A 57,671-nucleotide genomic window follows, 5' to 3' on the forward strand; every position below is an offset into this window, starting at 1 on the left:
TTGTTATAAGTCTTAGTCAATCCACAATGGTACTAATTGAAAATCTTGACTATTAAACAATCCTTTATCGCTCAATTTTAACTCTGGAATTACCAACAGCGCCATAAATGCAAGGGTCATAAACGGTGCTGACAGTTTACACCCAAGGTGTTTTACCCAAGCATCTAGTTCAGCATAATGCTTTGCAACTTGATAGCCATTTGCGGTACTCATCAGCCCAGCTACAGGTAAGCCTAGTACTTCCACATAACTATTTTCTGCGACTGCAATACCTCCTTGGGCTGCAATCACTGCATTAACAGCATTGCAAATTTCTTCATCGCTGGTACCGACTGCAACAATATTATGGGAATCGTGGGCAATACTAGAAGCGATCGCTCCCCGTTGCAAGCTAAAATTTTTGATAAGCGCGATCGCGGGTGGTAAATTTTGATAGCGATTGACTACTACCAGTTTCAAAATATCATGCTCTAAATCAGCAATCACGCGATCGCTGGCAATCTTTGCAGGTAAATGTTGTTCTTTGGTAATTAACTCTCCGTCAAACACCTCAATTACCCGCACAGTTTTACCTTTTGCAGGTAAGCAAAAATCTTCTACTTGCTTTGGCTGCGTCATAAAGCGGTTAATTGGTGTCACCGCCACAGAAGGTAACAATGCTTTACCTGCTTTCGCTACCAGTACACCTTTACAATATGTAGATTGTACGGTAAACTCTTGCAGATTATTTACCACAATGAAATCTGCTGCATCGCCTACTTGCAGTAATCCGACATTGAGATTGTAATGTAACACCGGGTTCACACAGGCGATTTGCAACACATCCATCAAATCATGACCTAATTTTAACGACCTGCGCACCAGTTGATTAATATGTCCCCGCACCAAATCATGAGGATGCTTGTCATCGCTACAGAACATGCATTGATAGGGATGGGAATCGATTAAACTGTGTAGCGCCAGGTAATTTTTTGCTGCGGAACCTTCACGAATCAAAATCTTGATGCCCACAGCTAATTTATCTAAGGCTTCTTCTAAGGTGTAGCATTCATGGTCTGTGGTAATCTTAGCAGCAGCATACCTTTGCGCCGCCTCACCAGACAATCCCGGTGCATGTCCATCAATGGGAAATCCCAATTCTGCTGCAATTTGGATTTTTTCTATTACCGGTGGATCTCTTTGCAGTACGCCAGGGAAATTCATCATTTCGCTGAGGTAAGAAAGTCCATCCTCTTGCAAGAGTTGGCGAATCTCTGCGGCGGTAATTTCTGCACCTGCGGTTTCAAACTGCGTCGCGGGAACGCAAGATGGTGCGCCAAAAGCAATGGTAAATGGTGTTTGTGCTGCATTCGCTACCATGAAGCGCACGCCAGGAATACCCAAAACATTGGCTATTTCGTGGGGATCGGAAACTGTCGCCACTGTACCATGTACTGTTGCCAGACGAGCAAATTCCGATGGTACAAGCATCGAACTTTCAATGTGAACATGGGCATCAATAAAACCTGGGAGAATGTATTGATGATATTTCTGCCCATTTTGACGCATAATTGAGTTAATACGTCCTTTTTCTATGTAGATTGTTCCCGGAAAGATAGTTTTATGGAGAACATCTACAATATTGCCAGAAATCCTCAAGCTAGACATCGCTCACCTCCTGAGGTAAAAGCGATCGCGTTCTCTAATTTTATTTTATACTGAGGTAGTATAAATCGCTCCAAGTTGTGTCTAATTCTTGACTGAGAAATTAACCTAAATCAGGTTCAACACCTAATGCGCGTAATTGTGCAGCTAATCTTTCTGTTGGGGTTAATATCCAGTTACCTGACTTATCATACCAACGCAACCACTGCTGCTCAATATTTTGATAGCTTCCCTGCCATACACCCAAACCTAAATCTATTTCTGGTATCCAAGTCCGCGATTCTGATAGCGCCACCTCAGCATAACGACCGCCATTTAACTTAAAAACTTTAAAATCATAGGTGTAGCGGTCAAATATGGCGTAATAAGGAATGCGGAGAATTTGCTCGTATACTTCCCATTTTGTGGGCGGTTGGTCGATATCTCGCAATGTCTGTCCTAAATCTTCTTTTTCTGTACCTGGGGATAGCAATTCAACCACAATAAAGGGATTAACACCCTCTTGCCAAACAACGTAACTTAAGCGTAAATCCCGTTCTTCATAAAGACGGGGAACACCTAAGACAGCATACCAATCTGGACGCTTGTACCATAGGGTATGACGCGGATCGTAGTAAAGATTGAGGTCGCTAGCAACTAAAATTTGCTCTTGTGGGTAATTGGGAGGACGAAAGGTTTCCTCTAACAGGCGGGGTTGAAATATATGAAACTGATCGGGCAAACCAGGTTCCTCCGGATCTTCACTAGGAAGATCGTACATCGTTGGTAGATAATCTTTTGGCGATCGCGGTGGATCAGTTTGATACATGATGAACCAGTCCTGACAGTAAGAGCCTCATTTTCATTATGAAACATGCTTTAGCAGTTGGGAAAAATTACAAGCCGCAAAATTAAATTGTCACAATAGAGTAAATAATAATTGGAGATAAGACTGTGACTAATCTCGGACAAAAAAGATTAGATGCTGCTTTAACCATTGCTACTTATTCTGTGGGTAGTGCTACAGCTTCTGCTGCGCCCACCTTTGGGGGAGAAATTCCTAAACAAATTTTGTTAACTGCTTCTGATATCCTGATGTATACCAACATTTGGAAAATTTATTTTGCAGAGGATTTATCTAGCAAACAACTGATGGAAATTTTGACAGAGTTAGGATTTGTTACTGTTGCGGGTGCTGGTACGGCTTATGTAGTCAGTAAAGTCAATACAGCAATCCTCAAAGAGATTTCTAACTGGATGGGGCCATTAGGCTGGGGTGTTGTAGCTGCGATCGCAGGTTCTTTAAGTGGTTTATTTGGCGTTGCTTGGGCTATTTACTGCGATCAACTTTACGCGCAAAAACAACCACAGTAAATCATGCAAAATTCTTAATTAATCACATTGTTATTGACAACTTGGGTAAGATTTCATCACCTTCATTAGCGATAAACTGCCCCTATAATTAGGGCAATAATTATGGGAATTAAAATCGGGATAGCTACTATCAAACCCCATTTACCAATTTTAATTTCCTCGCCCTCCGATTTAAGAAAAGCAATCCACCCCCCAACTCCCATCAGCAGCCACAGAAAACCAAAAGCCAGAAATATTATAAATACTGAATCATCCATGAAATATCAATTTAAATTTAGCTCTAAATATTATAAATGGTCATTCTAGTTTATTTGGAAAATATTTTAGATATTGTAATATGATAGTTGCCAACCTTACATTTATTCATATTGAAAGCTATTTATCTAGCACAATACAAAGTAAATAAAGCTACCATTTAAAACAGTCAGAAGCCTTAATATATTAACCTTTTGACTTGTTGTAATAGTAGCTTTCTCCGTTATTTTCCGCAGAATTTTTTAAATTTATTATGTTAATTTTTGCCGATTTATTGCTTTGATGGCATAGCGAGATACTAGCCAAGTTACATAACCAAAGCCAACTAATTCAAAAAATGAAGCAACTAATGGAATACCATTTAATGCTTCTGTAATTGCTAATAATATCCTCAAGACAATAACGCCTATAACCAGCACAGCAAAGCTCAAAACTGGTAGTGGATATTCATTGACAAAATTGCCTATATTTTCTGATGCTTTTGCTATCAATTCAGAAATTCTTCTGCTAATTTCTGATTCTTGCTTATCAGATTGCTCGGTATTTGCTAATGTTGTAATCTGCCCTGGCGCGGCAATTTCAACTGTGGCTATCTTTGGCGGTAAAGTAGCTTCTACATATTCTGATTGTGTTTCTTTAACTTGCATAAGCTTGGTTCAAAGAATTGCTGTATAGATGTGATACTACCATTGCGGCATTATTTTTGGATAATTTCATCTTCCAATTGGCTGAAAAACAATCTCTCATCCGAGAAAAATAAGTATATTTTCTAATTGAATAATTTTCTCTTCCGGTAGCAACCGCAATTTAAATATAGCAAAATTATACCTTTAGGCGCAAGTAATTAACTAGGAAAAATGTTGATATGGAAATAGGAAATTCTGAACGGCGCTAATTAGTTGTAAACAAAACAAAGTACTGTACATGACAACTACTACTGAACAAAATCCAAATATTTATCAGTTGGCTAGACTCATTGAAGATATTGACTGTGGTATGTTAACCACCATTGATGAAGATGGTAGTTTACACAGTCGCCCGATGGAAAGGACTAGCGATATTCAGGCTGATGGGACAATTTGGTTTTTTACTAACGCTAGTACGCACAAGGTATTTGAAATTAAAAATAGTCAACAAGTCAATATTAGCTTCAAATCTGATGACGCGCAGCGATATATTTCCATTTCAGGTATTGCTGAATTACTCAAAGATCGTCAGCAAATGCAACATTTTTGGAAACCAGAACTCCAAGCTTGGTTTCCCCAAGGATTAGATGAACCTGATATTGCTTTGCTGAAAATAAACATCACTAGGGCTGATTATTGGGATAGTGAATCTCAGTTTCAACAGCAAACAATTACTTTCTAGATTTTTAGGCTGATTTTTCAAATCTACCCTAATGAAATATATGCCTTACCAAGAAATTGAAGATTTACCAGACTCTGTTAAAGAACATTTACCCAAACACGCCCAAGAGATTTTTAAGGCTGCCTTTAACAATGCTTTAAAAGAATACAATGAAGAAGAATCTGCATTTCGTGTTGCCTGGAGTGCCGTAAAACGGGATTATGAAAAAGGCGATGACGGGCAATGGCATCCTAAGTCAGAATAGTTGTGATTGTAGTGATAATCTCATATGGCAATATTTAGCGATCGCCTGACGGGGTAGAAGAGGCGATCGCTTTTTGGTTATTCCTCGCCCTAGAGAAACTAGTTCTCTCAATCTGTACTCTACTGTTTAATTAACATATCTTAATGTTGAGTTAATATTTATCATTTAATATGTATAAAAATTTATCATTGATAAACTTTTGACATGAAATTGGCAAAAAAATAATGGAAGAATTCGTTTATTATTAAATATAAATCTCTGTTTTTGGTAATTATCTAGAAAATAAATGAACAACATTAAAAGTAATAAATATACTCTTATCTACGATATTTGACTTCATCCTTAAGATAGAATTTTTTGGTTGCCGATAGTTATAATGCTTTTGCGCCTAATCAAGCTTGCCAAGTTTGAAGAATTGTTAGCTAATAATTCAAATCCTGACGATTTACTTACCTAACCAAACAAATTTATTCAGGTCAAATAATGTCTGACAATGAAAAAGGCCAAGGAAAAACTTCCCGACGCAGTTTTTTTGGACAAGCATTAACCGCAGCGAGTACAGCGATAGTCGCTCCGACTTTGATTAATCAAGTAAGTGTAGCTAAAAAAGCTATTCCAAATTCCCAAGGAGAGATGAAGGTGAAATTAAAGGTAAATGGTGAGTTGCGAAATTTAGATATTGAACCGCGTGTCACCCTACTAGATGCATTGCGGGAAAATTTAGGGTTAGTGGGAAGTAAGAAAGGATGCGATCGCGGACAATGTGGAGCTTGTACAGTCTTAATAGACGGTCAACGAGTATATTCTTGCCTAGCTTTGGCAGTGATGCAAGAAGGTAAAGAAATTGTCACCATTGAAGGTTTAGCAACAGGCGATACTCTCCATCCAGTACAAGCAGCATTTATTGAAAATGATGGCTTTCAATGCGGTTATTGCACCCCCGGACAAATTTGTGCTTCCGTGGCGCTACTTGAGGAAGTAAAGCGAGGTTGTGCGAGTGTGGTTACCGCAGATTTAACTCGTCCCCCACAATTAGCAGAACTTTCAGATCGGGAAATTAAAGAACGGTTAAGTGGTAATCTCTGTCGCTGTAGCGCCTACAACGGTATTGTCGCCGCAGTTCAACAAGCGGCGGGACAAACGCCACCTACGGCAGTTGCGGATGTGATAGTTTAGGGAAGTAGGGGAACAGGCATGAATAATTTTACTTATGCTCGCGCTAGCTCACAAAAAGACGCCGTACAAAAAGCAAGTAGCGATCGCAATTCTCTGTATATTGCAGGGGGAACAAATTTAGTAGATAGACTCAAGGGATTTTTAGATCAACCATCGCAAATTATTGATATTTCGCGCTTGGAGATGAAGCGCATTGATAAGTTAGGGAATGGAGGTTTGCGGTTAGGGGCATTAGTTAGCAATACAGAAGTTGCAGATAATACAGATATTCGCCGTGATTACCCTATCTTGGCAAGGGCGATTCTATCCGGCGCATCCCAGCAAATTCGCAATATGGCGACTGTAGGAGGTAATTTACTGCAACGCACACGTTGTCCTTATTATTACGATACTGCTTTCCCTTGCAATAAACGGGAACCGGGGCAAGGTTGTCCGGCGATTCCGGGAATTAATCGTATGCACGCGATTTTGGGAGCTAGCGAACATTGCGTTGCTGTCAATCCTTCCGATATGAACGTGGCGTTGGCGGCGTTGGATGCAGTGGTTGAGGTGGAAGGAACCCAAGGAAAGCGCCAAATACCATTTACAGATTTTCATCGTCTCCCCGGAACTACACCAGAACGAGATACAAATTTAGAGCCAGGGGAGTTAATTACATCGGTAATTTTGCCACCTCTAGCCTTTGCTAAATCGGGAGTTTATTTAAAATTACGCGATCGCACTTCCTACGCCTTCGCCTTAATTTCCGTCGCCGCCGCCATTGATTTAACTGGAGATAAAATTAAAAATGTCCGCTTCGCCATTGGTGGTGTAGCTCATAAACCTTGGCGTTCCCTAGAAGCAGAAGAATTTTTAATCGGTAAAACTGCGGAAACTGCAACCTTTCAACAAGCCGCCCAAATCGCCCTGCAATCAGCCAAACCCTTAACCTACAACGGCTACAAAGTCGAACTAGCAAAACGAGCAATTCGCCGCGCACTGACAATTTCTGCCAAAGGAGGCGGAGTCGTATGAATAAAGTAATTGGTACAGGCGTAAACCGCAAAGATGGCTTCGCCAAAGTAACGGGAACTGCAACCTACGCCGCCGAACATCAAATTGCCAATGTGGTGCATGGTTATCTTGTCACAGCTGCGATCGCTAACGGACAAATTGACAGTATCGACACCAGCGCCGCCAAAACAGCACCAGGGGTAATTGCAGTATTTACTCACCAAAATTCCCCGAAAATCTTTAAACCTGCTAACGATTTTATGACCTCGAAAATTTACGAGGCTAGATTACCTTTATCAGATAATAAAATATACTACGGCGGGCAAATTATCGGTTTAGTTGTTGCCGATACCTTTGAGCGGGCGCGTCATGCAGCCCATTTGGTGAAAGTAAAATATATAACTGAAAAACCTGCAATTGATGGCAAACAAGCCAGCTACAAAGAAGCACCGTCATTTTTTGGTGAAGAACTCAAATTTACCAAAGGCGATATCGCCGCCGGCACTAATGCCGCTACAGTAAAAATTGCCGCAACTTACACCACAGTTACCGAACTCCATGCAGCAATGGAACCCCATGCCATTATTGCTCATTGGACAGATGATAACTCCTTGACAATCTACGAACCATCCCAATGGGTAGCCGCTTCCCAACGCACCTATGCCCAACTTTGTGGCTTACCCACAGAAAAAGTGCGGATTGTTACGCCCTTTTTGGGTGGCGGTTTCGGTTCTAAAGCTTTTCCTTGGCCTCATGGAATTTTAGCAGCCGCAGCAGCGCGAGAAATTAAGCGCCCGTTAAAAGTTGTCCTCACCCGTCAGCAAATGACAGCCAATACTGGACATCGTTCGGAAACTGAGCAATTAATTAAACTAGGGGCAACCGCAGATGGTAAGCTCACCGTCATTGACCATGAAGCCAAATCCTGTACCTCACTCGTAGATGTGTTTCCTGAACTCTGCACGGGGATTACCCCAGCAATGTATGCAGCAGCAAATCTGAGAATTCAGCAAGAAATCGCCACATTGAATGTCGGTACACCCACATTCATGCGCGCGCCGGGAGAAAATCCGGGAATGTGGGCGATGGAATCAGCCATTGATGAGTTAGCTTGGGCGTTAAACATCGATCCGGTAGAACTGCGGTTAAAAAATGAAACCACAGAACACCAGCGCCAAGGCTTACCCTTTTCCGCCAAGCATTTTGCCGATTGTTTGCGCGTCGGTGCAGAAAAATTTGGCTGGAAAGACAGAGCAAAACAAGTGCGATCGCTCACCCGTGACGGTAAAGTAATAGGTTGGGGAGTAGCCGCAGCCACCTTCCCCGGTATGCGCGGGAGATCAACCGTTAAAGCGCGATTATTACCCGATGGTACAGCTCACATCCTCACCGCCGGTAATGATATGGGTACTGGCGCTTATACCATTGTCGCCGCCACCGCCGCCGACGCATTAGGTTTACCAGTCGAAAAAATCCGCGTAGAAATGGGGGACTCCCTATTACCCGATGCAGGTATCGCTGGCGGTTCCCAAATGACAGCATCCCTAGCCCCCGCAGTCATGTCAGCTTGTGCAGAAGTCCTGAAAACTGCTGGTGTAAAAACTGCTCAAGAAGCCTTGACAAAATTACAAGACTCTGGTATGTTGGCTTTTGAAGCTACAGCCACCAGCGCCCCTAGTGGCGAGAGTAAGAAATGGGCATTTCAATCCTGGGGCGCGCATTTCTGTGAAGTCAGTATAGATGAAGAAATTGGCAGATTACAAGTTACCCGATGGGTTTCGGTAATGAACATCGGCCAAGTTATGAATGCTAAAACCGCAGCCAGTCAAGTGCGTGGTGGTGTCATTATGGGTATTGGTCAAGCCTTAATGGAAGAATGCCATTTTGACCCCAATATTGGCTATCCCGTAGTTTATGACTTAGCTACATATCATTTTCCTGCCCATGCAGACATCCCCCGCATTGAAGTCACCTTTGTCGGCGAACCAGATTTAAACTTCAACCCAGCCGGCGCTAGAGGTGTGGGTGAAATTGGCATTACCGGCGTCTCAGCTGCGATCGCCAACGCAGTTTATCACGCCACAGGTAAACGCATCCGTAATTTACCCATAACACCCGATAAATTGTTGTAAACAGAAGGCAGAAGGCAGGAAGCAGGAGGCAGAAGGCAGAAGGCAGAAGGCAGAAGGCAGAAGGAAAAAGAAACAATGCCCAATGCCCAATGCCCAATGCCCAATGCCCAATGCCCCATGCCCCATGCCCCATGCCCAATGCCCCATACCCTATGAAAGAACTTACCGCTATTTTAGAAGCCTTTGCCAAACTGCGAGATGATGCTGAATCTTGCTTTTTGGCGACTGTAGTTAATGTCAAAGGTTCTACCTATCGTCGCCCTGGGGCGCGGATGTTGATGACGCGATCGCATAGGCTAATTGGCACAATCAGCGCTGGTTGTTTAGAAAATGATGTATTTGAACATACTCGTGTTTCCATGCCTGATGCTAAACCCATAGTAGTAACCTATGACTCAACTGCTGATGAAGATATTCTTTGGGGGTTTGGGCTGGGTTGCAATGGATTGGTGCAAGTGCTGATTGAAACCTTAGATCCAAATGACTTGTGTAATCCCCTAGCCTTGATACAGGAATGTTTTGCCAAACAGCAACCAGGTGCGATCGCTACTGTGTTTGCTGTCGATGGTGCCATGAATGTGAAAATAGGCGATCGCTTAATTATTAAACCAAATAATAATCTAATTACTAACATCACAGACTCAGCTTTAGAATCTGCTTTAATTCACGATGCCCAAATTGCCTTAAAAAATCAAAAATCAACTATTAATAAATATCAATTATCATCAGGTATTGTTGAAGTATTTATCGAAATTATTCAACCACCCACACACCTAATAATTTTTGGTGCCGGTCAAGATGCTTTACCCGTGCTACAATTTGCCAAAGATTTAGGTTGGCGCGTGACTATAGTTGATTGTCGCGCCAACGAAGCAACTAAAGAACGTTTTGCTATAGCTGATGAAATCATTCTTAGCCGTCGCGAGATTTTACAACAACAAATCTCTGTAAATCAGCAAACTATCGCCGTAGTCATGACTCATAACTACCTCGATGATTTAGCAATTCTCAAAACATTACTTCCCTCCCCAATAAAATATCTAGGTATTTTAGGGCCGAAGCGTCGCAGCGAAAAATTACTAGCAGAATTGAGCGACGAGGGAGAAGCATATACCCCAGAACAATTAGACAAATTACATAGTCCAATTGGTCTTGACATTGGCGCAGATACACCAGAAGCGATCGCCTTATCCATCATCGCCGAAATTCAAGCTGTATTAGCTAATCGTTGCGGCAACTTTTTAAAGAATCGTACCTTACCAATTCATCAGCCACATCAAATCAAAGAAATTACCCTTGATGCATTGCAAAAGCTTTAACAATTCAAAATTCAAAATTCAAAATTCAAAATTCAAGCCATTTTCAGACGGGGATTTAAACCTCGTCTAAAAATGACACTACGTATAGACGTAGGGGTCTTAAACCCTTTTATGTACGATAATAGACTTCTTGCATAAATATTGTCGCTGTGTTGACTAGAGTTTGAAAAGCTCACGCAGAGCCGCAAAGCCGCAGAGAAGAATGCGAACATTAGGACTTTTGCAAGAGGTCTAATGTTAAACAGCCTCAAAACCCTTACCAATGACAAATGACAACCCTCACCAGCTACTGATCTTTTGCTAAAGTCTGTTTTTCTTTTGGTAATAAGTTAGTTTCACCCACAGTTGACTCGGTAATTGTGGGGTGAGGGCGATTCCCATAGGGTTTGATAATCAGACTGACGCCAATCGCCCAAGCGATCGCCACCATCCAACCTGCCAAAATATCACTAGGGAAGTGAACCCCTAAATATAGCCTTGTCCAAGCAATAGTCAAGACATAGAAACTACCAAACAGCAGCATCAACCACCGACGAGGATGATTAATCGTTAAAATTAGCAAAATCATTACCAATGTCATACTTGTCATTGCATGTCCGCTAGGAAATGCATAATCAAACTCAGGCGCACTTGATAGCCACAATTGGGGACGTACTCGATGCATCAGTGCTTTGGCTGTGCGGTTGATAATAATACTTCCTATACCTGTGGTGAGTAAATAAGCGAGCGATCGCCATAACTTTCTGCGCCAGAATACAATCGCGATCGCACTCATAATTGGTAAAACTGTCCAAGCCGAGCCAAACCTCGTCAGAATTACCGCCACCACATCTAATTGTGGTCTAGCTTGCGAGTGAATAGATAATAAAATTGGTATATCCCAAGGAAAGCCAGCTTGATTCTGCCATACCTTAACTGCCAGAATTTCAAAAAATTGAAAGGGTAAATACACCCCTATTAAGAGGATTAATAAAGAACGCCAATGGGCAATAAGTACGTTTTTGAGAAAACTCAGCAGCGAACGACGCTCATTAGTCGCTTGTTTCACAGGTTGTATCATTTTTTATGGGTTCTATTCCAAAATAAATCTGAATTTTGGCGAATACATCTATATTAAGGGTTGAATTTTGTTAGTCCCAATGCCCAATACCCCAGCTACCAATCGGAGTTTCCCGCCGCTTTCAATGAAGTGCGATCGCGATCCCCAATTGCGGAGAACTAGAAAGTCTAGCAGCCAAGGCGGGTAATTTTTATAGCAGTACAAAACAGCGAATCCCCTTTCAGTGCATGTATTATCCAAAATTTAAGTAATTTAGAACACGAGTACCCTAGACTTTACAGCAACTTTATGGTTAAAATACGGTAAGTCAGTCGGCATTGCGTGTTTTATATGTAAAACAGCAAAAAATCAATCGGCAGTTAAACCTAGCAGGAAAAGCGATCCGGAACAACGATGACAGCATCCATGCTCAGATAATGCCTAAATGGTTTTTGATTGACTGGGGATTAACTCAATTCAAGCTTGAGTCTGAATCCGCCTTTGTGTTACGTATCTTTTGAGGAACACCATAAATAATCGAGCTTAGTCTACCACTAAGCTAAATTTCGCCTGCCTGTAAACCTTATTGTTGGATAGGAGTATGCACTTTTTATTACTACCACTGTTCAGTTTCTTTGTTGGCATCGTTGTTGGGTTAACAGGAATTGGTGGAGCCTCTTTAATCACTCCCATGTTGATTTTTGTCTTTCAGGTACCACCTTCCATTGCTGTCAGTTCTGATGTGGTAGCAGCAACATTAATGAAGGTTGTTGGTAGTATCAAACACTGGGAGCAAAAAACCCTAGATGTAGAAGTTGTCAAGTGGTTGGCGTTGGGAAGCGTTCCCGGTTCATTGTGTGGTGTCGGAATTTTGCATTTTCTCCGACAAACTGGCGAACATCATTTAGATAGCATTCTGCTGCGGATGCTAGGAGTGATGATTCTCTTAGTTACAGTATTAGCGCTAGTACAATTACTACTGCTGACTTTTTTCCCAAAATTTAGCTTACCAGAACTACCAAAGTTAGATTTAACAACCAATTGGGGGCGGTTTCTCACAGTCGTTATCGGTGCAGTTTTAGGTTCTTTTGTAGGACTAACTAGCGTTTCTTCTGGCTCAATGTTTGCCTTAGTAATGATTGGGTTTTTCCGTCTAGATGCCCGTAAATTGGTAGGTACAGATATTTCCCAAGCAGCAATTTTATTATTATTTACTTCTCTAGGACATCTCACCTTAGGAACAGTGAATTGGAGTTTAGTATTACCTATCTGGCTCGGTTCAATTCCTGGTGTATTATTAGGTGCAAAAATCTGCAAAATTGCCCCTCAGCGTCCCTTAAGGTTTATTGTTTATGCAATATTGATGATGGTTAGTTGGAAGTTGGTTTATCAGGTATAGTCATTTGTCATTAGTCATTGGTCATTGGTAAGGTTATTTAAACCAAGGTATTAGGGTAAATGTACCTCTTTCGTACATAATCAGTAAACCTAAGCCGATTAAGACAAAAGGGACAAGATGATGACCGTAGCGGTTTAATATACTAGCAATGGCAGGGTGAAGGCTTAAATAATAAGCGATCGCACACCAAACCCCCACCATAAAAAAAAATATTATTAAAATCACTCCCAAGCTGTTTAAATTCTGACCAGCAAATAAGGGAATATATATACTAATATTGTCACCACCATTAGCAATTGTGACTGCGGCAACTTTATAAGTTTGAGGATGGAGAATAGTCCAAATAAAGGAAAGAATAAAATTGCTAGGTGAAGCTTGCGTAAAATTATCAGATACTGTTTGGACTTCTGAATTTTCTTGTTTTCTAAATAGTAATTGCTTCAGACCAATTAAGATTGGTAATATTCCTAATAATCCAATCCATTCTCGTTGTATTATCAAACCGCCAAAAAATCCTGGTAAGCTAGCTAAAATAATCGCCAAAAAACCAAGATACTGACCGATAATAATATGCCGACGGCGAAAGTCACTATCTACTTGGGTAAAAAATAACAATAGGATGAATATATCATCAATATTTGTAGCTGCAAAAGCGATTATTCCTTCAGTGAAAGCTGAACCAAGCTGATTCATGGTGTGATGGTGAGAACTTACAATTTATCACCATACCAAATTATGATTGTCGCAATATATTGAGAAAATTAGGGCAATTTAAACACGTTTATCGGAGTTAGTGTTTAAAAATATACGCATTTGGGTATATTAAATTGCGTATAAAGGAGGCTAGAGAATGCGATCGCTCTCTATTGGCTGTAGTGGCTTGAATCCCCTATTGGCAAGTTTGATGCTGCTATTAGGAACTACTTTGCTCGATAACAACTATGCTCATGCTCAGGTGACATCTGATGGTACTACTAACACTATTGTCAACTCTAGCGATAATAAGTTTACGATTCTTAATGGTATCAACCAAGGCAATAATTTATTTCATAGCTTCAGTAATTTTTCTGTCCCAACTGGTAAGACAGCCACCTTTGATTTAGTTAACACACCAAATATTACAACCATATTTAGTCGGGTAACTGGTGGAAATATTTCTCATATTGACGGGTTGATTGACACGATTAATAGCAATAACTCAGTAAGTTTATTTTTGCTGAATCCAGCCGGGATTGTATTTGGGGCGAATGCCAGTCTAAATATTGGCGGTGCGTTTGTGGGGACAACGGCGAGTAGTATCAAATTTGCTGATGGGGTGGAATTTAGTGCAGTAAACTCCGCAACACCACCATTATTAACAATGAGTGTACCTATAGGATTGCAACTAGGCGCAAATGCTGGAGTGATTCGCACCCAAGGTAACTCACCAGCCAATTTCCTGTACGGTTCCCCACAAATATTCAAAGCGGAAACTGTAGCGCTGATTGGTAGTGATATCGATATTAATCAGACTTATCTGACTAATCCTAATGGCAGAGTTGAATTATGGGCATTGAGAAATACTGAAGTAGGTTTGAATAATCAAGCAGGATTACAACTCACTAGCCCTGCTGTGGCTGATTGGGGAAATATTTTGCTCAGACAGTCCTCATATATCCAGACTAACGGCTTGAATGGCGGAGCAATCAACATTCGGGGGCGAGGTTTGACACTTCAGGACGGTTCGCAAATCAGTTCTAGCACTGGAACCTTAGGAAAAGGGCAAGGGATTAACATTAAAACTACAGAATTTGTAGATTTGTTGGGCGCATCAGCCTCAGGACAATATCCCACCTCTGGTTTACACACTAGCGTCGTGGGGAATCAAGGTAGAGCCGGAGATATTACAGTCGAAACAGGGCGTTTACGTTTAGCCAATGGAGCTTGGATTGTGTCTACTCTAAGTTCTCCCTTCGACTTTATATCCTTTAGCCCCATCCCCAGTAATAACTCAAGAACAGGAAATATTAATATTAAAGCGGCAGATGTGGAAGTTACTGGTTACAATCGATTTCCATACGCATTTCTAGGTTCTGATTTAGGTCTATACTTTGCTAGCGCTATTACTACTTTAATTAGCGGTGGTCACTCGAATGAAAATGGCAAGGTAACTATTGATGCTCAAAGGGTGAGTCTGCTTGATGGTGGTATTATTAGTGCAGATTTGATCGGCTTTTATATCCCTGGTTTTTCTGAGTCTCCCACCATTGGTAAGTCTGGAGACATTGTGATTCGAGCCTCCGAGAAACTAGAAATTTCGGGAGTGGGCGTGGATGGCTCAAACAGTGCTGTGATTAGTTCAATTCAACCTTTTACATTAGGACAAGCTGGCAATATTTTAATTAATACTGCTCACCTGACGCTGTCAAAAGGTGGCTCTGTGGCTAATGATGTCACAGGAAGTGGTCAAGCGGGAAATATAGAGATTAATGCTCAGGATGTAGAAGTTAGCGACCCAGTAATCAATACTTTTAACCAAGGGGTGAGTGGTATTACTGTGGGAGTCGGTAAGGATGCTGTTGGTCAAGGTGGGACAATTAACCTGACAGCAGATAACTTGCGTGTGTTTAACGGTGGACAGATCACTTCCTCCAGCTTGGGTCAGGGATCTGCTGGTAGTGTTAACCTCAACGTGAAAAATATTGACATACAAGGAACGTCCCAAAGCATAATTAATGGTAGCTATCTGCCCAGTGCGATCGCTGCATCCTCCGCTACTAGCTTGGCTGCGGGGTCTGTAAATATCACATCAGACAATTTAATTGTTAAAAATAATGCATTAATTACTGTCAGTAATACAGGCAATGGCGATGCAGGCAACCTCAATATTACAGCCAATAACCTCTTCCTGGACAACAACGCCAGCTTGCGTTCTGAGGTGAATGGTGGCGGTCAGGGTAACATCTACCTCAATGTCAATGATGTTCTACTATTACGGCATGGTAGTAAAATTATCACTAATGCTTTAAGTGCTTCTACAGGTGGCAACATTAATATTAATGTGGGGTCAATTGTAGCTGTACCAACTGAAAACAGCGATATTTCGGCGAATGCTATTTTAGGAAGCGGTGGCAATATCCAAATTACCACTCAAGGTATCTTTGGGTTAAAGTTTCAAGCACAACCTACAACAAATAGTGACATCACTGCTAGTTCACAATTTGGGCTGAGTGGTGATGTCCAAGTGAATACAATTGGTGTCGATCCAAATTCTGGTTTACTCGAACTACCAGAGAATGTCACCGATTCATCGCAGCAAATTGCTTCCGGTTGTGCAGCAAATATTGGTAGTAAATTTGTAGCTACAGGTCGGGGTGGAATACCGCAAAATCCGATACAGGAACTCAGGAGCGATCGCACTTGGTCTGACACCCGCAATCTCTCTGCATATCGGAAAAATGGTGCAGTTACAGCACAAATACCTCCATTACCAATAACTCTTGTGCAAGCTACTGCTTGGCATCGTCGTGTTGATGGCAAAATTGAGTTAGTAGCAGCGCCATCACCCGCAAATACACAGCAGCAGTTAACTTGTGCGGCGCTTTCTCAAAGTTAATTTGCTTCATGAAAATTCCTATAGCAGGACTTACCTAAGATTACCGCAGAGGCGGCAGAGAAAGGAGAATTTCTTAGAGTTTTAGCGTAAGTCCTAAGAGCAAGTGACGAGGTAGATTACAGAATCCCCTCGCCTTTAGGCAGGGGAGTGTCAATCAGAATTCACTTGCCATGTAATCACAATGATTTCTGCAAACCCTAAGACAAATATTAGCCGCGAAAACGCTCCTAAAATGGCTTCCATCGTCCAGTTCTGACTCTGAACCTCCCAGATCATCCAAACAATATAGAATCCCATCACCAACCAGGGTAGAATTACCGCTGAATTCCGTCTGCGATAGAAGCGGATCGTCCTCTCGCGCCAAAATGGGAAGGTGCTGAGGAGACAAAAAATGTAGGAAGTTCCTGCACTGATGAACAAGCTTCTTTGAAGACCCGAAGGCAGGTTTGGGTATCCAAGTGCGATCGCACTCAGACAAACTCCCAGCGCAAGGTACAGGAAAGTAAACAAGGTAGATCGTTGCATTATTTCTTCTCCGGTGCAGCTTATTCTCTGTACCAGACACGCACACATTGAAAGCATTTGATTGGAAGACCCTGACTGATCATCACTGGGTGGAAACCATTACTAGTCGTCACTCCGTAGACATCATCACTGGTGCCTTCGATACGATCGGGTAAAACAACGGTTTCAACATTGATCACCTGGATCGTTGTACTTTCAATCCACTGATTGACAGCACTCACAACCTCAGAGAAGGATTCGTAATCGGAAGCTCCGCCAAAGGGTCCCCGTTCAGTAATCCGAGGCGCAAAATCTTTGTACTTAATTAAAGCCACTTTATCTTGTATCATCCTGCTTCTCCTGTTTTAATCAAGACCACTTTCAGCACAAAATCAAACCCGATCCGTCTTATCAGCCCGTGCTGGCGAACAACACCATCAACTGGAACGAGGGCAGGTTAAAAACGAAGTGGACAGTTACTAATGGTTTCAGGATTTGGCGGGGTCACCGACGACCCTGCCAATGGCTCTGGGGGACGGGTTCGGATGCCTCGTCGCGTTTGAACACCCGGAAAACAATTACCAGGAAAACGGGAATCAGCACGAGAGAGGTGATGTCGTAGAATCTCGCATGGTACTCGCTGATGCTGAACAGGGCTGGCGTAGTGAAGAAGCTTCCAGACCAGTTGAACAAAAGAAAGTACGCGATGTTGTTGGCGAAGTGTGCGCCGATCGCAAGCTCGGTGGTGCCATCGATCAATGAAACGATCGCAAACAGCAAACCCGTGCCGACGAAGAGTCCGACGAACATCCCGATCCAGCCGCCCTCCTGTGACTCTGGATTAGTGGCGTGCGGCAGCGTGAAGATCACAGCTGACACGATCGCCAGAAACACGCGGTTCGACCAGATCAGGCTTGCACCCTGCACAATGTAACCGCGAAAGAACAGCTCCTCAGTGGTCGTCTGGATTGCGGTGATGACCAGTGCGATCGGCACGAAAAGCGCGAACGTCTTGAGGTCGGAGTTGAAAGAGAAGCTATCGGGGTAAAGGAGGTACTGCCCCAGCCCGGCTAGCAGCACCCACGGTACAAACCCAGCTACAAAGCCGTGACCGACGCGCCGCCAACTGATCTTCTCCCTCGCCGTGACGAGCGTCCGGGGATGACGCTGGTGGATAAGGGTGACGGCGATGAGAATTCCTGCGAGGAAGACCGGAAAACCCGCCATGCTCACGACAAAGCCCCCCACCCGACCGAATGCGGCATAATCCAGCCGACCGAAAGCCGCGACACCCTCTTTGCCGCCGAGCGCAAGCGCGACGATCGCACTGGCGAAGTTAGCAACGAGCATCCAGGCAAAGAGGATGATCATCAGCCCCAGAACATACCGCCACCCCCGATGCTTACCCCACCGGGCAGCCTCCAGGTAGGTAACTTTTTTCGCTTCTGCTGTGATTCCCTCCGTTCTTGCGGTATTTTGCATCTTCATCTCCGTTTCCTCTATGGGTGTGCATGGGGTGCTTGGATCTAGTTGCTGGTCATCGTTGCCGATAGTTCAGGATTTGGCGGCGGGTCAGCCCATACCAGTTAGCTTCCAGTTCATTTGCCGACTGGAGAACATCAACGTTTTATTGAACTGTTGGCTGAGTTCGAGCGAGTTGAGCAGGTTAGTAGTCATGGAGCTTGCTCTTACCGATGCTTGCAGTTGTAGAGTAAATCCGTGCTATAGCAATCCGTGTATGAGTTACGAACAAGGCATATATTGTTGGACTTTGGGAAAATCAAAATTTTTGGTGATTAGTAAAGAATTTGAATAGCTACTTAACAACACGAAAAGATTTATATAGATGCCAAAACTTTCGCAAGAAATTCTTAGCTTGTAACCAAACATCTTCTACAGGATTTTGTTCTCTTGCGTTAGGAGCAAAGACAATACAAGTAAATTGCCACTCATGAATCAAGTTCAGCTCCTCGTACAAGCTTGTCGCATTAGAATACGGTTGTTTTGATAGACCTCTAACGTACCAGCCTGCGAATCATCTAACGTACCATCCCACACCCAATACTCATAATCACCATTGCGAAACTTGTACACTCGAACACCTTCTGTCGCTTGGCTGATTCCACTACCCAAACTTAAATTACTGTTAGGGCTGGTGGCACGATACAGTAGTTCACCAGATTGATAATTTTGCCAAATATCAATGTTGTAACCACCCTGGCATTGAGTACTCAAGATCAGGTCAGCCGTAGAATCAGCAGCAGCAGGCAAGGAGAAATGACCGAAGATACAGATAGGCAGAGCCAGGAGCAATGCGGCTCTTTCGAGAAACGTTTTCATTGTTTTCATTGTTGTCACTATTTCAGGGGTTTGGCAGCGATCCTGACAATAAATGGCATGTCGTCAGAACAGTTGCCAAACCCCAATAAGTCCATGCTAAGCATGATGCCGTGATCGATACTCCTCCCATTGGAGAAATTTTGCTAACCCAATCGAGGTAGATATAGCGTAGATGCTGTTGAGCAAATTGCTTCCGGTTGTGCAGCAAATACACAGATGCAGTTAGGGAACTCCAAAAAATAAATTATTCCGTTAAACGTTGACGGTTGACGGTTGACTGTTAACTGTGAACCGTCAACCGTCAACCGTCAACCATAGTAATGGAATATTTTTTTACTTGGAAGTCCCTTAAGTTGTGCGGCGCTTTCTCAAAGTTAATTTGCTTTATGAAAATTCCTATAGCAGGACTTACCTAAGATTACTGCTGAGGCGGCAGAGAAAGGAGAATTTCTTAGATTTTTAGCGTAAGTCCTATATAGTGATTTTTTATCAGGGTTTGATGTCAAAAAATGCTAAAAATACCCAGTAAATCAGTCTGAATTGAAGTTTTAGACTTTACTTAACCATTCACTTTCCTCTGGATCTCTAAACAATGAGGTGCTGAGATAGCGTTCGCCAAAGCTGGGTTGTACCATGACAATGAGACGACCTGCATTTTCTGGACGTTTGGCTACTTCGATTGCAGCATATAAAGCCGCACCAGCCGAAATACCTGATAGTAACCCTTCTTCTTTGGCTAGACGACGGCTATAAGAAATCGCCTGTTCGTCTGTAACTTCAATAATTTCATCTACCAAATCTGGACGGTAAATAGCGGGGACAAATCCGGGGCCGATTCCTTGAATTTTATGGGGGCCTGGTTTACCACCAGCCAATACTGGGCTGTTAATGGGTTCAACGGCAATGGCTTTAAAGCTGGGTTTGCGTTGTTTAATCACTTCGGAAACGCCTGTGATTGTCCCGCCAGTACCCACGCCAGCAATGAGAATATCTACTTGTCCATCTGTATCCGCCCAAATTTCTTCTGCGGTGGTTAAAGCATGAATTTTGGGATTAGCTGGGTTGCGGAATTGCTGCAACATATAGGCATTGGGCGTTTTGGCGACAATTTGCTCTGCACGAGCGATCGCTCCCCGCATTCCTTCTACCCCTGGTGTTAACTCTAATTGCGCCCCATAAGCTTTCAGCATTGCCCGCCGTTCCTGGCTCATTGTATCGGGCATCGCTAGAATAAGATGGTAGCCCTTAGCGGCTGCGACCATTGCCAAAGCAATACCTGTATTTCCAGAGGTAGGCTCGACTAAAGTTGTTTTTCCCGGTTCTATCCAACCGGCTTGTTCTGCGGCTTCCACCATGCTGACACCAATTCTGTCTTTCACAGACGAAGCTGGGTTCATGCTTTCTAGCTTCACCAAAATTTGCGCCACTGCGCCTGCTGATTGGGGAATCTTATTTAATTGAACTAAAGGCGTCCGTCCGACTAACTGTGTGATGTCTTTCGCTATCCGCATCAGGGTACTCCTGCGTAACTAAATGTAATACATGGGACTCTGTTGTAAACGAGCCTCTCTTTGCTGGCATAAATCTTGGAGTGTGTAGCTTTTTAACACCTCTATCGAGGCTGTATTAGCTTGTTCCCAGACTTCATGCACGAGGCTTCTTTCCAGGGTGGGGGATGTTGAATTGTCTTTGTCTTTGCGTTCGCCTTCCACCACAGTCACAATCTCCAATAAAGTAATCTGCCAAGGCTCCCGCACTAAGAGAAAACCCCCTTTAGAGCCGCGTTGACTTTGCACCAAACCAGCACGCCGCAGGTTGGTCAAAATTTGTTCTAGATAGCGTTCCGGTATGGGTTGCTTGGCTGTAATCTCACTCATGGTTAGAGGGACTTTTTTACTGTGGTTACCTGCTAACTCTAAAAGCGCTAGCAGTGCGTATTCGACTTTGGACGACAGATCCAGCAGGGCGTAGGTTTGAGTGTTCAAGTCTTTAATCAATATAATACGGTAGGTCGATTGATTTAGCGTAAAATTCTGCTGTTAAAAGTATAGTATGCGATCGCCTATTTACAACGAAAATTGTACGTATACCTATCGACTTACCGTAGATTATCTTATAAAATTTTTATAAATAGTTAGAAGATTTAGAAAAATTCCCAATCCTCGCCCATCAAAGACCTTCTCACTCAAGGGATGTATGTTACTAACTGATTTGCGAACCATATATGAGCGCGACCCCGCAGCGCGTAACTGGCTAGAGGTATTGTTTTGTTATCCTGGGTTACAAGCCTTGCTATTTCATCGCCTAGCCCATAGGCTCTATAAAATCGGGGTTCCCTTCTTTCCACGATTTATTTCCCATATCAGCCGATTTTTAACGGGGATTGAAATTCACCCTGGTGCAGTCATTGGTAAGGGTGTATTTATCGATCACGGTATGGGGGTAGTAATTGGCGAGACAGCAATTGTCGGTGATTATGCGCTGATATATCAAGGCGTAACCCTTGGTGGGACAGGAAAAGAGACTGGTAAACGCCATCCCACAATAGGTAGCCATGTAGTAGTAGGAGCAGGCGCAAAAGTTTTGGGAAATATTCAAATAGGCGATCGCGTCCGTGTCGGTGCAGGTTCGGTAGTTTTGCGCGATGTACCCAGCGATACCACCGTCGTAGGTATTCCCGGAAGAATCACTCGCCAGAACAACGCCAATGGCGATATTCTCGCACATGGTAAAGTCCGGGACGTAGAAGCAGAAGCCATCCGCGCCTTATTTGAACGAGTCAAAGACTTAGAAAAACAGCTAGAACAGCTACAAACTGAGCCGAATGTATCGCCAATTGAAGTAGATGAAGCAGTAATTGATACTAGCCATTCAGAGAGCGATCGTGTAATTGAAGACTTTCTTGATGGCGCAGGAATTTAATTAGTCAATAGTCAACACTTCGACAGGCTCAGTGCGGCGCAGTCAACAGTCAACAATCAACAGTCAACAATCAACAGTCAACAATCAACAATCTCCATTTCTTCCTGCTGTTCTACATTTCCCTCCGTCTTAGATATTGTGGAACAGAACAGGAATATAGAAATGTTGCTCAAACTTTCTCTGGAATCTCCATTATTTATTTTCTTAATAGTTATTAGCTTTTTATTGGTAACTTTTACTGCTTGGTTATCACAACGTCCTTTAGCGTTAAGACCCTTTGGATTTGATGATATTATGCAGTTACTTGCGTTACCATTTTTTATTTCTTTATTATTAGAGCGTTCCTTAGAAGTTTTTATCACCACTTGGCGAGGCCCCACCACAGAACAATTAGAAGTGAGTATTCAGCAACAAAATTTCCTGCTTACTGAGAAAAGAAAACTAATTGCAGAGCAACAACAAACTCAAATTCCTTATATAGAACCCAATCCTATACAAGTTAATCAATCAGGCGGAACTACTTTAGAACAGCAATTGATTCAAGATTATCCGCCAATCCCTATAGATGCTTCCTCACAAATCAAAGTATATATTGATGAATTAAATAATATAATTAACAATTTAAATACTATAGAGCGTCAACGTTTAGCTTATAAATCTAATACAAGAATAATTGCGTTATGGACATCGCTTTTATGTGGTTTACTAATTAGCGCCATCGGTATTCGCTCCTTAGAACCACTAATCATACTTGATGCTAATAATCCTATTCAACTAATTATATTTCGCTGTTTTGATGCTTTCTTAACCGGAGGCTTAATTGCTGGCGGTAGCGAGGGAATACATAAATTTACTCAAGTGTTTACCGATTTTTTAGAAGCGACTTCCAGACAAGCTAAAGATAGAAGATTGTAGTGAAATAGTAAAGTAATCAAATCATCTCTGTAAATTCAAGCCTGGAATGTGCTTCTGTGTTAATAAATTAATTATTTAACTCTTCTGTAAGTAGTGAATATTCATCTAGAGATTGTTGTAAGGAAGTCACAGAAATACCACTATCTCCTAAATAATTTTCTGGCTGAAGATTATCTAGCATTATTTCTACATCATCATAAACATGTATTAAAGAGCGAACTTTATCTGATACAAATCCTTCTTTAACTGTATGGTCAAGATATGCAAGTAAAGTATTAAAAAATCCAGCAATATTTAGCAAAATGATAGGTTTTTTATGCATATCAAGATGCGCCCAAGTAACAATTTCAAATAATTCATCTAATGTACCAACACCACCAGGAAGCGCCACAAAAGCATTTGATAATTTGTACATCATAGCTTTGCGATCGTGCATACTATTTGTGGTTATGAGTGAAGATAATCCAGGATGAGCAATTTCATAAGACATGAGAATTTCTGGCATAACTCCAACAACATAACCGCCAGCATTCAGACATTCAGTTGCAATTGTACCCATCAATCCAATAGAAGCGCCACCATATACTAAACCAATTTGGCGTTTTGCCATACTCTTACCCAAGGTAGCGGCAATATTTTGATATGCAGGGTTAGTTCCAGATTGAGAACCGCAAAACACGCAAATATTAAACTCTGGTTGTACGCTCATAGTATTGATATTGACAGATATAACGAGATTTTAGCGCTAATACTAGAACCGCACAAAATAACTCCAAATTTAACTAAATCCAAATTTTCCTTAATTCCTCACAAATCCTCCGCGTACCTACCTTGCGGGAAAGCGAAGCGCCTATACGTTTAAATGTTAACCCTCAATTCATCAAGATTTTATGCAAAGCTGTACTAAGCCAGATTGAATTCTAAAAATGTTTTTCTTGAATATTGAGGTTAGGTATGTCTAAATTTTATGAATTGCTGCAAAAAGTTAAAAAAAGACCATCTTTGTATTTAGGCAAGCGTTCATTAAGTCATTTACAGGTCTTTTTAGATGCGTACACTTTTGCTCGCCGCGAAATTGGTATTGAACCTACAGAGCAAGAACAAGATTTTGAAGAGTTTCAAGAATGGATAGAGCAAAGATTTAATCAAGTTAATACTCAATCTTGGAGTCGAATTATTTTGTTCTATTCTGAAGATGAAAGTGATGCATTAGATAAATTCTTTGAATTATTTGAAGAGTTTTCACACCGCCATCAAAGTTTAGAAGCTAATCAAATAGCTCATATAAAGTCTGGAGTCTTAATCTAGGTGAGTATGGAAGTTAAAGAGTGAGATCGTATTGGTACAATCTCTCTTATTTTAGTGAGTGCTATGCTAGATAAACATAAATTTTATAAAATTCGCTACTTTACATTCATACTTGCTTCTAAAATTCTATTTATAAGTTGACCACGAACATTACGCCCTTTTCTACTAGCAGTACCTTGATGTGTATAATAATAATATTGAGCGAACATATTTATAGATACATCTTCTTTCTTATTGTTGTATAGTTGTTCTTCTAAAGAATTTAAATCATGAATTAAAGTTTCTTCTTTAGGTAAGTAACCATACTTGTTTTTAATTTTTATTAATTCAACAATTAAAGTAAATAAACTAGATTTCTTAATCCATAAACTATCTGAAGGAATATTACACGCAATAATTAATTTAGATACTTCATGAAAATTATTCAACATCAAATTTTTATTTGTATATTCATTATTATACTTCTCTACATATGTCTTTACTTCTTTATCACTAGCAAAATACCCCCCTTCTTCTATTGTTGACATAATTAGCAATACATATTCCAAATCTTTCATCCGCGAAAATTCACCTTCACTAAACACCTCTAGATTTGTAAAAATAGCATTGTTTTCTAGAATATCTTTAGCAGTTGTAATAAACTCACCTTCATATAATGAGTTGCTAATTTCTATTGCATTTAGTGCATATTGTACAGAGTTTATTCTTTTAAAAACTTCACGAATTTCACTTTCAGGGATTCTTCCTAAGTCCCTGACGACAACGGTATAATCGAAGAAATCAGTTTTTTCCTGTGTAGTTAAATTTTCATATTTATTTATATTTTTAATAGTAAATTCCGGTGATGCAGTAACATATTGGTAGATTGTACTTAATCTTTGTTGTCCATCTACTACTAGTGTTTTTGATGTTTGGGTATCAAGATCAATTTCACCATCAGCCAAATATATTTCAGGAAAAGGTAGTTTTAATAAAATTGTTTCTATAAATTTTTCTTTATGTGCATCATTCCATACAAGCTTGCGTTGAAAAGATGGAGCAAGTATTAAAGTACCATTTTTCATCATATTGAATAAATCTAAAACTTTTTTATTAGTTGCTATACCATTTTTACTCATCTTAACGATTCTCCTGTCTAAGGTTTTTTATATTCTGCATATGATATTTTTCAAACAGATTAGAATTATAATAAATAGCTCCAGCTATTTTTTGGGGTGTATATTTATAAGAAATTGATTTGAAATATTCAAACCACTCATTCGTGCGAGAATATTTAAATGGAAATAAATCTGGTCTGAGCCAACCTTTGAAGAAATATTTCAAGAATTTTTTATATCTTTGTTCTTCCCTCTCAGTTCTAGATATCAAACCTATATCGAAATCATACAATTCTGCCCAAAATTTTTCAAAAATATCTCTAGATATAATAGCTATATCTATATCTGATTCTTCGGAAAATGAATTCCATAATTTATTTGGAGCTATACTAAAGCCTAATTTAGCGGAACCAACCATAAGTACACACTCAGGTCTCTCTTCAAAATGAGTTGCAATTTCATGTTTGAGATCAAAGTATTTGCCCTCATCGTCTTTAAAAACATAAGGAGTTCCATGTATTATGTACTTTTGAACAATTAATTGTTCTGTCTGTGAATCATCACGCAATGCTGTTTTAAAAATATCAATCTTTTGATTAATATGGCTTTGGTCAATTACTAATGTCTGCCACATGTAATATTTAATTGAATTAATATAATTTTAGCGAACAACAATTTTAAGCAAAATATATATGAGGATATAGTATAAAGTATGTAATTTCAATAAGTATATATACTTAAAAATTTTTGGAATTTAATTTTTTAGATTTGTTAACCATCATGACAGAAGTAGCAATGCCCACCCTAGTATTTATGGCTTACTTATTTAAAATCGCTGTACGTTAGAAAATTTTGTTAATTTGAACGTACTACTATTTTATATTTTAGATTTTGGATTGTGTAAGGCTTTTGACCAGTCTTTTGAGGGATCTATCTGTCACAACCGTTTTTTAACTTGCTAGGTAGTTAAACATAATTAATTACATAATGTTATACCGATTTTTTATGAGGCTGCATAGAATTCGATCCCCCCTAGCCCCCCTTTTTTAAGGGGGGAAAAGAATCAAAGTCCCCCTTTTTAAGGGGGATTTAGGGGGATCTAGATATATGCAACTTCATATTAAATTGGTATTAGTCATTGCGAATGTCGCGTTCGCCTTTGGTTTTCCCGAAGAGTAACGAATTTAAACAATCGCAATGGCTAGGATTGCTTCGCTCCGCTCGCAATGACGGTCAATATTTTGTTTAGGTACTTATACAGTTTTGAGTGCCATATCTGCTGACTACAAACTTGATTATCACTTTACCCCACCACCTCTTTTTGCTGTTGATAGCGGTTTTTAAACTGCCTTTGGCGTTGATTATGATCCACAATTGCGTCTGGGTAACCAACAGCGCGACGTTCTAAAGGCGTGATTTTACCTGTTACTAAATATTCCGTATCTAGAGAACGCAATTCTGGTAACCATTGACGGATATATTCGCCATCGGCATCAAATTTCTGAGCTTGGCTAGCTGGGTTAAAAATTCGCAATGGTTTCGCGTCCATACCGCTAGAAGCACTCCATTGCCAACCACCATTATTAGCAGATAAATCGCCATCAATTAGCCGTTGCATAAAATATTTCTCGCCCAATTTGGGATTAATTAATAAATCTTTGGTGAGAAAACTAGCAACAATCATCCGACAACGGTTATGCATCCAACCAATCTCATTCATTTGTCGCATAGCTGCATCAACAATGGGGTAGCCTGTTCTACCTTCGCACCAGGCTTGAAAATGTTCGTCGTTATCATCCCAAGGGAAATTTTTAAAAGTGTTGCGATATGCGCCATCGGCTAATTCTGGGAAATGATACATTGCATGTTGATAAAATTCTCGCCATGCTAATTCCTGTTGCCAAGTGCGGATATTAGCTTCAGTTTCTTCGCTGCGGCTATTTTCTAATGCTTCTAGGGTAGCTTGCCAAACGCTGCGAATCCCAATAGCACCAAATTTGAAAGCTGCACTCAGTTGAGATGTACCCTCAACGGCGGGAAAGTTGCGTTGTTCTTGATATTCGTTGATAGCAGCATGAGTAAATTCCTCAAGCCGCTTTTGCGCTGCGGCTTCTCCTGGGGGAAGAATTAAGCCACCATCCCAAATAAATCCTAAATCTTTAGCTGTGGGTAATGCGATCGCGCCTGCTTGTTTAGCTATTTCTTGTTGTTCTGGTGTTAAACCTGCGACATCATGTAGAGTTTCTACTGGTTTGGCTTTAGGTTTACTAATCCAATTTTTCCAGAAAGGCGTGTAAACAGTGTAAGCATTATTACTACCTGTAAAAATTTCTTCTGGTGTATGCAGAATTTGATCCCAATTTTTTTCTAAAAATCCGATACCTTTTTCTTTAAGAGCATCAATTATATTGCGATCGCGTTCTTGAGAATAAGGTTCTACATCCCAATTCCAAAATACAGCTTTGGCATTTAACGCCGCAGCTAGCCTGGGAATGGCTTTTACAGGATTATCTCGCAAAATTAACAGTTGACTACCTACTTGCGCATATCGCTGTTGTAAAGCTTGCAAACAGCCAATCATATAAGTTACGCGCACAGGTGCAACATCATCCCCTTCCAGAATATTCGGATCGAGACAAAATACCCCCACTACCTGAGAACTTTGTTGCCGCGCTGCCGCTAGTCCTGTGTTATCTGCAATTCGTAAATCCCGACGATGCCAAAATAAAATTAAATCAGACATTCTCTACTCACAATAGTGCGCCCGTACTAGTTTAGCTTAAACAGCAATTCATCTCACGCTCCCCTTCGGGTGAGGCGTGAGATGAATTGCGCGTGAGTTAACGACAGTTATGTGACCAAATTCTTCTGCAGGAAGAACTCTTAGCAGAACATGGAGGAAACGTAGCTTGCTTCCCAGAAGGGGTACAAATCTTGTGTTATTCTCTTTTATAGAGAACATCGTTTACTCTAATATGTTAAAGGTTGTCAAAGTTAGATTATATCCAGATGCCCAACAACAACAGTCTCTAGCGCAAGCTTTTGGCTGTTGTCGTTGGCTATGGAATTATTGCTTGAACTTGATGAACCAAACATATAAAGAAACTGGCAAGGGTTTGTCTGGATACGAAGTTAAAAAGATAATTCCCCAGTTAAAGAAAGAGTATGAATGGCTAACTTCGACATATTCACAATGCTTGCAACAGGCTTGTTTGAATTTGGGAGTAGCTTTTAATAATTTCTTTGAAAAAAGAGCTAAATACCCTAGATTCAAATCTAAACATGGTAAGCAGTCAATACAGTACCCTCAAAATGTCAAGATTTCGACTTCGCTCAATCTTGACCCTGAGCGAAGCCGAAGGGTCAAAGTTGCGGATAGTTATTTAAGCCTCCCAAAAATAGGCGATGTATCAGCAATAATTCATAGACCAATTGAGGGGAAAGTTAAGACTGTAACCATATCTAAAAACTGTTCCAACCAATACTTTGCGTCCATTCTATTTGATGATGGTATAGACGAGCCTTCCCCAAACACAGATGGCAAGGCAATAGGTATTGATTTGGGATTAACTCACTTTGCTATTACCAGTGATGGGTCAAAATTTGACAATCCTAGAATACTCAACAAGCACGAGAAGAATTTAAAACTTAAACAGCAACAGCTATCTAGAAAACAGAAAGGTTCTCAAAATCGAATCAAGGCTAGGAAAAAAGTTGCTAGAGTTCATAGGAAAATAACTAACTGTCGTGAAGATTTTCTGCACAAGCTATCTCGTAGGATAGTTAACGAAAACCAAGTTATTGTTGTGGAAAATCTTAATGTTAAAGGCATGATGCAAAATCATTGCTTGGCTAAGTCTATCCATCAAGTTGGATGGGGAATGTTTTGCACCATGTTGAAATATAAGGCAGAAATGGAAGGGAAGGTATATCAGGAAGTTGATAGATTCTTCCCCAGTTCAAAAACCTGTCATGTGTGCTTGAATCAAGTTGGCAGTTTGCCGCTAAATGTAAGATTCTGGACTTGCGAACACTGCCATACAAAACATGATCGGGATGTAAACGCAGCTATTAACCTCAGAGATGAGGGACTACGGATTTTGACATGCCAGTCGCCTCAAGTCGGGAAACCCGCCCACGGCGCTGGCTCCTCTGGAACGGGGGATAAAGCCTGTCGCCCAGATGTAAGTCGGAGTAAGGGAGGACGCAAGAAATCCACTACTGCGCTTTCTGTTGGACAGGAAGCCTACAGTGTACGCGAAGCGTCACTGTAGGTAGTTCACATTCTAATGTACCCTTAAGCATCAATCTAGCGATAAATTTCTTGGCACGGTAAGGGGGACAAGGAGGACAAGCGAGACAATTGTACAGACGCGATGAATCGCGTCTCTGCCCAATGCTCAATTCCCATTTTCCAGCTATATTTTTGCATTAACCTGGAGTTTTTTCCGGAACCAGTCAAAATCAATCTGTATACCCTTATATACAGAACGATTTATACCGAAACTGGGGCATACAACTATGAAGCCCCCATATATTACTTCTATCTCAAAACCGCTCTCAAGTTAATTTGGGCGGTTTTTGTTTATCTAAGAAGTTCCGTGTTTAAAAGTGATTTTGTTAATTCAATTGTCAGTTTCATAATTGCTTTACAGATAAGTTGTTATGCGGTTGAAAAATCAATATGCTTATGTCACTTGAATTAGTAATTAGGTTGGTGCAATTAAAGATAACTGGGGAAGTTTGTCAATAGTCAATAGTCAATAGTCAGTAATCTTCCTTGTCCCCCTTGTCCCCCTTGTCCCCTTTGTCCCCTAGGAAATATATCTGCTACTAATTTTATACAGGTGCGATCGCAACTATTTTCTCGGTTTCATCCACTGTAATCTTGGCTATACCAAAGCGTTCAATAATTGCCGCATTGGTGGTTAAATGACTGCTAATCTCTGAGGCGCGGTACTGACTAGCGCCAGATGCTAAAGTTGCAGGTAACAATAATTGATCTGCTAAATGTTCGTCAACTGGCGCGCCTGTGTGATGAAAGTGTAATAATTGCCGACATGCAATATCTGCAACTTTCTCAGCAGGTAAGCGCAAACGTCCAAAACCACCAAATCCCGTTAAGCTATTTTTATACTCAGCAGTTAAAAATACACCTGCCCCTGGTGCAATTCCCTTTTCCCGCAAAGCTTCGATAGCAGGTTTTAATCCCGCTTGACGCAATAAATTTTCTGTACGATTCGCCATCCGTTGCGCAATATGGGAAGCTAATTCCGTCACCACAGCTAGTCCCCGTACTTGGTGTAAGCTACCCCGTTCTAGTAACGTAATACCTTTAATTGTCCCACCACCATTGACCTTAATCTGCATTTCGCCCCCGCCTTGCGGATACCAACCCCAAGCGCGTAACTTTGCTGTCGCCTTAACTCCCATGCGGCGTAACATTGGTAAATACACTTGCTCAATGTATGTCATTGTTGGACTAAAAGGTACATGAGTCCCGCCTTTTAAAATCACTTGGGATTCCCCTGCTGTTAAAGCTAGAGGTAACAGCACAGTCTGCAATACCAAAGTCATCGCCCCAGCCGAACCACCTTGTTGTGCTTCTGTGACATCAAAAGTATATTGTCCTGGTTGCACTGCACTACTGGGAATAAATTCTAGCCGCATTGAACCTAAGGTATCGCCCCGGAGTTGCGCCTGACAGATTTTCGCCGCCGCCCTAACTGCTGTGAGATGTTGGGCGGCTAATCCCGGCTTTTTACGTTTAGCGCGAATACCTGCAATAGTTATCGCTTCGCCAGTGATAGCGGCTAAACTCAAGGAGGTACGCAGAACTTGTCCGCCCCCTTCTCCGTAGGAACCGTCAATTTCAATCATGGGCAATAGATGATTTTGAACCTTTGATTATAGCGGTTTACACTGGAGTGCAATACAAATTTTTCATTTTTCGGCAACTGTGTAGGTTGGGTTGAGGAACGAAACCCAACATCAAGCCATATTTATGAGATTATCGCGATCGCACACCATACCAGAGAAAATTTTACTCAAGCGCTAACGCACAGCAGGTTAAAAATCGCAACTAGAAAGCTGTGAAACGAGATAATAGAGCAAGCAACTAGAATTAACCGTGAAGCGATGCAATTAGAAGATTATTTTGACTTTATCTCTGCCGATGATATTCGCTTGAAAGGACACCGCATCGGCATTGACAATGTACTTGACTATTATTTAGAAGGATATACACCCGAAGAAATTGTTGCAAATCTACCCACTCTGACTTTAGAGCAAATTCACGCTACTATTACTTACTACCTCCATAATCGCGCACAAATTGACGCTTATCTTTTACGTTTAGCATCATGGCGCGAGCAGCGTTATCAAGAATCTATTGCTAATCCTTCAGCATTAGTGCAACGTCTGAGAACATTAAAATCTCAAAAAACTGAACAGCAGGTAGGCGCTTTGTGAAGGTTCGCTTTTTACTCGATGAAAATTTGTCACCCCGGTTAAAAGTAGCAGTTCTGCGGTTAAACCCTGCTATAGATATTGTGCGTGTAGGAGAGAATAATGCACCAGAACTAGGAACTTTAGACCCCGATGTGTTACGTTATCTAGAATTATCTCAAAGGTTGTTGGTAACAGATAATCGTACTAGTATGCCAGCACATATCGAAGCACATTGGGCAGAAAATAGACATATTTGGGGATTATTCTGGGTGCGTCCGAGAATACCAATAGGTCAACTTGCACAAGAACTTTTGCTAGTTTGGGAAACTACTGAGGCAGAAGAATGGATAGATCAGTTGGAATGGATTCCATTTTAGGCGATCGCTTGTGACTTTATCATCTTCACAAGAGCGATCGCACTAATTCAATCAAAAACCTAAACCTGTGTAGGTTGGGTTGAGGAACGAAACCCAACATTAAGCGATATTTGTCAAGCGATCGCGATCGCACAATATCCCACGTAGAATAGAAAAACAGCGATCGCACTAATTCAATTAAAAACCTGAACCTGCGTAGGTTGGGTTGAGGAACGAAACCCAACATTAACAGATATTTATCAAGCGATCGCGATCGCATACTATCCCACGTAGAATAGAAAAACAGCGATCGCACTGATTCAATCAAAAACCTAAACCTGTGTAGGTTGGCTTGAGGAACGAAACCCAACATTTAAATACATTTGTCAAGCGATCGCGATCGCACAATATCCCACGTAGAATATCAAAACAGCGATCGCACTAATTCAATCAAAAACCTGAACCTGTGTAGGTTGGGTTGAGGAACGAAACCCAACATTAACCGATATTTATCAAGCGATCGCGATCGCACAATATCCCACGTAGAATATCAAAACAGCGATCGCACTAATTCAATTAAAAACCTGAACCTGCGTAGGTTGGGTTGAGGAACGAAACCCAACATTAACAGATATTTATCAAGCGATCGCGATCGCATACTATCCCACGTAGAATAGAAAAACAGCGATCGCACCGATTCAATCAAAAACCTAAACCTGTGTAGGTTGGGTTGAGGAACGAAACCCAACAATGAGCGATATTTGTCACATTATCGCGATCGCATACTATCCCACGTAGAATAGAAAAACAGCGATCGCCTTCATAACTCAATCATTCCACCTCAGAACACAAAACTTCGAGCTAAAAACAGGAACGTTCTCGTTTGTAACAGGAAACTTCGAGTTCAGAACATAAAACTTCAAGCTAAAAACAGGAACGTTCTCGTTTGTAACAGGAAACTTCGAGCTAAAAACAAGAATGTTCTCGTTTGGAACATGAAACTTCAAGCTAAAAGCTTAATGGATGAGGTTAAAAACGAGAATTTTACTGTTCTGAGGAGAACTGAGCGCGAAAATATGCTAAATTTTCACGTACAGTAACAGTATGGGGATGATTCACCCCTAATTGTCGCTCAAAAATATCCAAAGCTTCCACATAAAAAGGTTCAGCTGCGCTGTATTTTCCTTGGGAAAGCACAATTCATTTGCTAAAAATAATCAAAATTTATTTATATTTGTCTTAGCAGTTGGGTTTAATGGACTTTTACTCAACAGTAAAATCTCACAAATACATTTGCTCAAGCCATACTATATCTATTAACGCTAAAGTCATAATATGACTACCAACATCACAATCCCAATGCAAGCTGATAAATACCCTTTTGCGCAAGAACTGATTACTGACACGGAAGGTAATATCCGCAAAGTAGTCATAGATTTTCATGATTATCTCCGGTTGCTAGAAGCTATTGAGGATGAAGGACTCATCTTAGCAATGAAGAAAGTAGAACAGGAAATACCTCTAAACATTGATGAAGCATTAGCACAACTATAAACATCTAATTTGATTTCTAAAAAAACGCTAAAATGAACAATAAAGCAATACAGCGACAGATAAAATATGACTACTAAAGAATTATTAATTGAAGAAATAGAAAACTTACCACCAGAATTACTCACAGAAGCACTTAATTTAATTAGAGAAATCAAAGCCACTCATACAACAAAACATTCTCATACAAATAAATTACATGGTTCGACAGCTGAAGATTTACTAGAATTTGCCGGCACTTGGTCAGGTGATGATATTAAAGAATGTCTTCAGCTTGTACATGATTCTCGACTGCCACTAGAATTTTAAGCATGTATTTACTTGACACAAATCATTGCAGTTATTTGATAGAAGGTGAAGCAAAAGTTGTCAATTACTTTCGGGAATTAGGAAAGGTGAGACTTGCAACCTGTGCTATTGTTGCAGGCGAACTCAGATTTATGGCTCAAAACTCCCAACAAAAAACTGCAAACCTCATCAAAATTAGAGCATTTCTTAACCGCATAGATATTTATCCAATTGATGATGAGACAGCAGAGATTTACGGAGATTTAAAGAATGACATTATTAAAAAATTCGCCCCCAAAGAAAAGAGTAAACGTCAAAAAACTTAACTACAAGAAATTGGTATAGGTGAAAACGATCTGTGGATTGCAGCTACACTTTTACGCCATTCATTAATTCTCGTAACATCAGATAGTGATTTTCAAAGAATGCGTCAAGTCAGGGAATTTCCTGTAGAAAGTTGGATTTAATTTATTTAATTTAGGAGTCGTGTAAAAATAAGTTGAACAATTTAATATTTGTAGTGCGGGCAGCGTTCGACTGAGCGCTCACGCCGAAGTCTTGCCCGCACGAGCAAGATGCTCGCACTACTTATTTTTACTTGATGCCTTACTTAATTTAATTTGCTAATTACTCATGAACAGCACATCACAACAACAAAAAGCAATTACAGCCTTTGGTGATTTTGTCTCTACACCCCTAGATACCTTGCTACAACAGCATCTAGAAACACCAACTCAATCAGCAGTTTTAGCTTTATTTCACGATGTCGCTGCAAATGTGCCAGCATACCAAGCCTTTCTCAAAGAACAGGAAATCGATCCCGCAACGATCCAGAGTTTAGCAGATTTTCAAAATTTACCCGCGATCGCCAAAAATAATTATATCTCCCGCTATCCCCTCACCGACTTGTGCCGCAATGGGCAGTTATCCGAATGCGATATGATAGCCGCTTCCTCCGGTTCCACAGGTAAACCCACATTTTGGCCGCGTTTTTTCAGCGATGAACTACAAATCGCCACCCGCTTTGAGCAAATTTTTCACGACAGCTTTTATGCAGATACCAAACGCACCTTAGCAGTAGTTTGCTTTACCTTGGGTACATGGGTAGGGGGAATGTTTACCACTAACTGCTGTCGCTATCTGGCGAGTAAAGGTTACCCCATCACAGTCATTACCCCAGGAAATAATAAAACAGAAATCTTCCGGGTAGTTCAGGAACTCGGCGCAGGATTTGACCAAGTTGTATTATTAGGATATCCGCCGTTTCTGAAAGATGTCATTGATACGGGTATTGCTCAAGGTGTGCAATGGCAGCAATATCATATCAAGTTAGTCATGGCGGGAGAAGTCTTTAGTGAAGAATGGCGCAGTTTGGTTGCAGAAAGGATAGGTGCGTCAAATCCTTGTTATGATTTCGCATCCCTTTACGGAACTGCTGACGCCGGTGTATTAGGGAATGAAACACCCTTGAGTATCTGCATTCGCCGTTTCTTAGCTCAAAATCCCGATGCAGCCAAAGCCTTATTTGGCGAATCGCGTCTGCCAACTTTGATACAATATGACCCCATCAGCCGCTTTTTTGAAGTTGAGGATCGCACATTACTATTTTCCGGGAATAATGGTATTCCCTTAGTGCGTTATAACATCTTAGATACAGGTGGCATTATTAGTTATGACGCCATGCTGAAATTTTTAGCAACATGGGGATTCGATCCCATCCATCATCCAGATATCTGCATTGCATCTCAAGCTGTGAGAGGGATTCGTCCCCTACCGTTTGTCTATGTATTTGGACGTTCTAACTTTACAGTTTCTTACTTTGGTGCCAATATATACCCAGAAAATGTCACAGTCGGCTTAGAGCGATCGCCAATTTCCCAATGGGTAACAGGTAAATTTGTCTTGCAAGTACAAGAAGACACAGACAAAAACCGCTTTTTATGCATAGTTGTGGAGTTAGCACCGGGAATTGAAGCTAGTGAAGATAAAAAACAAGCGATCGCATCTTCAATTCTCTCCCAACTGCTGCGTCTCAACAGCGAGTTTGCTAACTACGTTCCCCCAGAATATCAAATGCCACAACTTGCATTAGCTCCCACCGGCGATCCAGAATATTTCCCCATAGGTGTAAAGCATCGTTACACCCGCCAATAATCTTACCTATGGCATTGTTGATACAACGATAATAAAGTACATTCCCAAACAAGGCGCGGCTGGGCGTAGCAAAGTAAAGCTTTACGCGCTTTGTCGAGTTGTTTGATTATCTCTGGTTTATACCATTGTTGCCAGTATATTTGCTGAAGATAATCAACTAACCATAGCTGTGCTTCTGTATCTAAACCCTTATCAATTGTTTTCGCTAACTCCAGCGCTTGACGGTAAGATGCAGGTGCTTTTTTCACAGCTTCTAGTAACTCAGGGGGGATAGATTGGAGTTGCTGATAAGATGCGATCGCACTTCCCGCACTACCTGCGGCTATACTCAACAATGGGGGATTCTGCAAAACCTCTGAATGACCGGATTGAGTTAACACTTCAGCTAAAACAGACTCATCCAAGCGAGAAAAGGGAATGCGTTGACAGCGTGACACCAATGTTGGTAACACAGAGTCAGGTGTAGGTGCAATTAAAATCAAAGTCGCCTGTCCTGGTTCCTCCAAAGTTTTGAGTAACGCATTAGCTGCTGCTTCCGCCATAGTTTCTGCTTGTTCCAGCACTACAATATTTCTTGGTGCTTCCAAAGGGGGACGACCAAGAAATTCTGTAATTTGCCGAATTTGCTCTAACCTAATCACAGGTGGTGCTTTCCGCTTCACACCCTTCTCACCTGCTTCTTTGGCTGTGAGTAACTGTCCTTGATATTGGTAAGTAGGTTCTACCCACAATACATCTGGGTGGTTACCTTGCAGCAAGCGATTATGTAAAGACGAAATTAATTTTGTCTCTACAAAACTCGCAAAGAGAAATTCAATAAAGCACCGCGCTGCTAAACTCCGTCCCACCCCATCCGGCCCCACAAATAGATAAGCTGGTGCGACGCGATTTTGTTTCACCGCCTGAGTTAATAATTCTATAGCTTGTTGCTGTCCTAAAAGTGGTTGAAATGGGGCATGGGACATGGGGCATGGGGCATGGGGCATGGGGCATTGGGCATGGGGCATTGGAAATTTGTTATTTATCTTCCTAGCCCCTAGTCTCTAGCCTCTATCCTAGCAATAGGCGATCGCGTAAAATGCCTTGAATGGTTTGGTGTACAATTTCTTTACTCAAACTGCCATCGATGCGGATAATTCTTTCGGGAAAAGCTGCGGCTAAATCTGCGTAACCTTGCTGTACGCGCTGGTGAAAAGCGATGGTTTCTTGTTCAATTCGGTCTAAACTTGCTTCCGCGCCACGTTTACGCGCCAGTCCGACTTCTACATCCACATCTAACCAAATCGTCAAGTTGCTTTGTAAACCCCCAGTAGCAATATAATTGAGCTGGTCAATTAAACTCATATTTAACCGCCGACCGTAACCTTGATAGGCAATAGTCGATTCAACATAGCGATCGCATAAAATATACTTACCCTGGGCTAAATAGGGTTTAAGTTCTTGTTCCACATGTTGCGCTCTATCAGCAGCATATAACAATAGTTCTGTTACCTCTGCGATCGGTTTATTATCAGCCTTTTCTAACAACAAGCGGCGCAAATCTAAACCTAATTCTGTTCCTCCTGGTTCTCGCGTCAAGAATACGGAAATACCCATATTTTGCAACCAAGCTTGACAAAGCTGCATCTGGCTTGTCTTTCCGCAGCCTTCCACCCCTTCAAATACAATTAATTTGCCACCCATGCTGTTAATAAACTTTTTTGCTGACGTTTTATTACGCTAACAGCTTCTAAGTACTTTTGCTCCCAGATAAATGGGAACTCTAGATAGTGAAAGAAGTAGATTATTCCCAATTCTGTCATCATGTCTAATTGCGATCGCGATCCTGTTAACCAATCTTTGCATGGAAACTTAACTAGAAGCTTAAGTTCACTAGAAACTTGGGGCTTTGGTCTAACAGGTCATATCCTATGGATAGCAGTAATTCCCGCAATTCATGCAGCATTAGGTTCCCAAGCTATCTTTGTGTGGATTCCGGCTGTTCTCTGTGGGATGTTACTTAACTATCAAATGCAGCATTTGGGATTTCACTTGCAAAATATCGCTGGCGGAACTCCTAACTATGCAAGTCATTTGCTGAAGCGGTATCCAGGTTTAGCTCGCTATGCTGCATTAGGATATTATTTCAGTTGGGTATCGGTGTTACCAGTTAACGCCATTGTCTTGACAGACTTAATTGAGGTAAATTTGGCAGCTTTGGGTATTAGCTGTCCTAAACTATTGTTAGAAATTGGCTTAACCTTACTTCCCTTTGTTTTGGCATTTAGTGGTACTCGTGCCCTAAGTATTCTACATTTATTTTTTGTTATCCCAGCATTTGGTTTACTCCTGATTTTTTCCGCCCAAGGACTTGGCTGGTTAGCTTTCTCATCAGCTAGCCCTGGCTTTTTCCCAGAAAATTTATCCTTAATTAGCTTTGGAGATTGGGCTAAGTGGTTTCTTTACGTTACCTATGCCACTTATGCTTGTGAAACTGCTGCTTCTTTTGTGGCTGACAGCCATCATCCTAGCAAAACTCTCTTCAGTCTCAAAGTAGCTGCTTGGTTAATGTTACCAATTTATTTAGGTGCATCTTGGGTAGTGATGCGTTTAGCTACAGATGCTAACCTCAAAGATAGTGCTTTTTTAAACTTGCTTGCTGCTGCCAAACCCTTTTGGGGAGATGGGGCTGCTTTAATTATCACATTTTTACTCAGCGCTTCTTGTCTTTTAGCCTGTGCAACAGTGGTTTCTAATTGTCCGCGTATTTTGTATCAATTAGCGCAAGATAGTCATCTCGCGCCAGTGTTTGCCGTAGTATCTCGGCGGGGTGTATTTGGCCCTGCTTTAGCATTAACACTAGTACTTAGCCTGGGTTGCTTAATTTGGGGAAATGTCGCTGCGATTGTGGTTGTTGGTAATGTCGGCTGGTTTATCTCGATTATGGCTGTACATCTAGGAATCTGGTTACAACGGAACAAACCACAAGTATTATTTCCGCGAATTACATTAGGTATTTTGCTGGTAGAAGTAGCAATTTTGTTTGTCGGTGGATTAGCTTGGGGATGGCGAGAATTTTTGCTGGGTTTATTTCTTCCCATTGGGATTATAGGGATTAATGCTGCAATCTGCCGCTTTGCATTTTCTCCTTTCCGTCCCCGTTGGTGGATGAAATATGAGCGATCGCGCCCAGCGATAATTATCAAAGATTCTGTAATGCTTCAAGTTAGTATCTTGATTTTGCTGTTATGTAGTACTGTTACCATCGGTTGGGTATTTGGTTTTCAGCTAAATCATACTACAAATAGCGAAGGCGAAAATTTATTTGTTGTCTTGCTGATGACTATTGCTTTTGTCGGAGTTGCGATCGCTTGTTGGACAAGTTTACCTCAAGTAGTAGCGATCGCAGAAGCCAGAGAAGCTGCCGAACATTTATTTACAATTGCTCAAGATGCTATTCTCGTCACAGATGAACAAGGGATTATCAACCAAGCAAACCCCGCCACAGAATTATTATTTAATATTCATCCATCCGATTTGTTAGGAAAACACCTTAACAAATTGTTACCAGAATTAGCTGTAAATCCCCAACAATGGGCAAAACGCAGCGAACAAACTTTCACCCACAAAGCCAATAGCAAAGTTTTAGAAGTAGCAATTTCCGATCGTCCCCATCAACATTTTCAAGAATATGTAGTTATTCTCCATGACATTACCAAACGTAAACAAGCAGAAGAAATATTACGCAATTCTGAGGCACAATTAAAAGCAGAAGCTCAACAATTAGCTAGTCAACTAGTACAAAGCGAAAAAATGTCTAGCTTAGGTCAGTTAGTAGCCGGAGTTGCCCATGAAATTAATAATCCAGTTAATTTCATCTCAGGAAATATCATTCCTGCCGATGAATATATTCAAGATTTATTGAAATTAATCGAACTTTACCAACAGCATTATCCCCAACCTATTCCAGAAATTCACAGTCATGCCAAAAAAATTGATATTGACTTTATCATTAGTGATTTACCCCGCTTACTCAATTCGATGAAAGTTGGCGCTGATAGAATCACAGAAATTGTGCTTTCTCTACGCAATTTTTCCCGATTAGATGAGTCAGAAATGAAGGCAGTAAATATTCATGAAGGTATCGATAGTACTTTACTGATTCTAGCTCATCGCCTCAAAGCTAATGATAAACGTCCAGAAATAAAAGTTATTAAAGAATATGACAATCTTCCTTACATAGAATGCTATCCCGGACAACTGAATCAAGTATTTATGAATATTTTGGCCAATGCTATTGATGCTTTAGAAGATGCATTTTTTACGCAAAACCAACTTCAAAATATGCAGATTAGTGTGAAAACTTTATTAACAATCAATCAACAAGTGTTAATTAAAATTAGCGATAATGGTTGGGGAATTCCTGAAGATTTACACCAGCGATTATTTGAACCTTTTTTCACTACCAAACCTATTGGTAAAGGTACTGGTTTAGGTTTATCTATTAGTTATAAAATTGTCACAGAAAAGCATCAAGGCAAGTTACATTGTAAATCTGCCCTCGGCAAAGGTACAGAGTTTACAATTGAAATTCCCCTGCATCAAAACCAGATAAACAATTAATTGATCACCGCGATCGCTAATGTGCGATCGCATTCAAAAATCTATCATATGGGTTTAGCGGTGCTAAACCCAGCAAAATCTATTGACAACTGATACCAATTTCAATAATCTTTGCGACACATCAAAATATTCTAGAGGGCATGGCAGTGCCAGTGCCCCTACAATCTGTCGCATTCTTTTTTCCAATTGGTATGACTCTTGTACAGACGCGATTCATCGCGTCTCTGATTATTGACAAATTAGCCTTTATTTGCAATAGCAATTGGTAAAACCTGATTCAACTTACCACTGCGATAACCTTCTAAATCTAAGGTTACGTAAATAAACCCAAATCCTTGAAAAGCCGAGACTACTTGCGGTAAATCTGTAGTTAATACAAATTCTTTAATTTGTTCTGGCGGTAATTCAATCCTGGCTGTATCGCCTTCCGAACGCACCCGCAAATTCTTTAACCCCAGTTTCCGTAAGTAAATTTCTGCTCTCCCCACACGTTGTAACTTAGTAACAGTAATCTCTTCACCATAGGGGAAGCGGGAACTCAGACAAGGTTGCGCGGGTTTATCCCACCAAGGTAAACTCAGTTCTTGGGAAAGCTGGCGCACTTCCATTTTACTCACACCAACTTCCGCTAAAGGCGATCGCGCACCTCTTTCTTTCGCTGCTTGAATTCCTGGGCGATAATCGTGTAAATCGTCAGCGTTAACTCCATCCACAACGTAGGGATAACCCAATTCCCTAGCTAAAGGCTTGAGTGTGTCGTGCAATTCGCTTTTGCAGAAATAGCAACGGTTAACAGGATTAGAGGTGTAATTAGGATTGTCCATTTCGTTTGTTTGGACAATTTGATGAGGAATCCCAATCGTTGCCGCTTGAATTTTCGCATCTTCCAATTCTTCCGGCAATAGCGACGGAGAAACAGCCGTCACAGCCAAAGCGCGATCGCCTAAAACATCATAAGCTATTTTAGCAACCAAAGTACTATCAACACCCCCAGAGTAAGCAATTAGCGCCTGCTCCATTTCTGCAAAGATAGCTTTGAGTTGCGCAAGTTTTTCGGTTATTGTCATTTTTCTAGCCCTACCGCAATCCTATAGCACCCAACAAATTCTATTGTAGTTACTGGTAATAAGTAACCAGCATTGTTTTGCAGGCGATGTCTACGATGGTCACTGAGCTTGCCGAAGTGCGGGCTACGCCTACGCAGTTGCCAATTTGCCAGGTTGTGAGATCGCCCTAGACAAAACAATGGGAAATTTTTATCATGAAATTATCAAATAATTTATTGTAAATATAATGCTGAGTCTAAGTGATATCCATCCCCTCTCAGAATTCCAGAGGGGTGCAAAAGCTTTTCTGGCAAGGCTCAAAGAAACCAAAGCACCAATGGTTCTGACTGTTAATGGCAAAGCTGCTGTCGTTGTTCAAGATGCTGAAAGCTACCAGCAACTTCTTGAAAGGATTGAGTTACTTGAGTCTATTGCGGGTATCCGAAAGAGTATTGAGGAGTTCGAGCAAGGAGAAGGTATGCCTCTAAAGGAAGCCTGGAAGCAGCTAAGGGAAAAATATGGCTTACCAGATTGAAATCTCGCCTACCGCAGTAGCAGATATAGAAAGTATTTTTCTTTGGATTAAGGAGGATTCACCGGAACGTGCTTATCAATGGGTAAGAGGATGTTATGAAATTATGTTAACGCTGGAAAATTTTCCGAAGCGTTGCTCACTGGCTCTCGAAAGTAAATATATGGGAATTGAGGTTCGTCAACTTCTCTATAAAAAGCAATTCCATATTTTATTCACTGTGAGTGAAGCAGTCGAGCAACAGGAGGGAATTGTGCGTATTCATCGTGTTCGCCGTGGTTCTCAACAGAAGCTCCAAAGTATAGATCAACTCTTTGGTGATGAACTAGAAATGTAAAGCACCGTTATTGGTTGGTTTTGTGAGTTATGCTGTCGAAGGGCGCACCCTTGTATCTTAGAAGCAGCGATCGCACTTTTGCTTTGTCGGATCGCCAGCAGCAGAAGCTTCTGAAGAGCGATCGCTCAGACTGAATAATTCGTTTAGGCGATCGCCCCATTGTCAAAATATCAGAGTAGACAGGCGATGTCTACGATGGTCACTGAGCTTGCCGAAGTGCGGGCATTGGTGTCAACTTTAGCTAAAAGCTATATAGGGCAGATGTTGTGCAAAACCCTCTCGCCCTCATCCCCTAACCCCTTCTCCCCAAGGAGAAGGGGAATTGGATCTCTAGCTCCCCTCTCCCCTGGGGAGAGGGGCTGGGGGTGAGGGCAAAAACCTTGCTACAAAGCGGGTTTCACGTTAAGTTGACACCAATGAAGTGTGGACTACGCCTACGCACTTTAACAGAGACAGTAAACAGACGAGATGCGATCGCAATTTTCATTTTTGCCCATCCCTTGAGCGATCGCGTAATTTCATAATTTATAGTTCAGATTATTATGTTATAATTTTCTTACCTTCAATTAAGCTCGTCGGATAAGTGGTAGGTTATCCACATTGAGCCGCAAAATGACCCAAAAAAAATCGATCCGCCACAGGCGGAAGGGTTAAAGAAGGGAAAAAGAAACAGAGCAAAGGGCACAAGTGCTAAAGAAAAGAGGGTTAGTTAAGTCCTCCCGAACGCGCAGACAACACGAAAACCATTAACGTCGTTGCGGATGTCGCGGATATAGTTGAGGCGAGACGCAGAACGGCAGAATTTAGGAATGTAGATCCAGGAACCGCCCCGCAGTACGGCAACATCGTTTATGCCACCAAGCCAAGCTGAACCGTCTGAAGGCGCGCCATTGTAATTATCATGCCGATTATCAGCACACCATTCCCAAACATTCCCGTGCATATCATATAAGCCGAAGGCATTGGCTACCTTAAAGCTGCCTACAGGGTTTGTTTGTTTACGGTACTTGCCTTTAGAGCCAGCACCATAGGTGTAGTTACCATTATAGTTCGCTAACTCTGGGGTAATAGTCTGACCAAAATGGAACGGGGTAGAAGTTCCAGCACGGCAGGCGTATTCCCATTCAGCTTCACTAGGCAATCGGTAGTTTTGTCCAGTAGCTTTTGAGAGCCTAATACAGAACTCTTCTGCATCATACCACGATATTTGTTCTACAGGTAAGTCTGCTCCTTTAAAATAAGATGGGTCGGGTTGAAGTTCGCGCTTAACTTGAGGGAGAGCAGCCACAGCCTTCCATTGGGCTTGAGTTACAGCATACTTACCCATAAAGAAAGGTTTGATAGTGACTCGGTGCTGAGGTCGCTCTCTGTCACTGCTTCCCGCTTCCGTTTCCGGTGAACCCATTGTAAAAGTTCCCCCTGGGATGGCGACCATTTCCAGGGTGACACCGGGACTGAGTTGTTCTGTGAAATATTCGGCTTCTTTGGTTTCGCTTTTGATGATTGTTCCCCAGGCGTTGACGGTGACAACATTAAAAGCAAATTTCTGGTAAATTGAAATTTTTGGAGGCGTAGGATTCAGCTTTGCCAAAATCTCAAAAGCAAAAGCACTCGCATGACATGCAGCTATTTCTTGAGAACCAGCCGCATCAGCTGCACTTTTACCATCAATCAAATCTGAAATGCCGCGAATAATCAAAGCCGAAACTTGACGGTTAGCATGAGCAGCTTCTAGCAAACCCCGTCCTTCCATTTCCACAGCAACGGCATCATTATAATTATCCCGCAAAAACTGCCAAATACTCGACTGAGTGGAAGCAATTACCTTTTCCCCGGCGGCGATGGGTGCAACCAAGACGCGGGGGGATGGATTTGCTGTAAATTCCACTCTTTGCAGCCAGTCTGTTTTTCTCGCTTCTACCCTCGCGCGCTCTGTCAAATCATAAGTCGAAAGTCCGACATCCGGTCTGGGTTTAAAAGTTACTTCCACCTTCCCAGACTCATAACCATAAACCTTGGTAGCGGCGACGACATCCCCAAGTTGAACATCCTTAATACCGCCAGCAACGCCGACAAACAAGATCACATCGGGATGGAAAAAGTTAATGGCTCTTTCTGCTGCGAAAGATGCTCCTGTATTTCCTGCGCCAATCTCCGCAATTCCCACTTCCCAAGCCTCAAATTTACCTCGTTCATAAATTGTTCCTTGGGGATGTTTTACCTCCACGAGGTTAGTCAGATGTGTACGTACAGCTTCATATTCTACAGAAATAGCAGTCAGGATAACAGCACAAGGCATAGGTGAGAATATTGTCTAAAATTAAACTTATTTTACTATTGTGACGGGTTTTGCTTAATTTACCATAAGCAAATATAGAGTTCAGATTTGATTTGGGAAATAATATGTAGCAATGCCCAGGCTACACATATTAGGAAAATACCATGAGCGATCAAAAATCCATGTTAGAAGTTTATCTTCATGAATACGAAAAACTCAAAGAAGAGCAAGCCCAAAGAATTGGTTTTCGAGATAACCTGCTTTATGTGACACTAGGAGTATTTGGTGCAGTTGTTTCCTTTTCAGTCACCAATAAAGCCAATTATTATGCATTACTGGTAATTCCTTGGGTTTCTCTGATATTGGGCTGGAATTATTTGGTGAATGATGAGAAAATTTCCGCTATTGGCAAATATATTCGCCACAAACTCACAGAAAAAATCAAAGAACAAACAGGCCATCCAGAGATTGAATCGATATTTGGTTGGGAAACAGTTCACAGAAGTGACAAAAACCGCAAACGCCGCAAAATAGAACAGTTGATTATTGATGAAATAACTTTTGTGCTTTCCGGTGTAATTGCATTAGTCGCCTTTTGGTTGTTAGTATCAAATCCTCCTGTAGCTGTGAATATTCTTGGGGTTCTTGAACTTATACTTTTACTGATTTTAGCTATAGAGATTATTATTTATGCTGACTTAGGCAAGGGTAAATAAATTTCCCAGTAAGTAGGTAGTTGGAATTAAATATAAGATGGACGTAGGTTGGGTTGAGGAACGAAACCCAACACCCGCATGGGTTACGCTATCGCTAACCCATCCTACAAATAATTATGTCTCCCTACTTAATCAAAGTTTCAATCTGCGCGATCGCTTCCCAATTCCAAACATCCCAGCAAAAGCGATCGCCAATACATTTTATTCTGACGCCTCAGATGTTGATATCAATTGTCAATCAGGTTTACTATATTTTGCTACCAAATTAGGACGTAGGTTGGGTTGAGGAACGTAGACGCGGAGCGACTTCCCGAAGGGTAACCCAACACCCGCATGGGTTACGCTATCGCTAACCCATCCTACAAATAATTATGTCTCCCTACTTAATCAAGGTTTCAATCTCCGCGATCGCTTCCCAATTCCAAACATCCCAGCAAAAGCGATCGCCAATACATTTTATTCTGACGCCTCAGACGTTGATATCAATTGTCAATCAGGTTTACTATATTTTGCTACCAAATTAGCTAATAAAGGTAAATCAATCGGTTTAGAAATATAGTCATTCACGCCAGCCGCAAGACAAGTATCGCGATCGCCTGTCATTGCCATTGCTGTTTGAGCAATAATGGGAGTCTCACTATACTGCTGATTTTCTCTTAATTGCCGCACCAAGTTAAGACCGCTATCATCCGGGAGATTCACATCCATTAAAATCACTGCTGGTGTGAGATTTTCCAAATATTCCCACATTTCCGCCGCATTTTTCGCCCAAGTCACTTGATAGCCCAATTTTTCTAAATAAATCTGCATCAATTTAGCGTTGTTTAGGTCATTCTCCACTAGCAAAATGTCGATAAAAGAGCTAGGAGCGTGAATAATCGGCGGTAAAGCCGATAAATCAGAAACTTCACTTTCAATTCCTTCTAAATCCCCAACAGGATTGAGCGGAAGGATAATAGTAAACCGCGAACCGCGATTTAGCTCCGATTCAACTTCCACAGAACCACCGTGAACTTCTGCGAGTTTGCGCGTCACCGCTAAACCTAAACCAGTACCTTCACTCTTTGCGATGGAGTTAGCAGTTTGGAAATAAGGTTGAAACAGTTTTGCTTGGTCTTCTGGGGAGATACCTGTGCCAGTATCCCAAACTGTAAAATGGACAAAACTACCTTTAGCCAAAACCCTTAAACCAACACTACCTGTAGTTGTAAACTTAAGCGCGTTGAATAGTAAATTCAACAGCATTTGTTTCAACCTTAAGGAGTCGGCTACCAAAGTTGTCACATTGGGATCTATATCTAAAAGCTGCTTTAAACCTTTATTGGCAGCTTTTTCCTTCACTAATGCCATTACATTCCGGCATAGTGTCGGCACATTAACAATTCCCCACTCAACCTCTAGCTGATTGGCTTCAATTTTAGAAAGATCCAAAATATCATTGATAAGCGCTAGCAGGTGCTTACCGCTCGATTGAATAATATTTAAATATTCTTGATGACGTTCTTTTGTGGGATCGTAACTCTGAGCTAACAACAGGTGAGTGAACCCGATAATTGAACTCAACGGGGTGCGGATTTCGTGACTGGTATTAGCCAAAAACTGATTTTTCAGTTGATTGGTACGTTCCAGTTCTCGATTAGAACTACTCAAATATTGCGACTTTTGTTGCCAAGATTGAAGTTGTCTTAGCTGTGCTAAGGCGACATTACAGTATTTGACGGCTCGTGCTACTAATTGCAGCTTCATTTGCGCTTCTAAAGCTTTGGCGGGATCTCCATCCAATCGCTTAGAAGTTGAGGCAATAATTAGCCAAGCAATCATTCCCCCAGAATCATCGCTCAACTGCCAAGCGCTTGGCGGTTGTTGATGCTCTAGGTGCTGTAAATCTTCAAGTTCTATGGGTTCATCTAATCTTAAACGTAGCTTTTTACCTTTTTTAGAAATGGTTTCTAAATGTGGAAGTTGTGCTCGTCGGGATGACGATGGAGAAACATAACAGACTCTACCAGTTATTTCTTGCGGTTGGAACAGAGCGATCGCTACCTTACTGTTATTTAAAGCATGGTTGAGATCGTTGACCAAAATTTGGAAAATATCTGCTTCTGGGCTTCTTTGCTGTGGCAAAGTAGTACAAGCAGAAAGCAGGCAATCATTGAGATTGCTTTGCAACTGGTTCAAGCTACGCTCTAGCCACAACTCGGTGCTAAGTTGCTGGATTGTGGTCAAAAGTGTTGGAGTTGCATCTATCGGAGAGTTCTGTTCTGGTAAGCTTGAATACTGCTGCATGGTCAACTAGACCGCTTAACAAGTTTAGCTTCGCACAAGAGTGCGAACAGGATTTCATGTATACTAGCGCACATTTGTTTTTATTTATCAAGCATAACCTATAGTGCCTCATAGTGTCGAATGTGACGAAGATCCCACAATTTAATGTACGAAATCACTCAGCCTGGAATTTCTTAATATCAACTTAAGACTTATGGATACACAAATTGTTCAATTAATTATTAACGGAATTGCTGTGGGGAGTATTATCGCTCTCGCCGCAGTTGGACTTACCCTCACCTATGGGATTTTACGGTTGTCAAATTTCGCCCACGGTGACTTTCTGACTTTGGGCGCTTATTTAACCCTGTTAGTGAATACCACAGGTATAAATATTTGGTTGTCAATGATAATAGCCGCAGCCGGAACAGTCTTAACAATGCTGTTATCCGAAAAGTTGCTGTGGTCAAGAATGCGCAATCTACGTGCTACTTCTACTACCTTGATTATTATATCTATCGGACTGGCCTTATTTTTACGTAATGGCATTATTCTCATCTGGGGTGGTAAAAACCAAAATTACAATTTACCTGTGATCCCAGCGTTAGATATTTTTGGCTTAAAAGTACCGCAAAATCAGTTATTGGTATTGGGTTTAGCCGTGCTGGCAATTTTGGCGCTGCACTACCTATTACAAAACACAAAAATCGGCAAAGCGATGCGAGCCGTTGCCGATGATTTGGATTTAGCCAGAGTTTCCGGGATTAATGTAGACCAAGTAATTCTTTGGACTTGGATAATTGCGGGCACTCTCACATCCCTGGGGGGCAGTATGTACGGGCTAATTACGGCTGTGCGCCCGAATATGGGATGGTTTTTGATATTGCCCTTATTTGCTTCCGTAATTTTGGGAGGAATTGGTAACCCTTATGGTGCGATCGCTGCTGCTTTTATCATTGGCATAGCGCAGGAAGTCAGCACCCCTTTACTCGGTTCTCAATATAAACAAGGTATAGCGCTGTTAATCATGATTTTGGTGCTGCTCATCCGTCCCAAAGGTTTATTCAAAGGCACGATTTAAGCAGCACCAAATTGCTAACTATTCAATGATATGGAAGTAGTAAGCCGCAACTAACAAGTTGATCGCCAACAAGAACAATGCCCAACCAGTACGGAAGGGGTACGGAGGTTTAGCACCACTGTCAGCAACTGGGGAATTAGCAGTTTTATCAGCCATTAGTCTGTTCTCCTAAATTTCAGGACTTTTTAAGAAATACCAAACAGATGTCCCTCTTGCCCAGATTCTTTAAAAATATTTGTGTATTGGGTGTTGGGCATTGGGCATTGGGCATTGGGCATTGGGCATTGGGCTAAAAGTCAAAAGTCAAATAGAATTCTTAATTCTTAATTTTGAATTTTGAATTTTGAATTTTGAATTGTTTGTCCCCCTTCCCCAGCATGGTAGGAACTGCGCACGAGGGGCGCGGAACGGACATGGCTGAATCCCATTTGCCATGCTTGCTTGCCAAGTTCGTCAAATTCTTCAGGAGTCCAGTATTTTTGTACTGGTAGATGTTCTAAAGATGGTCGCATGTATTGCCCAATCGTCAGGCGATCGCATCCGACGGCGCGTAAATCGGCCATTGTTTCGAGAACTTCTTCCACAGTTTCCCCATGTCCCAGCATTAAACCTGATTTAGTAGGGATTGAGGCATCAAGTTCTTTCACCATTGCCAGTACATGCAAAGAGCGATCGTACTTGGCTCCCCGACGCACTGGCCCGGTTAAACGGCGCACTGTCTCAATATTATGGTTAAAACAAGCTGGCTTCGCTTTCACAACCATCTCTATCCGTTGATGTTGCCCTGCTTCCCCAGAGCCAGCACCACCCCAAAAGTCTGGTGTCAGCACTTCAATTTGCGTTTCTGGGTTCAACTGGCGAATGGTTTCCATTGTTTTGACAAAATGCCCCGCGCCTTGATCTGCTAGGTCATCACGGGCGACAGAAGTCAGCACCACATAACGTAATCCCAAAAGCTGCACTGCCTCGGCTACCTTTTGCGCTTCTTCTGGGTCAATGGGCATTGGTGCATGACCTTTATCTACTTGACAAAATGCACAAGAACGTGTACAAGTAGGGCCCATTAGTAAAAAAGTTGCAGTTTTTTGGGCATAGCATTCCCCACGGTTAGGGCAGCGTCCTTCTTCGCAAATTGTGTGAATTTGGCGCTGCTTAATAATGCGTTGTACGGTAGAGAGTTCACTAGCTTTGCCGATAGAACGACGCAGCCAGCTAGGCATAGCCATAATTTCTGACTTGAGTTGGGCTTGTTGTGACGAAGTCATAGAAATCCAAGCAAGATCCGAAGGTATTGTAGGGCAAGTTTCCTATGCTTTAAGGCAAGGTAAAAGCCTTAAATATCACCATGACACAATTTGCCAAGAATATAGGCAGAAGTTTTTTCCAACACATTGGGGAACATCTCTTATCCCGGAATATACTATCCCCCAATCAAGAGAAATTTTGGATATAGTGGGATAATTCTCAAGGTCAATCGGCAATGTTGCCATCTCCATCCATAGTTTTTGTTAGAGTAATCAGTCGTGGCAAGTAATAAAATCTTAGTTATTGATGACACCACAGTTGTCAGAGTAAAAGTACGAGAAATGCTGCCTCCTGGCAATTTCGAGGTTGTAGAAGCGAAAGACGGGATGGAAGGACTCAATTTCATCCTGCAAGAAAAATTTAGCTTGATCATGTTGGATTTTCTCTTACCCAAAATGAGTGGGTGGGAAGTTTTCCAACACATTCAATCTCAACCGGAATTAAGGAAAATTCCCTTAGTCATGATGTCTGGGCGCAAGGAAGAGGTAACGGAGAAAATATCCGAACCTTTTGAGTATTTTGAATTTTTGGGTAAGCCCTTCGATCAAAAGCAACTCATTAGCGCGATTAAATCAGCAATGACAAAAGCTAAACAGGTACGCCCAGAACCTACTTTAGTTGGTGCAGGCGCGACTGTTCATCATCCTCCAGCATCGGTTGCTGTTAATGGTAATAGCACAGTAACAAGTTCTAGTACTGGTAATGGAGCAGTGAAACCTGCTGTTGTGGAATCATCTGCTTCTGCTGCGGAAATTGAAATGCTCAATGAAAAAATTACCAAGATGCAAGCAGAAATTGATAGTTTGAAGAAACAGCTAACTCAAGTTGTGACATTTATTAAACAAAAAATCAAATAGCATTTGCGTAAGCTATGAGTAATTTTTGTCAGTCCAAAAAGTGATTAATTTATGGTTGATTTCACAAAAATTGTTCTATCTGCTAATTTTTGTGAGTTTTGATAGCAACCAAAAAGTTATTTATCGTCTTCTGGAAGAAGATGTATAAATGTTGCTGATTTTCCAAAATGCTGTTAGGTATTTTTGAATAACGTCAGTCAGTGATTGCACCAAACTATATTACAACAAGTAAATCTACTTGAAACACTTACCGATGACAAGTAACGTTGAGGATTAGCAATTGCTGATCAAATTCTTGTCGCAAAACACGGGTAACTCTTGAGGTAAATTCTGTGCCTGGATAAGGTTCTAAATTTAGCATGACCATTCCTCTTGAATAAACAGGAATTGTATAAAAGGTGTCAGTAGTAAGTTGTAAAGATGTGAGAAAACTGTATGTATAAAGATGGGGTATTTAACAGATAGCAATATAAATGCTAAAAAACCTGCTATCAAGTAGCTGTTTATTAGTGGCTAAGTATTGTAAGTTACCAAAAATTGGCAAAAAATCTCTGGCTTTTAGCTGATGCGATCGCCTGATTTCTAATGAGATGATGATAATTCCTCAAGTCGGCAACCGTCGTTGTTGTCTACAATAAAAATAAACGCAGTTATCAATACAACCGCAGAGGTTGTATTGCGATCGTTTGATGTTTTGAGAAATTATCACTATGAATCCCATCTTAAAACGCACAATTCTACCAGGTTTAATGGCTGCAAGTTTAGCCGGTGGTACCTTAGTGCCGGCTCAACCAGCTTCGGCTGATATTTTAAAAGATATCGGCATTGGTGCTGGTGCTGGTGTAGTATCTGGTGCTGTTAGAGGGCGTGGTTCGGTTGTCAACAATGCTATTAAAGGTGCAGCTGCGGGTGCGGCTGTGAATGCAGTACATGGTACCAGAAGACAGGCCAGAAATCGCCGAGTTGGTAACTTAGGTCAAGATATGGGTGTTGGTGCAGCAGCTAGTACAGTTACAGGTATCATTCTTCATGGTACCAAGGACACCTTAGGCGATGCGGTTGATGGCGCTGCTGCGGGTGCGGCGATTAATGGCATTAGAAATGGACAAAGAAATCGGTAATTTGTAATTCATAATTTGTAGCTAAAAGATTAACTACGAATTATGAATTACGGATTTAGTTGTGGGTTTAATTAATTTAAATCACATCTAATTTAAGGGTTTAGCGGTGCTAAACCCTTAAATTATCTATGGCTAAGAATCTTGCTACTAATCCCCTAAGTTTAAGGAGGAAGATTTTTCTGTTAGTGGATTTTATTTTGGCTTTGAAGATGAAATTGATACACCCTGATAATTTAAGCTCAGAAATATGATACTTACTTGCCTTTTAGGGCTTGTCTAAAGTTGCGGCGATAGGATTTATTAGCTACAAATAAAGCGGGCCACAGTAAAGATAAACCTATACGATTGGGTAGGCTGCGGGTAAAATGAGTCCGCTCGAAACCGTTCCAGAACTTCCAAGCACCATAGACATAGCCTGCAATTAACCCAATGATAATTAACTTAATCATTCTTATAACTCCCAGAGGAACTTTTTAGTTGTTCGGTAAGCGAGTGACTTAACGCTACATTCTCTTATTCCAGTTTAGAGTAGGCTTTGACATCGTAGCTAGTCGCGATCGCACACACAATGCAAAAATCAACAATTCACTACATCAAGACTTTTCTCTAGTAGCCTCATCTATAAAAATAAGTATATATACTTTGTTAATTTAGATGCCTCTTGCGGGTGTTCCTGAAATATCAACATTTATATAAGGCTAGATTCTCTTCCCTTGAAGGGGTAGGATTCTTGTTTGAACTAGCAAATTTTATTATACCCAGAGTTATGCGATCGCTTCTAAAGCCAGAGGTGATTAAGAATATCTCAGGAAAATGGAAAAAGCTTGTATTTTGCTCAAATAGAGATTTTTTTGAGAAACTTTCTATACATTTATAACGAACTGGGTAAATAAACGGACGATTTTTGGTATATTTTCGAGTCCTATATAATCTGCTTGCAGGAAATTTGGCGTGATTAGGGACATCCAATTTTTTAAATACCCAATCAATTTGTAGTGCGAGCGTCTCGCTCGCTGGTGTTCAAAAGCGAGCAAGATGCTCGCACTACGGAATTTGGGTAATTTATTTTTTGTAAGTCCCTTACAGCGATTTCAACCTCTCTGTGCTAAATCTTTGCTAATTAACCAACTGCAAATTTGTTACATATATCCCCTAAATGAGGTAAGTCTACATAATGCAAAATCAAAAAGATTCTCTTAATCAGCATTCAGAATCTGCTCGTTCCCAAATTCTTAATTCCTACTTGACAACCATTGAAGATAGTTTTCGAGATAACTGTTCTCAACTCAAACTCATCAATTATGGTACAGGCTCAGGAAAGACTCATCAATTGTTTCAAGGTATATATCAAACAATTCAAAAGCATCCAGATACTGTGATAATCGGCATATATATTGCCCCATTAAGAGAACATTTATGTGTTCCAACTTCAGTTAGTAGCCAACATTCATCAGAGATTCCCGTCTATAAGTTAAATTCTTTAGAAATGAAAACGACGGATGAGTATATTAAATTATATAAAAAATGGATACCTGCAATCCTCAAAAATAAAACTTTCTGGAAAATAGATTCAAAAATACATACTCCCGAAAAAGTTAAAGAAAATCAACAAAAACTCAAGACAGTAGAAAATGTTATACACCGTCTTGAGTATGTCAAAAAAACAGGTTTTGGTGATGAAAAATTTAATGAATCCGAGATTCAGAAAGCAATATACGAACTGGATAAGTTAATTGAAAATTTTTTAGAATTCTTGATCAACTGTCAATTATATCGCGAAAGCTGGCCAGATGAATGTTTAAAGTTACTTGAAATATTTTTTCCGCTCCATCTACTGCAAGATAAATCTGGTATTTTGATGCTCACTTATGATAAGTTTGAAACCGCTATTCCCTACTTTAAGCATAATGGTACAAAATGGATAAAGAAAACCAGCCATCTTGATAAATACGTTATTCAGAACACGAACAACTCCAGAAAGTTTATCGTTGCATTTGATGAGCAGGAAGATGGCTATCAAATTATGTTAGATAAGCAAATTGATATCATATCACCTCAAAAGCTAGCAATCAATAATGCACTGTCATCTATTAATAGGGAGTTTTCTATTCTTTTTTCTACTCAAAACAATGAAAATAGAGAATTCCTTAATTATGTTGCGAATAATAAGGGAGCTTTTCAAGAATTACAAGAAAATTTTGAGAGAAACAAAGATATTGACCCAAAACTGCAAAAACTAGCCCCAATATATCAACGCCTGACCTTTGAAGAAGGGAACTCTATCAAGTTTTTAGCACAGGTAATAACGATTATCAAAGGGCTTGAAAAATCAATGGCAGAAATTATGGGTATTTTCGATGATTCCGCTAAAGAAAGTCCCATTATATTAGATTTTGAGATGTTATCCAGAGTTTTTTCAAAATTCGAGAATAATAGAAGTTTGTTGATACCTCAGGAACTTTACAACAAAATCAGTGATGAGTTGATGAACATTTTCTCATATAACAACCTATACATCTACAACATTGAACCTCTCAAAAAATTGTTTTTAACCCGACCTTCTGGTGGTCATGTTCACATCACAGAGGAACAAGTTTCAGATAATACCTCTGTAGCAGAATTAATTTATGCCATTCTGGCTGTTAGATTACAAATCAAAACCATCAAAGATTTTCTGGCTAATGTTTTGGATGCTGAAGATTCTCAATCTCGTTCTTTAGATATTTGGTCAAAACAGATAGATAAAGCGCAAAAAGCAAGCGAAGAAAGCTCATCTCCAAATCACCTGCTCAAATACTTAAACCGTATCTATGTCTATGAAAGCTATAAATCTATCATAAATATCAAAGAAATGTCTCGTTATCAAAATCCCAAGAATAACTTGATTGCTCACTCACTTAGAGAAGTCTCTATTGGGAGTACTGCTATATCGACTTCGCCTGAATTCAAGATAAAATCTATGCTAGCTAATAATAGTAATGTGATTTTTTTAATTTCAGCAACAGGTGGAATATTTGGAGATTTAAGTACAAGTTATGATATGGGTTATTTAGAAGATAATTTACGTAATGAATTTGGTAAAACTTCATTTAAAGCAATGATTGAATAAGAAATCTTGCTTTGTGAAGAAATCAGCAATCAGCGTGAGGCTAACCGCCAGATTACAGTAAAATTTTTCAATGAAAATTTATCATCTTTTCCAAATAACAAGACACAAGAAGTTGTAGAAAAATTTGAAAAAAATATTTTAAAAGATTTTATCGAGTCTTGTAAGAATAATGGTAATTGGTTGAATTATTACAAAGTTCAAGAGATAAAAAAATTTATTCGTTTCTTATTTTACCTTTTTGAAGATGACTCAATTCAAGAAACAATTGCTTTTACTCAAACCATAGGCTGGATTAAAAAATTGATGTCTTTTTGGAATATAAGTCATAATATTAACTTTGTATTTGAGACATCACCAGAACATCTAAATATATATTACATCAAGGTAAATCATCCAAAATATAAGTCTGATATTCGGATTAAGATAATTTTATATACAGCCTCTTTCAATAGTCTTTACGTTGAGCAAGCAAATAAAAAAACATACTTGGATGAGCTTGTAGAAGAAGAAGGACAGAAAATTTTCTTTATATCGGCTTATCAATCAGCATCCAAAGGATTGAACCCTATCATAAAAAATCACAACGGCGATGAAAAAGATTTCGACTCTTTAGTTTTGTTAATGGACAGTTACTATACAGTCATGAAACCATCGCTGAAGAAGTCAACAGATTCTGAAAAATCTACTACTCGGTATCATTTCGCGTTGATGAAAAGCATTGTAAATTTGGGTGATTCTAATCTAGAAATCAAAGATTTCAACAAATACCTAAGTCAACCAGAAGCTGGCGCATTTCGAGAGCAGCAACACCAAATTTTATTAGGTAAAGCAATTTTGCAAGCTATTGGTAGATCTGAGAGGCGTGATTTTCCTAACCAAGTTATCAAAATTTTCATTAATGAAGAAACCAGAAAAAATTTAGTGAATTTTTACAGATACCTCAAGCAAGAAGAACCTCAGGAAATTCGTAAATTTTCAGTTAACAACCACAAAGTTTACTTAAGTGTTCAAGAGGAAGAAAAGAAACGAGCTATTCATGATTATGACGCTCATGTATATGATGAAACTAATGCTTCTCAAGATTTCCAAAATTTTCGAGAACAAATGTTGAATGAAATTCAGGATTTTCACCAAAATAACAAGGCTTTTGCTATCACTAAAATGTGGGATGCTTTACGCGATCCAGTTGTTTTTAGAGAGCCAGACAGGTATCTGCAACAGTTACGAGAGTTAAAGCTATTTCCTGATGAGTTTATTGAATCACTATTTTATCACAACCCGGAACAAGCTGAATTTACACCCTATTTAGCTTCTGTGGTGGAAGAGGGTAAAAAATTTCAGATTATCAGCGATAGCATCAATGGGGAAAGAATCTATCCTTACCAGAAGCGATTATATCCTGAAAATCTCAAAACAAATGCTCAAGGCTATGACTTGGAAGGAAATGAAATTGACTTGCCAGATCCTTCTACTAATTTAATTTACAAATTGTACAACAATTTGATTCCACAACCAGAAATTTTTAATACTTATATTCCCCGTCCACATTTCTTTTACGATGTATTGTATCCATCACTAACTGAAAATTTTACGGAATGCTGGATTAAAGATGTAGTTTTTCAAGGTAAAGACTGGAAAACTATAAAATCCATCTATGGTTTTGAGCAGTTGCGAGATTTCAAAAAATATCACAAGCTCTATGAGAAGTTTGATTTGTACTATATCAAGGACAATACCCTATTTTGTATTGATGTTAAAGCATGGAGTTTATACTCGGGAAATCGCCTTTCCAATGAGACGCTAGAAAAAGCACAAAAAAAGCTAAATAGTATTGTTTCCGATTATCCAAAATTTAGCAATGTTAGAGGTTTACTTCTAAACTTGCATGGAACACAAGAAAAAAATCATCAATACTCACCAACGTTATTTTCTGGAAATTTGATTTACTTTGATCGCCACAATATCCCAGTTGCATCTAATATACTTAAAGACTTTTTGTTTGTTAAGGAGAGATAAAATG

The 57,671-nt window shown here is 40.6% G+C and carries 58 protein-coding genes and 1 pseudogene (2 of these 59 running past the window's edge); 32 read left to right on the forward strand and 27 right to left on the reverse strand.

All coding sequences use genetic code 11. From position 1 onward, the window contains the following. Positions 1-9, forward strand: partial view of a class D beta-lactamase gene (gene blaOXA / locus AACW45_RS36085; protein ID WP_199331020.1) — the end only. The gene continues 852 nt to the left of window position 1, outside the view; only the last 9 of its 861 coding nucleotides appear in the window; its start codon lies off the left edge, out of view; it ends in the stop codon at positions 7-9. A gap of 3 nt (positions 10-12) precedes the next feature. Here the strand turns inward: blaOXA and ade are convergent, their stop codons facing one another. Together ade and AACW45_RS36095 are read right to left on the reverse strand one after the other, a co-directional pair. Beyond that, on the reverse strand, positions 13-1,647 hold the full coding sequence (ade, locus tag AACW45_RS36090) for an adenine deaminase (RefSeq protein WP_190630550.1): 1,635 nt from the start codon (positions 1,645-1,647) through the stop codon (positions 13-15). A 100-nt stretch (positions 1,648-1,747) separates the two neighbouring features. After that, positions 1,748-2,452, reverse strand: coding sequence for a Uma2 family endonuclease (locus AACW45_RS36095; RefSeq protein WP_190630552.1), 705 nt, complete (start codon positions 2,450-2,452; stop codon positions 1,748-1,750). A gap of 125 nt (positions 2,453-2,577) precedes the next feature. On the opposite strand from AACW45_RS36095, the gene AACW45_RS36100 reads away from it, so the two are divergent. Beyond that, positions 2,578-2,997 carry a hypothetical protein gene (locus AACW45_RS36100; protein WP_190630554.1) on the forward strand — a complete coding sequence of 140 codons (420 nt, stop codon included), beginning with the start codon at positions 2,578-2,580 and terminating at the stop codon, positions 2,995-2,997. A gap of 65 nt (positions 2,998-3,062) precedes the next feature. Here the strand turns inward: AACW45_RS36100 and AACW45_RS36105 are convergent, their stop codons facing one another. Continuing rightward, positions 3,063-3,254, reverse strand: a complete 192-nt coding sequence (locus AACW45_RS36105; RefSeq protein ID WP_096643164.1) for a hypothetical protein — start codon at positions 3,252-3,254, stop codon at positions 3,063-3,065. A 249-nt stretch (positions 3,255-3,503) separates the two neighbouring features. Then, positions 3,504-3,899 (reverse strand): CAAD domain-containing protein, encoded by a 396-nt coding sequence (locus tag AACW45_RS36110; protein ID WP_190630557.1) that lies wholly within the window; start codon positions 3,897-3,899, stop codon positions 3,504-3,506. 277 nt (positions 3,900-4,176) lie between these two features. Here AACW45_RS36110 and AACW45_RS36115 point away from each other — a divergent pair, with 277 nt between their 5' ends. From AACW45_RS36115 to AACW45_RS36140, 6 genes are all read left to right on the forward strand, one after another. After that, a complete protein-coding gene (locus tag AACW45_RS36115; RefSeq protein ID WP_190630559.1) occupies positions 4,177-4,620 on the forward strand; it encodes a pyridoxamine 5'-phosphate oxidase family protein in 444 nt (147 codons plus the stop codon). Positions 4,621-4,660: 40 nt separating this feature from the next. Next, entirely contained in the window at positions 4,661-4,864 is a 204-nt protein-coding gene (locus tag AACW45_RS36120) for a ChaB family protein (RefSeq protein WP_190630561.1), read from the forward strand. A gap of 483 nt (positions 4,865-5,347) precedes the next feature. After that, positions 5,348-6,040, forward strand: a complete 693-nt coding sequence (locus AACW45_RS36125; protein ID WP_190630563.1) for a 2Fe-2S iron-sulfur cluster-binding protein — start codon at positions 5,348-5,350, stop codon at positions 6,038-6,040. 18 nt (positions 6,041-6,058) lie between these two features. Further along, entirely contained in the window at positions 6,059-7,054 is a 996-nt protein-coding gene (locus tag AACW45_RS36130) for an FAD binding domain-containing protein (RefSeq protein ID WP_190630565.1), read from the forward strand. Beyond that, positions 7,051-9,165 (forward strand): xanthine dehydrogenase family protein molybdopterin-binding subunit, encoded by a 2,115-nt coding sequence (locus AACW45_RS36135; RefSeq protein ID WP_190630566.1) that lies wholly within the window; start codon positions 7,051-7,053, stop codon positions 9,163-9,165. Before AACW45_RS36130 ends, AACW45_RS36135 begins: the two co-directional genes overlap by 4 nt. Before the next feature lie 89 nt (positions 9,166-9,254). After that, positions 9,255-10,484, forward strand: coding sequence for an XdhC family protein (locus AACW45_RS36140; protein WP_306414988.1), 1,230 nt, complete (start codon positions 9,255-9,257; stop codon positions 10,482-10,484). 286 nt (positions 10,485-10,770) lie between these two features. On the opposite strand, the gene AACW45_RS36145 is transcribed toward AACW45_RS36140, so the two are convergent. Continuing rightward, on the reverse strand, positions 10,771-11,544 hold the full coding sequence (locus tag AACW45_RS36145; RefSeq protein WP_190630569.1) for a phosphatase PAP2 family protein: 774 nt from the start codon (positions 11,542-11,544) through the stop codon (positions 10,771-10,773). Positions 11,545-12,124: 580 nt separating this feature from the next. On the opposite strand from AACW45_RS36145, the gene AACW45_RS36150 reads away from it, so the two are divergent. Next, complete coding sequence (locus tag AACW45_RS36150) at positions 12,125-12,922, forward strand: sulfite exporter TauE/SafE family protein (RefSeq protein ID WP_190630571.1); 798 nt, start codon at positions 12,125-12,127, stop codon at positions 12,920-12,922. 33 nt (positions 12,923-12,955) lie between these two features. Here the strand turns inward: AACW45_RS36150 and AACW45_RS36155 are convergent, their stop codons facing one another. Beyond that, positions 12,956-13,615 (reverse strand): cadmium resistance transporter, encoded by a 660-nt coding sequence (locus tag AACW45_RS36155; RefSeq protein WP_190630573.1) that lies wholly within the window; start codon positions 13,613-13,615, stop codon positions 12,956-12,958. Between the two features lie 157 nt (positions 13,616-13,772). On the opposite strand from AACW45_RS36155, the gene AACW45_RS36160 reads away from it, so the two are divergent. Beyond that, complete coding sequence (locus AACW45_RS36160; protein ID WP_190630575.1) at positions 13,773-16,517, forward strand: two-partner secretion domain-containing protein; 2,745 nt, start codon at positions 13,773-13,775, stop codon at positions 16,515-16,517. A gap of 545 nt (positions 16,518-17,062) precedes the next feature. Here the strand turns inward: AACW45_RS36160 and AACW45_RS36165 are convergent. The 5 genes from AACW45_RS36165 to AACW45_RS36185 form a co-directional block, all read right to left on the reverse strand. Further along, complete coding sequence (locus AACW45_RS36165) at positions 17,063-17,371, reverse strand: hypothetical protein (protein ID WP_190630577.1); 309 nt, start codon at positions 17,369-17,371, stop codon at positions 17,063-17,065. A 154-nt stretch (positions 17,372-17,525) separates the two neighbouring features. Continuing rightward, the gene (locus tag AACW45_RS36170; RefSeq protein ID WP_190630579.1) at positions 17,526-18,509 is read right to left on the reverse strand and encodes a CPBP family intramembrane glutamic endopeptidase; all 984 of its coding nucleotides are present in this window, start codon (positions 18,507-18,509) and stop codon (positions 17,526-17,528) included. Between the two features lie 474 nt (positions 18,510-18,983). Continuing rightward, positions 18,984-19,361, reverse strand: coding sequence for a hypothetical protein (locus AACW45_RS36175; protein ID WP_190630581.1), 378 nt, complete (start codon positions 19,359-19,361; stop codon positions 18,984-18,986). Positions 19,362-19,909: 548 nt separating this feature from the next. Further along, positions 19,910-20,872, reverse strand: coding sequence for a cysteine synthase A (cysK, locus tag AACW45_RS36180; protein WP_190630582.1), 963 nt, complete (start codon positions 20,870-20,872; stop codon positions 19,910-19,912). 18 nt (positions 20,873-20,890) lie between these two features. After that, positions 20,891-21,346, reverse strand: a complete 456-nt coding sequence (locus AACW45_RS36185) for an RrF2 family transcriptional regulator (protein ID WP_242045576.1) — start codon at positions 21,344-21,346, stop codon at positions 20,891-20,893. Positions 21,347-21,557: 211 nt separating this feature from the next. On the opposite strand from AACW45_RS36185, the gene cysE reads away from it, so the two are divergent. Together cysE and AACW45_RS36195 are read left to right on the forward strand one after the other, a co-directional pair. Next, positions 21,558-22,283 carry a serine O-acetyltransferase gene (cysE, locus tag AACW45_RS36190; RefSeq protein WP_190630585.1) on the forward strand — a complete coding sequence of 242 codons (726 nt, stop codon included), beginning with the start codon at positions 21,558-21,560 and terminating at the stop codon, positions 22,281-22,283. A gap of 162 nt (positions 22,284-22,445) precedes the next feature. Further along, positions 22,446-23,198 carry a hypothetical protein gene (locus AACW45_RS36195; protein ID WP_190630587.1) on the forward strand — a complete coding sequence of 251 codons (753 nt, stop codon included), beginning with the start codon at positions 22,446-22,448 and terminating at the stop codon, positions 23,196-23,198. Between the two features lie 67 nt (positions 23,199-23,265). On the opposite strand, the gene AACW45_RS36200 is transcribed toward AACW45_RS36195, so the two are convergent. Next, on the reverse strand, positions 23,266-23,907 hold the full coding sequence (locus AACW45_RS36200; protein WP_190630589.1) for an LOG family protein: 642 nt from the start codon (positions 23,905-23,907) through the stop codon (positions 23,266-23,268). Between the two features lie 245 nt (positions 23,908-24,152). Here AACW45_RS36200 and AACW45_RS36205 point away from each other — a divergent pair, with 245 nt between their 5' ends. Beyond that, a complete protein-coding gene (locus tag AACW45_RS36205) occupies positions 24,153-24,506 on the forward strand; it encodes a hypothetical protein (RefSeq protein WP_190630591.1) in 354 nt (117 codons plus the stop codon). A 95-nt stretch (positions 24,507-24,601) separates the two neighbouring features. Here the strand turns inward: AACW45_RS36205 and AACW45_RS36210 are convergent, their stop codons facing one another. The 3 genes from AACW45_RS36210 to AACW45_RS36220 all read right to left on the reverse strand — a co-directional run bounded on the left by AACW45_RS36210 (position 24,602) and on the right by AACW45_RS36220 (position 28,346). Next, on the reverse strand, positions 24,602-25,624 hold the full coding sequence (locus tag AACW45_RS36210) for a DUF262 domain-containing protein (protein ID WP_190630593.1): 1,023 nt from the start codon (positions 25,622-25,624) through the stop codon (positions 24,602-24,604). A 1-nt stretch (position 25,625) separates the two neighbouring features. Continuing rightward, complete coding sequence (locus AACW45_RS36215) at positions 25,626-26,237, reverse strand: hypothetical protein (RefSeq protein WP_190630594.1); 612 nt, start codon at positions 26,235-26,237, stop codon at positions 25,626-25,628. A gap of 669 nt (positions 26,238-26,906) precedes the next feature. Then, entirely contained in the window at positions 26,907-28,346 is a 1,440-nt protein-coding gene (locus AACW45_RS36220) for a deoxyribodipyrimidine photo-lyase, 8-HDF type (protein WP_190630596.1), read from the reverse strand. A gap of 232 nt (positions 28,347-28,578) precedes the next feature. On the opposite strand from AACW45_RS36220, the gene AACW45_RS36225 reads away from it, so the two are divergent. Beyond that, entirely contained in the window at positions 28,579-29,877 is a 1,299-nt protein-coding gene (locus tag AACW45_RS36225; protein ID WP_190630597.1) for an RNA-guided endonuclease InsQ/TnpB family protein, read from the forward strand. Positions 29,878-30,442: 565 nt separating this feature from the next. Here the strand turns inward: AACW45_RS36225 and rtcA are convergent. Next, positions 30,443-31,483 (reverse strand): RNA 3'-terminal phosphate cyclase, encoded by a 1,041-nt coding sequence (gene rtcA, locus AACW45_RS36230; protein WP_190630599.1) that lies wholly within the window; start codon positions 31,481-31,483, stop codon positions 30,443-30,445. A gap of 258 nt (positions 31,484-31,741) precedes the next feature. Between rtcA and AACW45_RS36235 the strand changes: the two genes are divergently transcribed. After that, positions 31,742-32,074: a DUF433 domain-containing protein gene (locus AACW45_RS36235; protein WP_190630601.1), complete on the forward strand. Its 333-nt coding sequence runs from the start codon at positions 31,742-31,744 to the stop codon at positions 32,072-32,074. After that, a complete protein-coding gene (locus AACW45_RS36240) occupies positions 32,071-32,430 on the forward strand; it encodes a DUF5615 family PIN-like protein (protein ID WP_190630602.1) in 360 nt (119 codons plus the stop codon). The genes AACW45_RS36235 and AACW45_RS36240 overlap by 4 nt, the downstream gene beginning before the upstream one ends. 25 nt (positions 32,431-32,455) lie before the next feature. Here AACW45_RS36240 and AACW45_RS36245 read toward each other — a convergent pair whose 3' ends face one another. The 3 genes from AACW45_RS36245 to AACW45_RS36255 all read right to left on the reverse strand — a co-directional run bounded on the left by AACW45_RS36245 (position 32,456) and on the right by AACW45_RS36255 (position 33,606). Then, entirely contained in the window at positions 32,456-32,737 is a 282-nt protein-coding gene (locus AACW45_RS36245; protein WP_190630605.1) for a hypothetical protein, read from the reverse strand. A 222-nt stretch (positions 32,738-32,959) separates the two neighbouring features. Continuing rightward, entirely contained in the window at positions 32,960-33,115 is a 156-nt protein-coding gene (locus tag AACW45_RS36250) for a hypothetical protein (protein ID WP_190630607.1), read from the reverse strand. A gap of 338 nt (positions 33,116-33,453) precedes the next feature. Next, a complete protein-coding gene (locus tag AACW45_RS36255) occupies positions 33,454-33,606 on the reverse strand; it encodes a tetratricopeptide repeat protein (RefSeq protein WP_313933746.1) in 153 nt (50 codons plus the stop codon). Positions 33,607-33,744: 138 nt separating this feature from the next. Between AACW45_RS36255 and AACW45_RS36260 the strand changes: the two genes are divergently transcribed. From AACW45_RS36260 to AACW45_RS36275, 4 genes and pseudogenes are all read left to right on the forward strand, one after another. Continuing rightward, a complete protein-coding gene (locus tag AACW45_RS36260; protein ID WP_242045577.1) occupies positions 33,745-33,963 on the forward strand; it encodes a hypothetical protein in 219 nt (72 codons plus the stop codon). Positions 33,964-34,029: 66 nt separating this feature from the next. Beyond that, the gene (locus tag AACW45_RS36265) at positions 34,030-34,269 is read left to right on the forward strand and encodes a DUF2281 domain-containing protein (protein WP_190630610.1); all 240 of its coding nucleotides are present in this window, start codon (positions 34,030-34,032) and stop codon (positions 34,267-34,269) included. Between the two features lie 2 nt (positions 34,270-34,271). Further along, positions 34,272-34,715: pseudogene (locus AACW45_RS36270) on the forward strand (type II toxin-antitoxin system VapC family toxin). 166 nt (positions 34,716-34,881) lie between these two features. After that, on the forward strand, positions 34,882-36,402 hold the full coding sequence (locus AACW45_RS36275; protein ID WP_190630612.1) for a phenylacetate--CoA ligase family protein: 1,521 nt from the start codon (positions 34,882-34,884) through the stop codon (positions 36,400-36,402). 2 nt (positions 36,403-36,404) lie between these two features. Here AACW45_RS36275 and AACW45_RS36280 read toward each other — a convergent pair whose 3' ends face one another. Continuing rightward, positions 36,405-37,367 (reverse strand): DNA polymerase III subunit delta', encoded by a 963-nt coding sequence (locus tag AACW45_RS36280; RefSeq protein ID WP_190630698.1) that lies wholly within the window; start codon positions 37,365-37,367, stop codon positions 36,405-36,407. Between the two features lie 85 nt (positions 37,368-37,452). Further along, positions 37,453-38,085 (reverse strand): dTMP kinase, encoded by a 633-nt coding sequence (tmk, locus tag AACW45_RS36285; protein ID WP_190630613.1) that lies wholly within the window; start codon positions 38,083-38,085, stop codon positions 37,453-37,455. A gap of 120 nt (positions 38,086-38,205) precedes the next feature. On the opposite strand from tmk, the gene AACW45_RS36290 reads away from it, so the two are divergent. Continuing rightward, positions 38,206-41,004, forward strand: coding sequence for an ATP-binding protein (locus AACW45_RS36290; RefSeq protein ID WP_190630615.1), 2,799 nt, complete (start codon positions 38,206-38,208; stop codon positions 41,002-41,004). 239 nt (positions 41,005-41,243) lie between these two features. On the opposite strand, the gene larE is transcribed toward AACW45_RS36290, so the two are convergent. Continuing rightward, on the reverse strand, positions 41,244-42,071 hold the full coding sequence (gene larE / locus AACW45_RS36295) for an ATP-dependent sacrificial sulfur transferase LarE (protein WP_190630616.1): 828 nt from the start codon (positions 42,069-42,071) through the stop codon (positions 41,244-41,246). A 226-nt stretch (positions 42,072-42,297) separates the two neighbouring features. Here larE and AACW45_RS36300 point away from each other — a divergent pair, with 226 nt between their 5' ends. Further along, a complete protein-coding gene (locus AACW45_RS36300) occupies positions 42,298-42,585 on the forward strand; it encodes a type II toxin-antitoxin system Phd/YefM family antitoxin (protein ID WP_190630619.1) in 288 nt (95 codons plus the stop codon). Then, positions 42,569-42,919 carry a type II toxin-antitoxin system RelE/ParE family toxin gene (locus tag AACW45_RS36305; RefSeq protein WP_190630621.1) on the forward strand — a complete coding sequence of 117 codons (351 nt, stop codon included), beginning with the start codon at positions 42,569-42,571 and terminating at the stop codon, positions 42,917-42,919. Before AACW45_RS36300 ends, AACW45_RS36305 begins: the two co-directional genes overlap by 17 nt. Before the next feature lie 709 nt (positions 42,920-43,628). Here AACW45_RS36305 and AACW45_RS36310 read toward each other — a convergent pair. Then, a complete protein-coding gene (locus AACW45_RS36310; protein ID WP_199331021.1) occupies positions 43,629-45,218 on the reverse strand; it encodes an SUMF1/EgtB/PvdO family nonheme iron enzyme in 1,590 nt (529 codons plus the stop codon). Between the two features lie 143 nt (positions 45,219-45,361). Between AACW45_RS36310 and AACW45_RS36315 the strand changes: the two genes are divergently transcribed. The 3 genes from AACW45_RS36315 to AACW45_RS36325 all read left to right on the forward strand — a co-directional run bounded on the left by AACW45_RS36315 (position 45,362) and on the right by AACW45_RS36325 (position 46,437). Further along, a complete protein-coding gene (locus AACW45_RS36315) occupies positions 45,362-45,913 on the forward strand; it encodes a hypothetical protein (protein WP_190630623.1) in 552 nt (183 codons plus the stop codon). A 37-nt stretch (positions 45,914-45,950) separates the two neighbouring features. Then, the gene (locus AACW45_RS36320; protein WP_206758476.1) at positions 45,951-46,199 is read left to right on the forward strand and encodes a hypothetical protein; all 249 of its coding nucleotides are present in this window, start codon (positions 45,951-45,953) and stop codon (positions 46,197-46,199) included. An 85-nt stretch (positions 46,200-46,284) separates the two neighbouring features. After that, a complete protein-coding gene (locus AACW45_RS36325) occupies positions 46,285-46,437 on the forward strand; it encodes a hypothetical protein (protein ID WP_190630627.1) in 153 nt (50 codons plus the stop codon). Here the strand turns inward: AACW45_RS36325 and hrmK are convergent. Beyond that, a complete protein-coding gene (gene hrmK, locus AACW45_RS36330) occupies positions 46,403-48,199 on the reverse strand; it encodes a hybrid histidine kinase/response regulator HrmK (RefSeq protein ID WP_190630629.1) in 1,797 nt (598 codons plus the stop codon). The two genes, AACW45_RS36325 and hrmK, sit on opposite strands and share 35 nt — an antisense overlap. Before the next feature lie 193 nt (positions 48,200-48,392). Here hrmK and AACW45_RS36335 point away from each other — a divergent pair, with 193 nt between their 5' ends. Further along, on the forward strand, positions 48,393-49,259 hold the full coding sequence (locus AACW45_RS36335; RefSeq protein ID WP_190630631.1) for a branched-chain amino acid ABC transporter permease: 867 nt from the start codon (positions 48,393-48,395) through the stop codon (positions 49,257-49,259). Positions 49,260-49,277: 18 nt separating this feature from the next. Here AACW45_RS36335 and AACW45_RS36340 read toward each other — a convergent pair whose 3' ends face one another. Next, positions 49,278-49,415, reverse strand: a complete 138-nt coding sequence (locus AACW45_RS36340) for a photosystem I protein PsaX (protein ID WP_190630633.1) — start codon at positions 49,413-49,415, stop codon at positions 49,278-49,280. Positions 49,416-49,582: 167 nt separating this feature from the next. Further along, positions 49,583-50,524 (reverse strand): lipoyl synthase, encoded by a 942-nt coding sequence (gene lipA, locus AACW45_RS36345; protein ID WP_190630636.1) that lies wholly within the window; start codon positions 50,522-50,524, stop codon positions 49,583-49,585. A gap of 258 nt (positions 50,525-50,782) precedes the next feature. Here lipA and AACW45_RS36350 point away from each other — a divergent pair, with 258 nt between their 5' ends. Together AACW45_RS36350 and AACW45_RS36355 are read left to right on the forward strand one after the other, a co-directional pair. Further along, positions 50,783-51,421, forward strand: coding sequence for a response regulator (locus AACW45_RS36350; protein ID WP_190630638.1), 639 nt, complete (start codon positions 50,783-50,785; stop codon positions 51,419-51,421). 710 nt (positions 51,422-52,131) lie between these two features. Next, positions 52,132-52,542 carry a hypothetical protein gene (locus AACW45_RS36355; protein ID WP_190630641.1) on the forward strand — a complete coding sequence of 137 codons (411 nt, stop codon included), beginning with the start codon at positions 52,132-52,134 and terminating at the stop codon, positions 52,540-52,542. 254 nt (positions 52,543-52,796) lie between these two features. Here the strand turns inward: AACW45_RS36355 and AACW45_RS36360 are convergent, their stop codons facing one another. Next, positions 52,797-52,991: a hypothetical protein gene (locus AACW45_RS36360; protein ID WP_190630643.1), complete on the reverse strand. Its 195-nt coding sequence runs from the start codon at positions 52,989-52,991 to the stop codon at positions 52,797-52,799. Between the two features lie 725 nt (positions 52,992-53,716). Here AACW45_RS36360 and AACW45_RS36365 point away from each other — a divergent pair. The 3 genes in view from AACW45_RS36365 to AACW45_RS36375 are tightly spaced (at most 6 nt apart) and all read left to right on the forward strand, a layout consistent with a single transcriptional unit that may run on beyond the window. Then, positions 53,717-55,651, forward strand: coding sequence for a hypothetical protein (locus AACW45_RS36365; protein ID WP_190630646.1), 1,935 nt, complete (start codon positions 53,717-53,719; stop codon positions 55,649-55,651). A 6-nt stretch (positions 55,652-55,657) separates the two neighbouring features. Then, the gene (locus AACW45_RS36370; RefSeq protein WP_190630648.1) at positions 55,658-57,667 is read left to right on the forward strand and encodes a hypothetical protein; all 2,010 of its coding nucleotides are present in this window, start codon (positions 55,658-55,660) and stop codon (positions 57,665-57,667) included. A 1-nt stretch (position 57,668) separates the two neighbouring features. Then, positions 57,669-57,671 carry the start of a hypothetical protein gene (locus AACW45_RS36375; protein ID WP_190630650.1) on the forward strand. It continues 2,310 nt past the right edge of the window, so 3 of the gene's 2,313 nt are visible here — the first part of the coding sequence; its start codon is at positions 57,669-57,671; the stop codon falls past the right edge of the window.

Source organism: Calothrix sp. FACHB-168 (genome assembly GCF_963889195.1).
Taxonomy (GTDB): domain Bacteria; phylum Cyanobacteriota; class Cyanobacteriia; order Cyanobacteriales; family Nostocaceae; genus Aulosira; species Aulosira anomala_A.

What these genes read in the sequence shown, in the direction of transcription:
- ade (WP_190630550.1), bottom strand. Translation starts at nt 1,647, where the DNA reads ATGTCTAGCTTGAGGATTTCTGGCAATATTGTAGATGTTCTCCATAAA.
- AACW45_RS36095 (WP_190630552.1), bottom strand. Translation starts at nt 2,452, where the DNA reads ATGTATCAAACTGATCCACCGCGATCGCCAAAAGATTATCTACCAACG.
- AACW45_RS36105 (WP_096643164.1), bottom strand. Translation starts at nt 3,254, where the DNA reads ATGGATGATTCAGTATTTATAATATTTCTGGCTTTTGGTTTTCTGTGG.
- AACW45_RS36110 (WP_190630557.1), bottom strand. Translation starts at nt 3,899, where the DNA reads ATGCAAGTTAAAGAAACACAATCAGAATATGTAGAAGCTACTTTACCG.
- AACW45_RS36115 (WP_190630559.1), top strand. Translation starts at nt 4,177, where the DNA reads ATGACAACTACTACTGAACAAAATCCAAATATTTATCAGTTGGCTAGA.
- AACW45_RS36120 (WP_190630561.1), top strand. Translation starts at nt 4,661, where the DNA reads ATGCCTTACCAAGAAATTGAAGATTTACCAGACTCTGTTAAAGAACAT.
- AACW45_RS36125 (WP_190630563.1), top strand. Translation starts at nt 5,348, where the DNA reads ATGTCTGACAATGAAAAAGGCCAAGGAAAAACTTCCCGACGCAGTTTT.
- AACW45_RS36130 (WP_190630565.1), top strand. Translation starts at nt 6,059, where the DNA reads ATGAATAATTTTACTTATGCTCGCGCTAGCTCACAAAAAGACGCCGTA.
- AACW45_RS36135 (WP_190630566.1), top strand. Translation starts at nt 7,051, where the DNA reads ATGAATAAAGTAATTGGTACAGGCGTAAACCGCAAAGATGGCTTCGCC.
- AACW45_RS36140 (WP_306414988.1), top strand. Translation starts at nt 9,255, where the DNA reads ATGCCCAATGCCCAATGCCCAATGCCCCATGCCCCATGCCCCATGCCC.
- AACW45_RS36145 (WP_190630569.1), bottom strand. Translation starts at nt 11,544, where the DNA reads ATGATACAACCTGTGAAACAAGCGACTAATGAGCGTCGTTCGCTGCTG.
- AACW45_RS36150 (WP_190630571.1), top strand. Translation starts at nt 12,125, where the DNA reads ATGCACTTTTTATTACTACCACTGTTCAGTTTCTTTGTTGGCATCGTT.
- AACW45_RS36155 (WP_190630573.1), bottom strand. Translation starts at nt 13,615, where the DNA reads ATGAATCAGCTTGGTTCAGCTTTCACTGAAGGAATAATCGCTTTTGCA.
- AACW45_RS36160 (WP_190630575.1), top strand. Translation starts at nt 13,773, where the DNA reads ATGCGATCGCTCTCTATTGGCTGTAGTGGCTTGAATCCCCTATTGGCA.
- AACW45_RS36165 (WP_190630577.1), bottom strand. Translation starts at nt 17,371, where the DNA reads ATGATACAAGATAAAGTGGCTTTAATTAAGTACAAAGATTTTGCGCCT.
- AACW45_RS36170 (WP_190630579.1), bottom strand. Translation starts at nt 18,509, where the DNA reads ATGAAGATGCAAAATACCGCAAGAACGGAGGGAATCACAGCAGAAGCG.
- AACW45_RS36175 (WP_190630581.1), bottom strand. Translation starts at nt 19,361, where the DNA reads ATGAAAACGTTTCTCGAAAGAGCCGCATTGCTCCTGGCTCTGCCTATC.
- cysK (WP_190630582.1), bottom strand. Translation starts at nt 20,872, where the DNA reads ATGCGGATAGCGAAAGACATCACACAGTTAGTCGGACGGACGCCTTTA.
- cysE (WP_190630585.1), top strand. Translation starts at nt 21,558, where the DNA reads ATGTTACTAACTGATTTGCGAACCATATATGAGCGCGACCCCGCAGCG.
- AACW45_RS36195 (WP_190630587.1), top strand. Translation starts at nt 22,446, where the DNA reads ATGTTGCTCAAACTTTCTCTGGAATCTCCATTATTTATTTTCTTAATA.
- AACW45_RS36200 (WP_190630589.1), bottom strand. Translation starts at nt 23,907, where the DNA reads ATGAGCGTACAACCAGAGTTTAATATTTGCGTGTTTTGCGGTTCTCAA.
- AACW45_RS36205 (WP_190630591.1), top strand. Translation starts at nt 24,153, where the DNA reads ATGTCTAAATTTTATGAATTGCTGCAAAAAGTTAAAAAAAGACCATCT.
- AACW45_RS36210 (WP_190630593.1), bottom strand. Translation starts at nt 25,624, where the DNA reads ATGAGTAAAAATGGTATAGCAACTAATAAAAAAGTTTTAGATTTATTC.
- AACW45_RS36215 (WP_190630594.1), bottom strand. Translation starts at nt 26,237, where the DNA reads ATGTGGCAGACATTAGTAATTGACCAAAGCCATATTAATCAAAAGATT.
- AACW45_RS36220 (WP_190630596.1), bottom strand. Translation starts at nt 28,346, where the DNA reads ATGTCTGATTTAATTTTATTTTGGCATCGTCGGGATTTACGAATTGCA.
- AACW45_RS36225 (WP_190630597.1), top strand. Translation starts at nt 28,579, where the DNA reads ATGTTAAAGGTTGTCAAAGTTAGATTATATCCAGATGCCCAACAACAA.
- rtcA (WP_190630599.1), bottom strand. Translation starts at nt 31,483, where the DNA reads ATGATTGAAATTGACGGTTCCTACGGAGAAGGGGGCGGACAAGTTCTG.
- AACW45_RS36235 (WP_190630601.1), top strand. Translation starts at nt 31,742, where the DNA reads ATGCAATTAGAAGATTATTTTGACTTTATCTCTGCCGATGATATTCGC.
- AACW45_RS36260 (WP_242045577.1), top strand. Translation starts at nt 33,745, where the DNA reads ATGACTACCAACATCACAATCCCAATGCAAGCTGATAAATACCCTTTT.
- AACW45_RS36265 (WP_190630610.1), top strand. Translation starts at nt 34,030, where the DNA reads ATGACTACTAAAGAATTATTAATTGAAGAAATAGAAAACTTACCACCA.
- AACW45_RS36275 (WP_190630612.1), top strand. Translation starts at nt 34,882, where the DNA reads ATGAACAGCACATCACAACAACAAAAAGCAATTACAGCCTTTGGTGAT.
- AACW45_RS36280 (WP_190630698.1), bottom strand. Translation starts at nt 37,367, where the DNA reads ATGTCCCATGCCCCATTTCAACCACTTTTAGGACAGCAACAAGCTATA.
- tmk (WP_190630613.1), bottom strand. Translation starts at nt 38,085, where the DNA reads ATGGGTGGCAAATTAATTGTATTTGAAGGGGTGGAAGGCTGCGGAAAG.
- AACW45_RS36290 (WP_190630615.1), top strand. Translation starts at nt 38,206, where the DNA reads ATGTCTAATTGCGATCGCGATCCTGTTAACCAATCTTTGCATGGAAAC.
- larE (WP_190630616.1), bottom strand. Translation starts at nt 42,071, where the DNA reads ATGACAATAACCGAAAAACTTGCGCAACTCAAAGCTATCTTTGCAGAA.
- AACW45_RS36300 (WP_190630619.1), top strand. Translation starts at nt 42,298, where the DNA reads ATGCTGAGTCTAAGTGATATCCATCCCCTCTCAGAATTCCAGAGGGGT.
- AACW45_RS36305 (WP_190630621.1), top strand. Translation starts at nt 42,569, where the DNA reads ATGGCTTACCAGATTGAAATCTCGCCTACCGCAGTAGCAGATATAGAA.
- AACW45_RS36310 (WP_199331021.1), bottom strand. Translation starts at nt 45,218, where the DNA reads ATGCCTTGTGCTGTTATCCTGACTGCTATTTCTGTAGAATATGAAGCT.
- AACW45_RS36315 (WP_190630623.1), top strand. Translation starts at nt 45,362, where the DNA reads ATGAGCGATCAAAAATCCATGTTAGAAGTTTATCTTCATGAATACGAA.
- AACW45_RS36320 (WP_206758476.1), top strand. Translation starts at nt 45,951, where the DNA reads ATGGACGTAGGTTGGGTTGAGGAACGAAACCCAACACCCGCATGGGTT.
- AACW45_RS36325 (WP_190630627.1), top strand. Translation starts at nt 46,285, where the DNA reads ATGTCTCCCTACTTAATCAAGGTTTCAATCTCCGCGATCGCTTCCCAA.
- hrmK (WP_190630629.1), bottom strand. Translation starts at nt 48,199, where the DNA reads ATGCAGCAGTATTCAAGCTTACCAGAACAGAACTCTCCGATAGATGCA.
- AACW45_RS36335 (WP_190630631.1), top strand. Translation starts at nt 48,393, where the DNA reads ATGGATACACAAATTGTTCAATTAATTATTAACGGAATTGCTGTGGGG.
- AACW45_RS36340 (WP_190630633.1), bottom strand. Translation starts at nt 49,415, where the DNA reads ATGGCTGATAAAACTGCTAATTCCCCAGTTGCTGACAGTGGTGCTAAA.
- lipA (WP_190630636.1), bottom strand. Translation starts at nt 50,524, where the DNA reads ATGACTTCGTCACAACAAGCCCAACTCAAGTCAGAAATTATGGCTATG.
- AACW45_RS36355 (WP_190630641.1), top strand. Translation starts at nt 52,132, where the DNA reads ATGAATCCCATCTTAAAACGCACAATTCTACCAGGTTTAATGGCTGCA.
- AACW45_RS36360 (WP_190630643.1), bottom strand. Translation starts at nt 52,991, where the DNA reads ATGATTAAGTTAATTATCATTGGGTTAATTGCAGGCTATGTCTATGGT.
- AACW45_RS36365 (WP_190630646.1), top strand. Translation starts at nt 53,717, where the DNA reads ATGCAAAATCAAAAAGATTCTCTTAATCAGCATTCAGAATCTGCTCGT.